General features: G+C 73.3%; 48 protein-coding genes and 1 pseudogene. 24 read left to right on the top strand and 25 right to left on the bottom strand.

Translation table 11 applies throughout. From position 1 onward, the window contains the following. The 5 genes and pseudogenes from KSNIM_RS05180 to KSNIM_RS05160 form a co-directional block, all read right to left on the bottom strand. Window positions 1-1,201: pseudogene (locus KSNIM_RS05180) on the bottom strand (hypothetical protein); the annotation flags it as partial. A 146-nt stretch (window positions 1,202-1,347) separates the two neighbouring features. Further along, on the bottom strand, window positions 1,348-2,058 hold the full coding sequence (locus KSNIM_RS05175) for a hypothetical protein (protein WP_263102037.1): 711 nt from the start codon (window positions 2,056-2,058) through the stop codon (window positions 1,348-1,350). Window positions 2,059-2,194: 136 nt separating this feature from the next. Then, window positions 2,195-4,171: a WD40 repeat domain-containing protein gene (locus tag KSNIM_RS05170; protein ID WP_263102036.1), complete on the bottom strand. Its 1,977-nt coding sequence runs from the start codon at window positions 4,169-4,171 to the stop codon at window positions 2,195-2,197. 383 nt (window positions 4,172-4,554) lie between these two features. Beyond that, window positions 4,555-5,130, bottom strand: a complete 576-nt coding sequence (locus KSNIM_RS05165; protein WP_263102035.1) for a GNAT family N-acetyltransferase — start codon at window positions 5,128-5,130, stop codon at window positions 4,555-4,557. Between the two features lie 242 nt (window positions 5,131-5,372). Continuing rightward, entirely contained in the window at window positions 5,373-6,206 is an 834-nt protein-coding gene (locus tag KSNIM_RS05160) for a PIG-L family deacetylase (RefSeq protein ID WP_263102034.1), read from the bottom strand. A 366-nt stretch (window positions 6,207-6,572) separates the two neighbouring features. Here KSNIM_RS05160 and KSNIM_RS05155 point away from each other — a divergent pair, with 366 nt between their 5' ends. The 3 genes from KSNIM_RS05155 (at window position 6,573) to KSNIM_RS05145 (ending at window position 10,405) form a co-directional block, all read left to right on the top strand. Next, window positions 6,573-7,790, top strand: coding sequence for a cytochrome P450 (locus KSNIM_RS05155; protein ID WP_263102033.1), 1,218 nt, complete (start codon window positions 6,573-6,575; stop codon window positions 7,788-7,790). 67 nt (window positions 7,791-7,857) lie between these two features. Then, complete coding sequence (locus KSNIM_RS05150; RefSeq protein ID WP_263102032.1) at window positions 7,858-8,250, top strand: nuclear transport factor 2 family protein; 393 nt, start codon at window positions 7,858-7,860, stop codon at window positions 8,248-8,250. Window positions 8,251-8,389: 139 nt separating this feature from the next. Next, entirely contained in the window at window positions 8,390-10,405 is a 2,016-nt protein-coding gene (locus tag KSNIM_RS05145; protein ID WP_263102031.1) for an ATP-binding protein, read from the top strand. Between the two features lie 115 nt (window positions 10,406-10,520). Here the strand turns inward: KSNIM_RS05145 and KSNIM_RS05140 are convergent, their stop codons facing one another. After that, window positions 10,521-11,063: a GNAT family N-acetyltransferase gene (locus KSNIM_RS05140; protein ID WP_263102030.1), complete on the bottom strand. Its 543-nt coding sequence runs from the start codon at window positions 11,061-11,063 to the stop codon at window positions 10,521-10,523. A 173-nt stretch (window positions 11,064-11,236) separates the two neighbouring features. Here KSNIM_RS05140 and KSNIM_RS05135 point away from each other — a divergent pair, with 173 nt between their 5' ends. Then, a complete protein-coding gene (locus tag KSNIM_RS05135; RefSeq protein WP_263102029.1) occupies window positions 11,237-12,016 on the top strand; it encodes a VOC family protein in 780 nt (259 codons plus the stop codon). 76 nt (window positions 12,017-12,092) lie between these two features. Here KSNIM_RS05135 and KSNIM_RS05130 read toward each other — a convergent pair whose 3' ends face one another. The 8 genes from KSNIM_RS05130 to KSNIM_RS05095 form a co-directional block, all read right to left on the bottom strand. Beyond that, on the bottom strand, window positions 12,093-12,713 hold the full coding sequence (locus KSNIM_RS05130) for a hypothetical protein (RefSeq protein WP_263102028.1): 621 nt from the start codon (window positions 12,711-12,713) through the stop codon (window positions 12,093-12,095). A gap of 174 nt (window positions 12,714-12,887) precedes the next feature. Beyond that, window positions 12,888-13,559: a response regulator gene (locus KSNIM_RS05125; RefSeq protein ID WP_263102027.1), complete on the bottom strand. Its 672-nt coding sequence runs from the start codon at window positions 13,557-13,559 to the stop codon at window positions 12,888-12,890. After that, window positions 13,556-14,881 (bottom strand): sensor histidine kinase, encoded by a 1,326-nt coding sequence (locus KSNIM_RS05120; protein WP_411543844.1) that lies wholly within the window; start codon window positions 14,879-14,881, stop codon window positions 13,556-13,558. The genes KSNIM_RS05125 and KSNIM_RS05120 overlap by 4 nt, the downstream gene beginning before the upstream one ends. 78 nt (window positions 14,882-14,959) lie before the next feature. After that, the gene (locus tag KSNIM_RS05115; protein ID WP_263102026.1) at window positions 14,960-15,811 is read right to left on the bottom strand and encodes an ABC transporter permease; all 852 of its coding nucleotides are present in this window, start codon (window positions 15,809-15,811) and stop codon (window positions 14,960-14,962) included. Continuing rightward, window positions 15,808-16,746: an ATP-binding cassette domain-containing protein gene (locus tag KSNIM_RS05110; protein WP_263102025.1), complete on the bottom strand. Its 939-nt coding sequence runs from the start codon at window positions 16,744-16,746 to the stop codon at window positions 15,808-15,810. The genes KSNIM_RS05115 and KSNIM_RS05110 overlap by 4 nt, the downstream gene beginning before the upstream one ends. 156 nt (window positions 16,747-16,902) lie before the next feature. Next, the gene (locus KSNIM_RS05105; protein WP_263102024.1) at window positions 16,903-17,466 is read right to left on the bottom strand and encodes a potassium channel family protein; all 564 of its coding nucleotides are present in this window, start codon (window positions 17,464-17,466) and stop codon (window positions 16,903-16,905) included. 380 nt (window positions 17,467-17,846) lie between these two features. Next, window positions 17,847-18,752: an NADP-dependent oxidoreductase gene (locus KSNIM_RS05100; protein WP_263102023.1), complete on the bottom strand. Its 906-nt coding sequence runs from the start codon at window positions 18,750-18,752 to the stop codon at window positions 17,847-17,849. Window positions 18,753-18,835: 83 nt separating this feature from the next. Then, entirely contained in the window at window positions 18,836-19,906 is a 1,071-nt protein-coding gene (locus KSNIM_RS05095; RefSeq protein WP_263102022.1) for an alkene reductase, read from the bottom strand. Between the two features lie 221 nt (window positions 19,907-20,127). On the opposite strand from KSNIM_RS05095, the gene KSNIM_RS05090 reads away from it, so the two are divergent. The 7 genes from KSNIM_RS05090 (at window position 20,128) to KSNIM_RS05060 (ending at window position 28,143) form a co-directional block, all read left to right on the top strand. Beyond that, window positions 20,128-20,661, top strand: coding sequence for a MarR family winged helix-turn-helix transcriptional regulator (locus KSNIM_RS05090; RefSeq protein WP_263102021.1), 534 nt, complete (start codon window positions 20,128-20,130; stop codon window positions 20,659-20,661). 136 nt (window positions 20,662-20,797) lie between these two features. Continuing rightward, a complete protein-coding gene (locus KSNIM_RS05085; protein ID WP_263102020.1) occupies window positions 20,798-21,952 on the top strand; it encodes an inorganic phosphate transporter in 1,155 nt (384 codons plus the stop codon). Beyond that, window positions 21,949-22,194: a hypothetical protein gene (locus tag KSNIM_RS05080; RefSeq protein ID WP_263102019.1), complete on the top strand. Its 246-nt coding sequence runs from the start codon at window positions 21,949-21,951 to the stop codon at window positions 22,192-22,194. The genes KSNIM_RS05085 and KSNIM_RS05080 overlap by 4 nt, the downstream gene beginning before the upstream one ends. Before the next feature lie 207 nt (window positions 22,195-22,401). Next, window positions 22,402-22,956 carry a YceI family protein gene (locus tag KSNIM_RS05075; protein ID WP_263102018.1) on the top strand — a complete coding sequence of 185 codons (555 nt, stop codon included), beginning with the start codon at window positions 22,402-22,404 and terminating at the stop codon, window positions 22,954-22,956. 273 nt (window positions 22,957-23,229) lie between these two features. After that, entirely contained in the window at window positions 23,230-25,203 is a 1,974-nt protein-coding gene (locus KSNIM_RS05070) for a hypothetical protein (RefSeq protein WP_263102017.1), read from the top strand. 154 nt (window positions 25,204-25,357) lie between these two features. Then, a complete protein-coding gene (locus tag KSNIM_RS05065; protein WP_263102016.1) occupies window positions 25,358-27,178 on the top strand; it encodes a glycoside hydrolase family 15 protein in 1,821 nt (606 codons plus the stop codon). Window positions 27,179-27,195: 17 nt separating this feature from the next. Next, the gene (locus tag KSNIM_RS05060) at window positions 27,196-28,143 is read left to right on the top strand and encodes a cyclase family protein (protein WP_263102015.1); all 948 of its coding nucleotides are present in this window, start codon (window positions 27,196-27,198) and stop codon (window positions 28,141-28,143) included. A gap of 9 nt (window positions 28,144-28,152) precedes the next feature. On the opposite strand, the gene KSNIM_RS05055 is transcribed toward KSNIM_RS05060, so the two are convergent. Beyond that, a complete protein-coding gene (locus tag KSNIM_RS05055) occupies window positions 28,153-29,115 on the bottom strand; it encodes a 2-hydroxyacid dehydrogenase (protein ID WP_263102014.1) in 963 nt (320 codons plus the stop codon). A gap of 87 nt (window positions 29,116-29,202) precedes the next feature. On the opposite strand from KSNIM_RS05055, the gene KSNIM_RS05050 reads away from it, so the two are divergent. The 7 genes from KSNIM_RS05050 (at window position 29,203) to KSNIM_RS05020 (ending at window position 36,406) form a co-directional block, all read left to right on the top strand. Beyond that, entirely contained in the window at window positions 29,203-29,820 is a 618-nt protein-coding gene (locus tag KSNIM_RS05050) for a gluconokinase (protein ID WP_263102013.1), read from the top strand. A 75-nt stretch (window positions 29,821-29,895) separates the two neighbouring features. Further along, a complete protein-coding gene (locus KSNIM_RS05045; RefSeq protein WP_263102012.1) occupies window positions 29,896-31,476 on the top strand; it encodes a GMC oxidoreductase in 1,581 nt (526 codons plus the stop codon). A 17-nt stretch (window positions 31,477-31,493) separates the two neighbouring features. Beyond that, entirely contained in the window at window positions 31,494-32,867 is a 1,374-nt protein-coding gene (gene zwf, locus KSNIM_RS05040; protein WP_263102011.1) for a glucose-6-phosphate dehydrogenase, read from the top strand. A 123-nt stretch (window positions 32,868-32,990) separates the two neighbouring features. Next, the gene (locus KSNIM_RS05035; RefSeq protein WP_263102010.1) at window positions 32,991-34,373 is read left to right on the top strand and encodes a cytochrome ubiquinol oxidase subunit I; all 1,383 of its coding nucleotides are present in this window, start codon (window positions 32,991-32,993) and stop codon (window positions 34,371-34,373) included. A gap of 9 nt (window positions 34,374-34,382) precedes the next feature. Beyond that, window positions 34,383-35,399 carry a cytochrome d ubiquinol oxidase subunit II gene (gene cydB / locus KSNIM_RS05030; RefSeq protein ID WP_263102009.1) on the top strand — a complete coding sequence of 339 codons (1,017 nt, stop codon included), beginning with the start codon at window positions 34,383-34,385 and terminating at the stop codon, window positions 35,397-35,399. A gap of 63 nt (window positions 35,400-35,462) precedes the next feature. Further along, the gene (locus KSNIM_RS05025) at window positions 35,463-35,888 is read left to right on the top strand and encodes a luciferase family protein (RefSeq protein WP_263102008.1); all 426 of its coding nucleotides are present in this window, start codon (window positions 35,463-35,465) and stop codon (window positions 35,886-35,888) included. A gap of 185 nt (window positions 35,889-36,073) precedes the next feature. Next, the gene (locus tag KSNIM_RS05020; protein WP_263102007.1) at window positions 36,074-36,406 is read left to right on the top strand and encodes a hypothetical protein; all 333 of its coding nucleotides are present in this window, start codon (window positions 36,074-36,076) and stop codon (window positions 36,404-36,406) included. Window positions 36,407-36,510: 104 nt separating this feature from the next. Here KSNIM_RS05020 and KSNIM_RS05015 read toward each other — a convergent pair whose 3' ends face one another. The 4 genes from KSNIM_RS05015 to KSNIM_RS05000 all read right to left on the bottom strand — a co-directional run bounded on the left by KSNIM_RS05015 (window position 36,511) and on the right by KSNIM_RS05000 (window position 40,436). Then, window positions 36,511-37,302 carry a DUF3050 domain-containing protein gene (locus tag KSNIM_RS05015; protein ID WP_263102006.1) on the bottom strand — a complete coding sequence of 264 codons (792 nt, stop codon included), beginning with the start codon at window positions 37,300-37,302 and terminating at the stop codon, window positions 36,511-36,513. Between the two features lie 506 nt (window positions 37,303-37,808). Then, a complete protein-coding gene (locus KSNIM_RS05010) occupies window positions 37,809-38,426 on the bottom strand; it encodes a hypothetical protein (RefSeq protein ID WP_263102005.1) in 618 nt (205 codons plus the stop codon). Between the two features lie 184 nt (window positions 38,427-38,610). Then, window positions 38,611-39,876: an MFS transporter gene (locus KSNIM_RS05005; RefSeq protein WP_263102004.1), complete on the bottom strand. Its 1,266-nt coding sequence runs from the start codon at window positions 39,874-39,876 to the stop codon at window positions 38,611-38,613. Between the two features lie 137 nt (window positions 39,877-40,013). Then, the gene (locus KSNIM_RS05000; protein WP_263102003.1) at window positions 40,014-40,436 is read right to left on the bottom strand and encodes an arsenate reductase ArsC; all 423 of its coding nucleotides are present in this window, start codon (window positions 40,434-40,436) and stop codon (window positions 40,014-40,016) included. 102 nt (window positions 40,437-40,538) lie between these two features. Between KSNIM_RS05000 and KSNIM_RS04995 the strand changes: the two genes are divergently transcribed. From KSNIM_RS04995 to KSNIM_RS04975, 4 genes are all read left to right on the top strand, one after another. Continuing rightward, window positions 40,539-40,844, top strand: coding sequence for an ArsR/SmtB family transcription factor (locus tag KSNIM_RS04995; RefSeq protein WP_263102002.1), 306 nt, complete (start codon window positions 40,539-40,541; stop codon window positions 40,842-40,844). Between the two features lie 61 nt (window positions 40,845-40,905). Then, window positions 40,906-41,688 (top strand): aquaporin, encoded by a 783-nt coding sequence (locus KSNIM_RS04990; protein ID WP_263102001.1) that lies wholly within the window; start codon window positions 40,906-40,908, stop codon window positions 41,686-41,688. Between the two features lie 199 nt (window positions 41,689-41,887). Further along, window positions 41,888-42,076 carry a hypothetical protein gene (locus KSNIM_RS04980; RefSeq protein ID WP_263108264.1) on the top strand — a complete coding sequence of 63 codons (189 nt, stop codon included), beginning with the start codon at window positions 41,888-41,890 and terminating at the stop codon, window positions 42,074-42,076. A gap of 173 nt (window positions 42,077-42,249) precedes the next feature. After that, complete coding sequence (locus KSNIM_RS04975; RefSeq protein ID WP_263102000.1) at window positions 42,250-42,750, top strand: DinB family protein; 501 nt, start codon at window positions 42,250-42,252, stop codon at window positions 42,748-42,750. 25 nt (window positions 42,751-42,775) lie between these two features. Here KSNIM_RS04975 and KSNIM_RS04970 read toward each other — a convergent pair whose 3' ends face one another. The 4 genes from KSNIM_RS04970 to KSNIM_RS04955 all read right to left on the bottom strand — a co-directional run bounded on the left by KSNIM_RS04970 (window position 42,776) and on the right by KSNIM_RS04955 (window position 45,420). Further along, window positions 42,776-44,002 carry an MFS transporter gene (locus tag KSNIM_RS04970; RefSeq protein ID WP_263101999.1) on the bottom strand — a complete coding sequence of 409 codons (1,227 nt, stop codon included), beginning with the start codon at window positions 44,000-44,002 and terminating at the stop codon, window positions 42,776-42,778. A gap of 153 nt (window positions 44,003-44,155) precedes the next feature. Further along, window positions 44,156-44,629 (bottom strand): N-acetyltransferase family protein, encoded by a 474-nt coding sequence (locus KSNIM_RS04965; RefSeq protein ID WP_411543843.1) that lies wholly within the window; start codon window positions 44,627-44,629, stop codon window positions 44,156-44,158. Between the two features lie 16 nt (window positions 44,630-44,645). Then, on the bottom strand, window positions 44,646-45,002 hold the full coding sequence (locus KSNIM_RS04960) for an ArsR/SmtB family transcription factor (RefSeq protein ID WP_263101998.1): 357 nt from the start codon (window positions 45,000-45,002) through the stop codon (window positions 44,646-44,648). Window positions 45,003-45,051: 49 nt separating this feature from the next. Then, a complete protein-coding gene (locus tag KSNIM_RS04955; RefSeq protein ID WP_263101997.1) occupies window positions 45,052-45,420 on the bottom strand; it encodes an ArsR/SmtB family transcription factor in 369 nt (122 codons plus the stop codon). A 159-nt stretch (window positions 45,421-45,579) separates the two neighbouring features. Between KSNIM_RS04955 and KSNIM_RS04950 the strand changes: the two genes are divergently transcribed. Together KSNIM_RS04950 and KSNIM_RS04945 are read left to right on the top strand one after the other, a co-directional pair. Then, complete coding sequence (locus tag KSNIM_RS04950; protein WP_263101996.1) at window positions 45,580-45,786, top strand: hypothetical protein; 207 nt, start codon at window positions 45,580-45,582, stop codon at window positions 45,784-45,786. A 52-nt stretch (window positions 45,787-45,838) separates the two neighbouring features. Next, window positions 45,839-47,227: an FAD-dependent oxidoreductase gene (locus KSNIM_RS04945; protein WP_263101995.1), complete on the top strand. Its 1,389-nt coding sequence runs from the start codon at window positions 45,839-45,841 to the stop codon at window positions 47,225-47,227. Window positions 47,228-47,422: 195 nt separating this feature from the next. Here KSNIM_RS04945 and KSNIM_RS04940 read toward each other — a convergent pair whose 3' ends face one another. Next, complete coding sequence (locus tag KSNIM_RS04940) at window positions 47,423-48,136, bottom strand: hypothetical protein (RefSeq protein WP_263101994.1); 714 nt, start codon at window positions 48,134-48,136, stop codon at window positions 47,423-47,425. Beyond that, window positions 48,133-52,359 carry an NEW3 domain-containing protein gene (locus KSNIM_RS04935; protein ID WP_263101993.1) on the bottom strand — a complete coding sequence of 1,409 codons (4,227 nt, stop codon included), beginning with the start codon at window positions 52,357-52,359 and terminating at the stop codon, window positions 48,133-48,135. The genes KSNIM_RS04940 and KSNIM_RS04935 overlap by 4 nt, the downstream gene beginning before the upstream one ends. Window positions 52,360-52,415: the final 56 nt, after the last annotated feature.

Here is a 52,415-nt window from a genome sequence, read left to right as displayed (position 1 = left end):
AACCCGCGGTCGGGCGCACTCCACCGGTGTCGCCGCCGCCACGGCCGCCGCCGAGGCCGCCGAGGCCGCCGAACGGCATGCCGGGGATCGCTCCGCCCGGGCCGCCGATCCCGGTGCCGCCCGGTGTGGGCGGGTTCCACGGGGCGAGCGGGCCGGAGCCGCCGCTGCCGCCCGTGCCGCCGAGACCGCCGGTGGAACCGGGCAGGTCGGAGAGGCCGGCCAGGCCGAGGCGGGGGGTGAGCGGTGAGAAGACCGGGGCGCCGCCACCGGCGCCGCCGGCCGAGCCGCCGCCACCGCCGAGGCCGCCCGTGAACGACGCGGGCGTCGGCGGCTGGAAGGGCTTCAGGGCGCTGAGTTGGGGCTTGTAGGCGGCCGCGCCGCCCGCGCCGAACCCGCCGTCCGGGGAGCCGCCGCCGAAGCCACCGGGCATGCCGGCGGAGGGCATGCCCGCAGCCGCGGGGTCGTACGGTGCCGAGAGCGGTCCGGCCGGCATGCCGGGGACGCCGCCGGGCAGGGTGGCGCCGCCGGGCAGCGAGTCGATCCCGGTGGTGGCGGTGGGATGCAGCAGGCTGGTCGGGTCGAGTGCGGCGTTGGGGCCGGTGGTGCGGGTGGGGGAGGTGCCGTCGCTCCCGCCGGAGCCTCCGAGCCGCGCCACCTGCCCGGCGCTGGTCATCCGCTCGACGTGTCCGGCGCTCTGTCGCAGCATCGTGTCGATGCCATTGCCGACCTGGCCGACATAGGTGTTGTAGGTGTCCGCGGCCGTCTTGATGCCCTCGGACTGGGCGATGTCGTCGTGCTTCCCGGCCGGGTTCTGCTCCATGTACTCCTTGGCGTACTGGAGTTCGCGCACCATCTCGGACTTGGTCTGGCTGACGGCCTGGTGGGCGCCGCGCAGCGACTGGGCCATCGCGGCACCGGCGTCGAGGGTGGTCGCCGCGTGCGACTGGTCGCTGCCGGCGTACTTGTGCAGGTAGCCCTGGAAGCTCTCGGCCGCGGCGCCGGACATGTTGGCCATGGCGCGGTTGGCGCTGGCGACGATGGTGCGGATGGCGGGTTCGGCGGCGGCGTTCCACGCCTCCCACGCGTCGGCGAGTTCCGCCAGCAGGTCTTCGTTCGCGTCGGGGAAGACGACACCGGATCCGTGTTCGTTGCTCTGGACGACCTTCAGCACTTCGGCGAGGTCGGGCGGCAGCACGATCATGACGAGTCGCTCTCTTGGGCTGGCCGGCTGGCCTGGGACTGGGGACCCGAGTCGGCGGGGAACGCCCACTCGGACTCGATGCTCTTGGACATGTGACGTTGCGTCAGGCGGATCGGCGCCGGGGCGGCGCGTCCGGAACGGCAGGCTCAGATGAGCATGTTGCGTCCCCCGCCGTGCAGCGGCGGCGGGTCCACGTCGTCGTCCGCGTGCGAGTTGTACGAGAGGTCGGGGGCATCAGGGGTGTGGAAGGCGGGGTCGGGGGCGTGGTGCGTCGGCAGCGTGACCGGCTCGGGGGGCCTGATGCCGTCGACGACGCGTAGCGGTTCGGTGGCGGGCATGCCGTCCACGGCGCGCAGCGGCTCGGAGACCGGCATCCCGTCGACGGCTCGGAGCGGCTCGGTGGCCGGCATCCCGTCGACGGCGGTGAGCGGTGACACCCGGGTGCCGGACGGTGCCGTGAGTGGGGCGGTGGTCGAGACCGGTGTCGCGAGCGGCCCGGCCTCGCCGCCACGGCCGCCGTTCAGCTGGGAGAGTTCGGCGACCTGCGTCGCCTCGGTCTCCCGGTAGCGCTGCACCATGAGCTCCAGGTTGGCGGCCATCTGCGCGGAGTTCTGCAGGTAGGCCTTGACCCCGTCGAAGACCTGCTTCTGGTGCTCGGGGAGCCCGCCCACCGAAGAGGTCCCGCCCGTCAGCGACTTGCCGACGGCCTCGCTGCCGTAGGCGGTCGGCTTGATCTGGTTGATCACCGCCTCCAGCCGCGCCGTCGGCGCCTCGAGGTCGTCGAGCATGGCCCGGATCGCCTTGGTGGCCGCCTCCACCTCTTCCAGGTCGATCTTGAAGGACGACGAACCGCTCATGATGTGCCCCCACCCCAGTTCCACCAGGCTCTCGCCTGCCTGTGCCGGCCGCGCTGCCGCGCCGCCGGTGGGCCGGCCCGCCGCACTGCGGGCCGGCTCCTTTCGGTCGATCGGTCGTGGCCGTCGGACGCGCCGCTCAGAGAGCGGTCGCGCCGTCCGGACCGACCGTGTACAGGCCGGTGTCGCCGAACGCGATCGCGAGCGGCACCCGGTCCACCTCCGCCTCGTTCAGCAGCGCACCGCTGGAGACGTGCCACAGCCGCAGCACCGCCTGCTGGTCGCCGCAGGCCAGCAGGGCCTCGCCGTCGAGGTCCTGCAGGGTGACGCTGCGCACGGCGGCGCCGCCGCCGGTGAACTCGCCGACCGCCGTGCCGTCGCCGGCGTCCCAGATCCGCAGGACGCCGTCCGCGCCGCCGGCGGCCAGCACCTCGCGGCCGCCGACGCGCCCGAAGGCCAGCACCTCCACCGGCCCGGCCGTGCCCGCGAGTTCGAGCAGCGGGAGCCCGAGGGCGGCGTCCCACAGTCCGACCTGCCCGGACGGGCCGCCGGTGGCGATGACCTGGTGCCCGGCCACCTCGCCGGCCGCGAGGGCCGTGACGCCGTCTCGGTCGGCGGTGAACCGGCGCAGCTGTGCGCCGCCGAGCGCGTCGCGCACCCGTACCGTCCCGTCCGCGCCGGCCGAGACCAGCAGCGCCGGCGAGTTCTCGACGGGCGGGCAGAAGGCGAGGCCGGAGACCGCCCCGGTGTGCGGGGCGGGCAGCGGGAGGTCGGTGCCGGTCCGGGTGTCGAGGCAGCGGACGGCGCCCGACGCGGTGCCGCAGACGATCACCGGCCCGTCCTCGGCGGGGCACACGGCGAGCGAGGTCACCGGGCCGCCGTCGGCGGCCGCCGTCCACGGCTGGGGGCCGCCGGCCGGGTCCAGCAGCCGTACGGTGCCGTCGCCGTGGCCGACGGCCAGCCGCGGCCGGCCGTCGAGTTCGAGGACGGCCAGCGCGTTGACCGGGTGGCCGCCACCCGCCGCGAGGTCGGCGAGCTTGGTGAAGCCGGCCGGGTCCCACAGCGCCACGGCGCCGTTCTCGTCGCCGACCGCGAGCACCTCGCGGCCGTCGAGGTGCAGCGCCGCGAGGGCGGTGAGCCAACCCTGTCGGGAGGGGCGGCCGTCGACGGCCGTCCCGGTGTAGACGTCCCAGAGGCGGAGGGTGCCGTCGAGGGCGCAGGAGGCGAGCCGCGGGTCGCCGTCGGGCTGCAGGAAGGCGAGGCCGGTGACGGAGGCGGAGTGGCCGGTGAGGACGGCGACGGGCTGCCCGGTGGCGAGGTCCCACAGGCGGACGGTGGCGTCGGCGCCGGCCGAGGCCAGCACCGCCTGGTTGCCGAGCGCGAGGACGGCGAGTGCGGTGATCCGGTCGGTGTGGCCGACGAGCAGGTGGAGCTGTTCGCCGGTGGCGGTGTCCCAGACCCGGACGAGGCCGTCGGCGCCGCCGGCGGCGAGCAGGTCGAGGTCGGCGCAGCGGGCGTGGCAGAGCGCAGTGGCGCCGGCCCCGGCGACCGGCAGCAGGCCGAGTCCGCGGCCGTCGGCGGTGCGCCAGGCGCGGATCTCGCCGGCGAGTCCGGCGGAGAAGGCGAGCGGGACGCCGTGCACCGCGGCGGCGGCGACGGCCTGGGCGCCCTCGCCCCCGGCCGTGCCGTGCAGCAGTTCGCCGCTGACGGCGTTCCAGACCTGGACGGCGCCGTCCTCGCCGCCGACCGCGAACAGCTCGCGGCCCTGCGCCGAGCCGAGGGCCACGGCCGTCGGCAGGACGCCGGCGTCGGTGCCGGATCCGCCGAGTGCGGCGCCGTCCTCGAGCGCGGTCAGGCCGAAGCCCTCGCCGGGCCTGACGAGCGCGTAGGCCGGGCGGCCTCCGACGGATCCGACGGCGGCGGCCGGTCGGCCGGCGCCCGTGCTCCCGCCGTCACGGTGGGGTTCGGGCTGGTCGAAGTGGACCAGTGCGGAGGGCAGCAGGCCCGCCGCGGTGGGGTCGAGGGCCTGGGCGGTCAGGACCTCCAGGGCCCGGGCGATGCCGGGGACGGGGACGCCCGCGGCGTCGTCCCAGAGGGCGTCGCCGCCGGACGGCAATCCGGTGGCGAACAGGCGACGGGAAGGTGTCGAAGCGGCGTCAGCACCGGCTGTGACCTGGGCATTTCCCGGCTCTGCGGATGAGAGCGCTTTCAGGACCCGCGTCAGAAAGACCCGGTCGACGCGACCGCTTCTGAACGCGCGACCACCGGCTGCGACGCGCTCGACCTGGAACACCCCGGTCGCCTCGACCGCGAGGTCGATCCGGCCGCCGTCCGGGCCCTCGGCGGGTGCGGTGAACCGCAGCAACTCCGAACCGCCCCCGGGTGCCGTCTCCGTGGACGGCGAAACAGCTCCCCCCGACATCAGGGTCCCCTCCCTCTCGACGGGTCAGCCCGTCCTCGTGCGTGTCGTGCGGAACACCATGCATGCCTGACTGTCCGTCAGCACAGGTCCCCGGGTGTCAGTGTCGCGTGTACGGCATCGTGCAGGGCCTGAGTCCGCGAACTGCGGAACAGGCCGGGCCGGAATCCGGCGCGGCGGAATCCTATGTAGGCACCAACCACCTGAACAGGCATGTTATCTGCCGCAGCGTACGCGTCAATCCGGCCCAGTCCGAGCTGCTCGAAGCCGAAGCGGCAGAGCAGACGCAGCGCGGACGTGGCCGTCCGGAGGCTACGTGCCTCGGGCAACAGCCACACGGCGGCCTCCGCGGCACCCTCCTCGGGGCGCAGGTCGACGAGTTCGGCCCACCCCACGGCGCGACCGTCCGTGACCGACGCCACAGTGAAGTACGCCGCCCGGTCGAGCGCCCAGAGGCGCGCCGGGATGTCGGCGAGCCAGCGCTCGGCCGTATCGAGGTCCTGATGGGGGATCACCCCCTGCATGAACTCGCGGACCAGCGGGTCGCGGGTGCCGGCGAGCACGGTCGCGGCGTCCGCGACCTCGGGCCGGCGGAGCACCACCGTGCCGTCGGCCAGTTCGGGTACGGGCAAGGAGCTCAGGCGACGCACCGTCACACCTCCTTGCCGCTCTGCCCGATCATACGATCACCCCGCCTGGACCTCGGACATCCACCGATCGACCGAAACGCCACCCGCCGACCGGCGGGCTTCCGCTCCCCCCGACCGGCGGGCCGACCCCCGCCGAACGGCCAGGTCAGTGCACGACCGGTTCGCGCCGCCCGGCTGGCCCCGGAACGGCCGCGGCCGGACCCGATCCTCCGGGTCCGGCCGCGGCAACGCCTGCGTCGCGCCGGGGATCAGCGCAGCCCGGCGAAGAGGTCGTTCTCGGGCACGGCCGCACCGGTGGTGTCCTGGACCCGCACGAAGGTCTCCACGCCCATCAGCTCCGTGAACCTCTCCTTGCCCATCTTCAGGAAGAAGATGTTCTCGCCCTGACTGGCGTGCGCGGCCAGCGCGTCGAACTTCCGGTCGCCGAACTCGGCGGTGTCCACCCAGGTGGTGATCTCCTCGTCGGGCAGGCCGATCTCAGCCAGCGCGGCGGCCTCCGCCGGATCCGGCTCCTGCCAGTCCGCGCCGAACTCCCGCATCGCCTCCCCGAACAGCTGCATCTGCGAGCGCGGCGCCGTCGTCCAGTACACCTTCGGGGTCATCCCGGTGAGCTCCAGCGCCGCCATCGTGATGCGGTTCGCCTGAATGTGGTCCGGGTGCCCGTAGAACCCGTTCTCGTCGTAGGTCACGACCACGTCGGGCCGGTAGTGCCGCAGCAGTTCGGCGAGGCGGGCGGCGCCCTCCGCCACGGGAGTCCGCCAGAACGAGCCGGGCGCGTCGTTGGCCGCCCAGCCCATCATCCCGGAGTCGGCGTACTCCAACAGCTCCAGGTGGCGGATCCCCAGGACCTCGCAGCTCGCCTCGAGTTCCCGGCGGCGCATCGCGGCCACGGCCGCCGGGTCGTGCCCGGGGTCGCCCGGCTTGGCGCCGCCCGGCCCGTCACCGCAACCACCGTCGGTACATGTGACGAGGACCGTGCGGATGCCCTCCGCCGCGTACCGCGCGAGCACCCCGCCCGTCCCGGTGGCCTCGTCGTCGGGGTGGGCGTGCACCGCCATCAGCGTCAAGGGTCGTTCAACCATGATCATCCTCCACGTTCCGGATCAGCTCCGGGCTCAGTCTGCGCCAGGCGGGCGGGCGGCCGCGCGCGAATTCGGGTGACCGCGCGGGGGAGACCCACGTGCCTGCTCCCGGGCGGCACGGGCACCGGCCGGCCGGTGGCCTGCGGCCGGGCGACGGGAACCCGCGGGCGCGAACACGACAGATCCTCAGGCTATAGTCCCCCCACCATTCTCAGTCGGCGTCGAGCCGCCGGGCAGTGCACCGGCAGGCCGTCCCACCGCCACCCGGAGCCTCGTGCACCACGCACAGTGCCGCAGGCCGGGTGAGCCATGCCGCACCGGCTCCGGCCGTGTCCGTCTTCGTCTTCGTGAGAGGCCCGCCGTCCCGTGCCCGATCCCCGTTTCAGCATCCTGTCCGAGGACTTCGCCGCCGCTCCGCACCGGTACTTCGCCCGGCTGAGGGAGCAGGCGCCGGTGCACCACGAGCCGGCGCTGGACAGCTACTTCCTCTCCCGTCACCAGGACGTCAGGAGAGTGCTGACCGACCACGAGGCGTTCAGCACCGAGGCGCTCCAGGTACGGGCCGAGCCCGTGAGGCGCGGACCGGTGCTCGCGCAGATGACCGGGGCGGAGCACACCGCCAAGCGCGGGATCGTCGTCAGGGCCTTCACCGGGCGTGCCCTGCAGGACCAGATCCGGGTGATCCGCACCCATGCGGCCGGAGTCGTCGCGCCCTTCCTCCCCCGCGGGCGGATGGATCTCGTCAACGACTTCGGCAGGCCGTTCGCCGTCCGCGTGACACTGGACGTGCTGGGCCTGGACACGGAGGCGTGGCAGCAGGTCGCCCACTGGCTGGACGGGGTGACCGAGTTCGTCACCGGCCTGGTCCTCACGCCCGAGCGCCGGCGACACTGCCTGGACTGCGCCCTGCAGTTGGAGGCCCACCTCGTCCCCGTCGTCGAACAGCGCCGACGCCACCCCGGCGAGGACCTGATATCGACGCTGTGCACGGCCGAGTTCGACGGCACCGCCCTGAGCACCCGCGACGTCACCGCGCTGATCGTCAACGTGCTGCTCGCCGCCGTGGAACCCGCCGACAAGACGATCGGCCTGCTCTTCAAGCACCTGATCGACCACCCCGAGCAGTTGGCACAGGTCCGCGAGGACCCGGCCCTGCTGCCCGCCGCCATCGCCGAGACCCTGCGGCTCACCCCACCGGTCCAGCTCGTTCCCCGCCGGGCCGAGAAGGACGCCGAGTTCGCCGGCGGGGTCGTCCCGGCCGGCGCCACCGTCTTCTGCGTGATCGGCGCGGCCAACCGCGACCCCGCGGCCTTCACCGCCCCGGACACCTTCGACATCCACCGCCAGGACCTGGGCACCGCCCGCTCCTTCACCGCCGCCGCACAGCACCTGGCCTTCGGCACCGGACTCCACCAGTGCGTCGGTGCGGCCTTCGCCCGCGCCGAGATCGAGACCGTGGCGGCCCTGCTGCTCCCACTGCTCGACCGGGTCCGCTACAGCCCCGGCTTCCGGTACCGCGAGGTCGGCCTCTACACCCGGGGCCCCGCCTCCCTCGAGCTGGACTTCACCCCCGTCCACACCTGAGCACCGTCCGCTCCACCACCGACCCGCCGTCGGCACACCGTCGGCACACCCCAGGAGAAACCCAGCGATGACCGCGACCGACATCACCCGGGCGATCAACGACCTGCTGTTCACGCCCGGCCTCGACCTCGCCGAGGCCGTCGAACGGCACTTCACCCCGGACTACCGTCAGCGCACCGACGGCGTGTGGAGCGACCGGGCCGGCTTCGTCGAGCACATGACCCGCCTCCGTTCCCTGGTCAGCAGCGGGTCGATCGAGGTGCACGACGAGCTCCGCGACGGACTGCGCTACGCCGACCGCCACACCGTCACCGTCACCCGGCACGACGGCCGCACCACCGGCATCGAGGTGTACCTGTTCGCCCGCCTCGCCCCCGACGGACGCTTCCAGCGTGTGGAGGAGACCACCCTGCTGGTCACCGGCCACGACGAGGACAGGAACCTGGGCCACATCCGGTGACGGCGGGCGGCCGGGCCCGGGCGGCGCGGAAGGCAGCCGGCGCCCGCCACCGAGCACCTTGTCGGGCGCCCGCCACCGTGGGCGCGGAGAGGACTCCCGGACGACGTCGTCCGGCACGGGGAAACGAGGAGGGACCGTCATGGTGTCGGTCGGGGAGAGACTGAGCATCGCGCGGACACAGGCCTTCATCGGCAGGGACGAGGAACTCGGCCGCTTCGCCGAGGCGCTGGCCGGGGACCCCGCCGCGCCGTTCGCGTTCTACGTCTTCGGACCGGGCGGCATCGGGAAGTCGGCCCTGCTGCGATGCCTGACGGACCGGGCCCGCGCGGCGGGGCGGCCCGTCCTGGAGCTGGACGGCCGGTTCGTCAGCCGCGACCCGGCCGACTTCGAGCGGACGGCAGGCACCTTCCTGCAGGTGCCCGGCACGGTCCTGCTCGTGGACTCCTTCGAACACTGCCAGTGGCTGGAGAACTGGCTCTGGCAGCACTTCCTGCCGCGCGCCGCCGACGACACCCTGGTGGTCCTCGCCGGCCGGCTCGCGCCGCAGCCGCAGTGGACCGCCGATCCCGCCTGGGCCGGGGTGCTGTGCGTACGGGAACTGGGACCGTTCTCCGAGGAACAGGCCCGCAGCCTGCTGGCCACCGCGCAGGTCCGGCCCGAACTGCGGGACCGGGTGCTCCTCTTCGCGGGAGGCAACCCGCTGGCGCTGTCCCTCGCCGCGGCGGCGGGCTCCACCGGCTGGAGCAGTGCGGAGAACTGGACACCCGCGGCCGACGTCCTGCGCACCCTGCTCGCCGGGCTGATCGGCGAGGTGCCGACCGCCGCCCACCGCCGCGCCCTGGAAGTGGCGGCCCAGGCCTACTCGACCTCCGAGGAACTGCTCGCCGCCGTCCTGCCCGACGAGGACGCCCACCTGCTCTTCGGGTGGCTGAGGGACCTGCCCTTCATGGAATCCACCCACCGGGGCCTCCACCCGCACGACGCAGCCCGCGAGACGCTCGCCGCCGACCTGCGCTGGCGCGCCCCCAACGCCTTCGTGGCGATGCGCCGGCGGCTGGCGGAGGAGTACCTGCGCCTGCTGCGCGAAGCACCCGACGAGCAGGTCTGGACGGTCACCGACGAGCTCTTCCACCTCTTCAGGGAGGGCGAGCTCGTCGCACGCCTGCGCACCTGGTCCCGCGAGGAGGAGGTCCACGACCGGCCGCTGCACCCGGACGACCTCGACATCGTGCTCCGCATGGCGGCGGAGACCGAGGGCACGGCCTCCGCCGAGCTGGTCCGCTACTGGGCGCAGCGCCAGCCGCAGGCGTTCAGCGTGTACCGCCTGGTGAGCACCGGCCGGATCGTGGCGTTCACGGCCCGCCTCGCCCTGCCCGCCCCGCCCGACGCCGCGGACCTGGCCGCCGACCCCGTCGTCGCGGCCGCCTGGGAGCACACCGACGCCACCGCGCCGGTGCGCCCCGGCGAGCACATCGGGATCAGCCGCTTCTCGGTCTACCCCGAGAAGTACCAAGTCCCGTCCCGCGTCATCGACCTGAGCAGTTCCCGCGCCCAGGCCGAGTCCGCCCGCGCCCGGGGACGCGCCTACGGCTTCGCCGTCTGGCGGGACGCCGAGGCGTGGGCCGCGCGCGTCAAGGGCAGCCTCGCCGACACCGGCGCACGGCCACGGGTCGGAGAGCACACATACGGCCTGTTCTGCGTCGACTGGCGGCAGGTGCCCGTCGAGACCTGGCTCCGCCACTTCATCGCGTCCACCGCCGTCCCCGCCCCGGCCGGGCCCTCCGGTGTGCCGCGCACCGAGTTCGACCAGGCCGTGCGCGAGGCGCTGTCGCACTGGCGCGACGCGGCCGCCTTCGCCGCCTGTGCCCTGATGCGGTCCCGCCTGGCGGCCGACCTCGCCGAGCCCGTCGAGGAGCTGCGGGCCCTGCTGCGCACCGCCGTCGACGACCTCGCCCGCGACCCGCGCGGCCTGCGCGCCCGTGAGGCGCTGACGGCCGGCTACCTCTCCGGCGCCCCCACCCAGGAGGCCGCCGCCCGCCGCCTCGGACTGCCGTACGGCACCTACCGGCGCCACCTGCGCCAGGGCCTGGACCTGCTGTGCGAGGCCCTGTGGCAGCAGGAACTGCACGGCCCGGCGCCGGTGGAGCCCTCGTGAGCGAGGCGCGGACGCGGCGGTACCGCCCAGGGCGTGTCTTCGAAGGCGATCGGGCAGCCCCAGGTGCCCCCGGCGGCGCTGAATCAACCACCCGACCGCCTTGTGAAGGCGCCTCCTAGGACGTCCGGTCCGGCTTCCAGTCCTCGACGAGGAGGCCGAGCAGGACCTCGTCCAGGAACTCGCCCATCACCCAGGCCGAGGAGCGCAGCACGCCCTCGCGGACGAAGCCGTTGCGCTCGGCGGAGCGCAGCATCGCGTGGTTGTCCTCCAGCGTCTCTATCTGCATCCGCCGCAGGCCGCGCACGACGAACCCGTAGTGGCACAGCACCGCGACCACGTCGGTGCCGTAGCCCTTGCCGCGGGCGGACGGCAGCAGCCCCAGCCCGATGTGCGCGGACCGGTTGTGGTTGTCGATGCCCCACAGCGTCGCGGTGCCGACCAGGGTGTCGCCCTCCAGCTCCACCACGGAGAACTGGACGAGCCCGTCGTTCTTGTCCTCCACCACGAGCCGCGGGTCCTTCGAGCCGGGTGTGATCGGCCGCCACGGCCCGCCCTCGGCGCGCGAGGCGTTGACCACGTCGTTGTAGAGCTCGGTCCGCAGGACCGGGATGTCGTCGTCGTGCCGGGCCCTGAGCCCGACCTTGGTGCCCGTCAGCATGCAGGCTTCCTATCCGACCGGGGTGGCCCGCGGCAAACGGATTGTCAGATCCGACCGCCGGGCCCGGTACACGGTCGCGGTGCCGTTTCCTTCCTCCGCCGTGGCGTGTCGGACGGTCGGCTGCGGGCGGTGACGACATGGTGACGGGAGAGTCCCCGTTCGAAGGAGCGAGAATGCCCGAAGTCACGACGCCGTACGCGACCGGCACCCCGTGCTGGGTCGACCTGATGGCCAAGGACCAGCAGGCCGCGCTGGACTTCTACCGCGACCTGTTCGGCTGGCAGGGCCGACCCGGGCCGGCCGAGTTCGGCGGATACGCGGTCTGCGAGCTCGACGGCAGGGCCGTGGCCGGCGTCGGCCCGGCGATGGCCCCCGAGGGCGCGCCCGAACCGCCGACCGTGTGGACGGGTTACCTGGCCAGCACCGACGCCCAGGCCACCCAGGACGCGATCGTCGCCGCGGGCGGCACCCTGCTCGCCCCGGTGATGGACGTCGGCAACCTCGGCCGGATGCTGATCGCCGCCGACCCGCAGGGTGCCGTGTTCGGCGTCTGGCAGCCCGGCGAGTTCTCCGGCGCCCAGGTCACGGGCGAGGCGGGCGCGCTCACCTGGAACGAGCTGCACACCAGCGACGTCCCGGCGGCCACGGCCTTCTACGGCGAGGCGTTCGGCATCGAGATCGAGCCGCTGGACGGCGCCGACTCCTACTGGCAGCTGCGGGTCGGCGGCCGCGCGGTCGGCGGCGTCACCCTGCTCGCGAACGACCCGCCCGGCACCCCCGCGCACTGGCTGACCTACTTCGCGGTCGACGACGTCGACTCGACCGTGGACGCCCTGGTCAAGCGCAACGGCACCGTGCTGGTCCCGCCGTTCGACATGATGGCCGGCCGCATGTCCGTGGTCGCCGACCCGCAGGGCGCCCCGTTCGCCCTCATCAAGCCGATCCCGCTGTAGGCCGTCGGGCGGCACGCTCCGGCGCCGCTGCCGGCCCGTCCGGCCTCCGGGCGGGCCGGCAGGAACGATCCGGTGGTCAGCGCAGCAGCGCGAAGGCGGCGGCGGCCGTGCCGCCGAGCGCAGTGCCGGCGAGGACCTGGGCGAGGGTGTGCGCCTTGAGCACGAGCCGGGACCAGCCGACGGCCGCGGCACCAGCGAAGGAGAGGACCATCACCGGACCGAACGCCAGCACGAGGATCAGTGCGCTGCCGGCGGCCACCGAGTTGTGGATGGAGATCTGCCAGCGGACGGTCACCGCCAGGGACGAGACCAGGCCCACGAGCATCGCGACCACCAGGGCGGAGACCTCGCGCGGCGCACCGATCACGCGGAGCAGGACGAGGCCGGCGACGACGGAGAGCAGGCTCGCGCTCATCGGGACGAGGCGCTGGCGGCGCAGCCGGATGTGCTTGTCCGTCAGGGAGCCCCGCCGTACGCCCAGGAGTATCAGGCCGATCGGGACGATGCCGCAGAACAGGGCGCCGAGCAGCCCCCAGCCGAGCCCGGTCCAGCTGCGGGTGCTGTGCCAGCCGACGAGCAGCAGCAGGGCGATGACCAGGTTGGCCGGTGCGAGGACGTCCGTGACGATGCGGGCCGCCTTCTCGGTGCCGGACGACGTGCGGAACGCCGGTGGAGCGGGTGGGGTGAACGTGCTCATGCAGCGGGCTCCCGGACGAGGTGCGGTCACAGCAGTGGCGGCGGACCGGCTGCCGATCGGAAACGGATCACGGACATCGTACGGAGGCCCGCACCCCCGGCCGTGGGCGAGGCCCGGCCGGCCGGGCGGCCGCGGAGTTGACGGCCCGTCCGCTCCGGTGCGGCCGGCGGCGGGTCAGGCGGGCGGGTTCGGCCGCGTCAGGCCCATGTCGTAGGCGAAGATGACGGCCTGGACGCGGTCCCGGGCACCGATCTTCGCCAGGACCCGGCCGACGTGCGTCTTCACCGTCGATTCCGACAGCACCAGGCGCTGCGCGATCTCCCCGTTCGTCCAGCCCCGCCCGACCGCCAGCAGGATCTCCCGCTCCCGGTCCGTCAGTGCCGCGAGCCGCGGATCCCGGTCGGCCGCACCGGGCGGCCCCGGCAGCCGGTGGGCGTAGGCGTCGAGCAGACGCCGCGTCACCGCCGGCGCCACCACGGCATCCCCCTCCGCCACCGCCCGGATCCCCGCCAGCAGCTCCTCCGGGCGGGCGTCCTTCAGCAGGAAGCCGCTCGCGCCCGCGCGCAGCGCCGCGTGCGCGTACTCGTCGAGGTCGAAGGTCGTCAGCACGAGCACCCGCGACCGCCCGCCGGCCGCGACGATCAGCCGCGTCGCCTCGATGCCGTCCATCCCCGGCATCCGGATGTCCATCAGCACCACGTCCGGCCGCAACGCCGCGGTGAGCCGCACCGCCTCCGCCCCGTGCCCGGCCTCGCCGACCACGGCCGTGTCGGGCTGGCTCTCCAACAGCATCCGGAAGCCGTAGCGCTGCAGCGGCTGGTCGTCCACGATCAGGACGGTCGTCACGCCGGACCGCCCGTGGCGTCCGGGACGGGCGACAGATCGAGATCGGCCACCACCGACCAACCACCTCCTGCCGGACCGGCCACGACCGTGCCACCGTACAGCGCGGCCCGCTCCCGCATCCCGGCGATCCCGTGGCCCTCCCCGCCGGGCCGCGGCACGGCCGCACCGACCGGGGGGCCGCTGTCGTCGACCCGCACCTGCAGCCGGTCCCCGTCGACCGCTACCGCCACCCGCGCCCGCGTCCCGGGCCCCGCGTGCTTGAGCGAATTCGTCAGCGCCTCCTGGACGATGCGGTACGCCATCAACTGCACCCCGCGGTCGAGCCCGTCCAGATCACCCTCGGAACGGTAGGCGATCCGCGGCCCGGCCGCCCGGATCCGCGCGCACAGCCCGTCGATGTCGGCGATGCCCGGCTGCGGCGCGAGCTCCGGGCCGCCGTCACCCCGCTCGCGCAGCACACCGAGCATCCGCCGCAGCTCACCGAGCGCCTGCCGGCCGGCATCCCCGATCAGCACCAGTGCCTCCCGGCCCCGCTCCGGCGCACTCTCGGCCGCGTACGCGCCGCCGTCCGCCAGCGTGATGATCACCGAAAGGTTGTGGCCGATGATGTCGTGCATCTCCCGCGCCACCCGCGTGCGCTCGGTGACGGCCGCCAATCGGCTGCGCTGGTCCCGCTCGACCTCCAACCGTGCCGCACGCTCCCGCAGACCGGCCAGCTGCGCCCGCCGGACCCGCACCGCGATACCCAGCGCGACGGCCGCGGTCACCGCGGCGAACAGGAAGAACAGGCCGTCCCACACCGACACCGCGGACGACACCCGCACCGCGACCACCGCCATGCCGAGCGCCACCGCCGCGCACGCCCACGCCAGGTCCCGCAGCCGACCGTGCAGCGCCAGCGAGTACAGCGCCACCAACAGGGCCACGTCGGCGCGCAGCGCAGCGCCGATCGACCACTGCAGCACGAACACCGCCATCACCGCGGCGAACGCGGCCGTCGGCCGTCGCCGTCGCCACAGCAGCGGCACTACCAGGCCCGCCTGGAGGGCGAGCATCGCCGGCACCGGCAGCTCGGTGAAGACGATCCGGTGCTCGCGCGGACCCCGGTCGCCGTCGCCGTGCACCAGGTCCGGGACGCAGAACACCAGGAACACGACGGCCACCACCGCGGTGTCCAGGATCCACGGGTGGCGCCGGTCCACCTCCCGCAGGCGCTGGCCGACCCGGGCGAGGCGGACGAAGAACGGGTGCCCGGACAGCGGGTCGCCGCCCGCGGCGTCCGGCAGGGCCGGGCCGAGGACGGCGCTCTCCTCGTGGTTCACGGATCTCACCTGTCCATGGTGGGCGGGAAGGCCGCCGCGGTGCCCGGGCGGTGCCGGGCCCGCGGCGCGCGCAGTGTCTCAGGCGTCGGTGCGTACCAGGCGGACGGCCGCGCCGGCCAGCGCCGCGACCGTCCACAGGCCGAAGACCACCAGGCCGGCCGTCGGCGACAGCGTCGTCGCATCGTGGTGCAGGGTGAACATCGCCTCGCCGGCGTGGCTGGGCAGGTACGGGCTGATGTTGTCCTGCCACGAGCTGGGCAGCAGCGACACCAGGCCGGGGACGAGCATCAGCGACGCGACCAGCACCGAGATGCCGCCCGCCACCGACCGCAGCAGCGCACCCAGGGCGACGCCGACCACCCCGACGAGCCCGAGGTAGAGACCCGCACCGAACAGGCTGCGCACGACACCGGCGTCCGACAGGGTCATCGCCGCTCGGGTGCCGGAGACGATGCCGCTGTCGGCGAGGAAGGTGGCGAACACGCCCGCGGTGCCGAGGAGCAGGGCGACCACGCCGAACACCGCGGCCTTGGACCACAGGACCGGCAGGCGGCGCGGCACCGCGGCCAGGGTGGAGCGGATCATGCCGGTCGAGTACTCGCCGGCGGCGACCAGGACGCCGAGGACGCCGAGGGCGAGCTGCGCGAAGTTCGTACCGAACAGCGAGAGGCTGAGCGCCGTCGCACTGGCGAAGTCGCCGCGCTCCATGGGCCGGCCCGAGGTGATCCGCGACTTGAACTGGTAGCCGGCGATCAGGCCGAACGCCACCAGGAACAACAGGCCCAGGCCGAGGGTGATCCAGGTGGACCGCAGTGACCACATCTTGGCCCACTCCGAGCGCAGGACGCGTGCTCCGGTGACCTTGTGGACGGGGCGGGCGGGCCGCTCGGCGGCGGGCGCCGGGGCCTGGCTCGGTGCGACGGTGCTCATGCGGCACGCTCCTGGGACTCGATGCCGGTGGTGGAACCGTGGTACTCCACGGCGTCCCGGGTGAGGTCCATGAAGGCCTCCTCCAGGGAGACGGTCCGGGTGGCCAGTTCGAACAGGGCGATGCCGTGCTCGGCGGCCCTGAGGCCGATGGCGCGGGCCGTCAGTCCGGTGACGAGGAGCTCCTCGGAGCCGGCCTCGCCGGTGATCTCGACGCCGGGGCCGACGAGGACCTCCCGCAGGCGCGCCGGGTCGGCGGTGGCGACCTTCACCACGTCGCCGCCGGCCTGTCGGACCAGGTCCTGCACGGTGGTGTCGGCCAGCAGACGGCCGCGCCCGACGACGATCAGGTGGTCGGCGACCAGCGCGACCTCGCTCATCAGGTGCGAGGACACGAAGACGGTGCGGCCCTCCGCGGCGAGGCCGGACAGCAGGTTGCGGATCCACAGCACGCCCTCCGGGTCGAGGCCGTTCACCGGCTCGTCCAGCATCACGGTGGCCGGATCCCCGAGCAGGGCCGCCGCGATGCCGAGCCGCTGGCCCATGCCGAGCGAGAACGCGCCCGCCCGCCGCTTGGCGACCGACTGCAGACCGGTGAGGCCGATGACCTCGTCGACGCGGCTGCGCGGAATCCCGTGGGTGTGCGCCAGCGCCATGAGGTGGTTGAACGCCGACCGGCCGGGGTGGATCGACTTCGCCTCCAGCAGCGCGCCGACCTCCTGCAGCGGGGCACTGTGCTCGGCGTAGCGACGGCCGTTGACCCGGACCGATCCGCTGGTGGGGGCGTCCAGGCCGACGATCATCCGCATCGTGGTGGACTTGCCCGCGCCGTTCGGCCCGAGGAAGCCGGTGACCGTGCCCGGCCGGACGGTGAAGTCCAGTCCGTCGACCGCTGTCTTCTCCCCGTACCGCTTCGTCAGCCTGTGCGCCTCGATCATCGGTGACCCCTAGGTCGTCGGGGGCCGGACCATCCCGACCGCCTCACCCGCAACGCTAGGTTCGACCGCGGCCCGGACCGTGGTACCCCGGGGTGATCATCGGGCGCGGCGTGGTACCGCGGTACCACGCCGACAGGCGGCACGTCACCGTGACGGTCATCGCTCCTCGTCCCCGGCCGCGGGGCTCCGCGGGCCCGCCCTGCGCTGCCGGCCGCGCTGGACGGCGCCCACGATGACCTTCACGGCCAGGCCGAGGACCACCAGATCGGCGAGCATCTGGACGGTGACCACCAGCCGCGCCGTGTCGGTCTTGGCGGTGATGTCGCCGAATCCGACGGTGGAGAACACGGTGACGGTGAAGTAGAGCCCGTTGGAGTGGGACAGCGGCTGGCCGAAGCTGTCGGGGGAGAGCGCGGCCAGCGCGACGTAGGTGGAGGCGAACAGCAACAGGAAGAACGGGACGCAGATGGCCAGTGCCTCGGCGGCACGCAACCCCGGGTGCGGGGAGCGGACGATCCAGCGGACCTGGACGGCGACCAGCGCGACGAATCCCGCCAGTCCGACGAGGAGCATGGTGATGGTGGCAGCCGTGGAGGAGTGGTCCAGGGGCAGCAGGTAGTACAGGGTCACCAGCACGACGACCGAGGCGACCACGCGGAGCACGGTCCAGGCGATCCTGCGGACCGACGGCCGGCCGTGGGGTGCCGCGCCGGCGGTCATGCCGACAACCGCTGGAGCGTGACCGCGGTGCCGCAGGGCGTGCCCCGCTCGGCAGCCTTCTCCGGCCGGGCACGTCCGACGCCGATCCGGTCGGCACTCCTCCTGCCGCGCCGCCCGCATGCCGAGGGGCGCCGCCGCTCCCGTGCCGTCCGCCCGGCCTTCGACCTGTCCGGTGGTCCGCTCGTCGCCCGCATGGCACATCCTCCCGGCGCCGATCACCCAGATCAGCCCGGACCCCTTGCGCGGCATGGCCACGCGCGTTCGGGATCGCGGTCCTGCCTTCACCGTCGCACGGCAACCGGGCCGTGTCAGGGCAGGGGTTCCCTGTGGACGGCCCGCTGCACGGTCACCGTCGGCGGTGCCCCCGGTGCCCCCGGTGCTCAGGGCAGCAGGACGGCCTTGCCGTGGTTGCGGTGGGCCTCCAGGTCGGCGTGCGCCCGGGCGGCCTCCGCCAGCGGGTAGGTGCGCCAGATCGGGACGGTGAGCCGTCCGTCCGCGGCCAGCCGCACCAGCTCCGGCAGCACGTCCGCGCCCTGCTCCGTGGTGCCGGCGCTGAAGCGCACGCTGTGCTGCTGGGCGGACATGTCGGCGATGGTGACGACCTTGCCCGGGTCGCCGGTCAGAGCGACGGAATCGGCGAGCAGGCCGGCTCCGGAGGCGTCGAAGACGCGCTCCACACCGCCGGGCGCGGCGGCCCTCACCCGCTCCACCCAGCCGTCGCCGTAGCGGACCGCGGCGGCACCGAGGGCGGTGACGCGCTCGATATCGCGCGCGGCGACCGTGCCGACGACGGTGACGCCGCTGGCGACGGCCAGCTGGACGGCGAGGAACCCGACGCTGCCGGCGGCGCCGTGGACGAGCAGGGTCTGCCCCGGCTGCACCCCGAGCTCCTCCAGCACCCGGTGCGCCGTCCGGCCGACCGTCACCAGTGAGGCGGCGGTCTCCCATGACAGGGCCTCGGGCCTGGCCACCGGCCGCTCCAACAGGGCGTACTCGGCGTAGCTGCCGCCGACGGTCGACCCCAGGACCTCGTCCCCGACCGCGGCCCCGGCGCCCTCGCCGACCGCGTCGACGACACCGGCCGCGTCCAGGCCGGGGACCACGGGGAAGGCGGCGGGGGCGACCGCGGCCATCAGACCGGACCTGATCTTCATGTCCAGCGGGTTCACCGAGGCGGCGCGCACCCGGATCCGGACCTGGCCGGGCCCCGGCTGCGGCGGGGTGACCTCCGACAGTCGCAGCACCTCGGGCGCGCCGTACTCGGAGAACGTGATGGCAGTGGACATCGGGAACTCCCGGGGAGAGAGGGGGCGGGGAGGGGAACAGCGTGCGCGGTGGCTCACCGCGAGGCCGCGCAGGGCCGCACCGCTCAGGCGGTGAGGGCGGGGTAGTCGGTGTAGCCGCGGTGGTCGCCGCCGTAGAAGGTGGCCGGGTCGGGGGTGTTGAACGGGCCGCCGGCGGCGAGCCGGGCCGGCAGGTCGGGGTTGGCGAGGAACAGCGCGCCGAAGGCGACCATGTCCGCTGTGCCGTTCCCGACCAGGGCCAGTGCCTGGGGTCCGGTGGCGGCGGGGTGGGTGAACGGGTTGAGGACGAACACGCCCGGCCACACCTTGCGCAGCCGGCCGGTCAGTTCACCGTCCGGGCCCTCCAGCAGGTGCAGGTACGCCAGTCCCAGGCCCGCCAGCCGGCCCAGCAGCGCCTCGTACGCCTCGGCGGGGTCGTCCTCGGCGATGCCGTTGTACGGATTGCCGGGCGAGATCCGCAGACCCACGCGGTCGCCGCCGATCGACTCGGCGACGGCGGTGGTGACCTCGACCGCGAAGCGGATCCGGCCCTCGACCGTCCCGCCCCAGGCGTCGGTGCGACGGTTGGTGTTGGGGGCGAGGAACTGGTGGATCAGGTACCCGTTGGCGCCGTGGATCTCCACCCCGTCGAAGCCGGCCTCGACCGCGTTCCGGGCCGCGGCGGCGAAATCGGCGATCGTCTCGTGGATCTGCGCCTCGGTCAGCTCCCTCGGGACCACGAAGTCCTGCGGTCCCTGGTGCGTGAACACCTGCCCCTCGGCCGCCACCGCCGACGGCGCGACCGGCACCAGGCCGTCCGGCAGCAGGCTCGGGTGGCCGATCCGGCCGGTGTGCATGAGCTGGGCGAAGATCGTGCCGCCCTCCCGGTGCACCGCATCGGTCACCCGCCGCCACGCCGCCACCTGGCCCGGGGTGTGCAGGCCCGGGGTGTCGGGGTAGCCCTGGCCGACCGGCGAGGGCTGGACGCCCTCGGTGACGATCAGGCCGGCGCCGGCGCGCTGCGCGTAGTAGGTCGCCATCAGCTCGGTCGGCTGCGCGCCGGGCCCGTACGCGCGGCTGCGGGTCATCGGCGCCATCACGAGGCGGCTGGCCAGGGGCTTGCCGCCGAGGACGATCGGATCGAAGGCAGTGGTCATGATCTTCTCCTTGTTCGAGTGCCGGGCGGTGGCCCGGACAGTCCCAACGTCACATTTACCTGCTCGAACAGGTAAATGTCGACGGAGCCTTCCCCGATCGATGTGTGATGTGCGTCACATGCGGTGAGCAGGGGATGTTCGGGCTTGTGAGCTGATTGCCCTCTGCGGTCCGGGTGGATCCGCGGTAGAGTCATTGCCCGACCAGGGAAGGTGAGGAAGTGATGACGCAGTCCACCCCGGAGGCCGCGAAGGATCCCGCGGCGGCGGGGCCGGCGGGGAGCGTCCCGGTACCGGCCGCGGCAGCCGGCGGGCCGATCAGCCACGCGATCTTCCGCCTCGCCCGGCTGCACCGCATGCTCGCCGGCCAGCTGCTGCGCCGCATCGGTCTGCACCCGGGTCAGGAGCTGGTGATGATGCACCTGTGGGAGCTCGGCCCCCAGCGCCAGGCCGACCTGGTGCGGCTGCTCGACTCCGACGCCGCCACCATGACCCGCACCGTCCAGCGACTGGAGCAGGCCGGATTCGTCCGCCGCCGGCCCTCGCCCACCGACCGGCGCGCATCGCTCGTCGAACCGACCGCGGCCAGCCACGCCCTGCGCCGCGAGGTCGAGCAGAGTTGGAGTCAGCTCGAGGGCCTGGTGACCGCGGGGCTGACCGCCGACGAGTGCACCGCGGCCCTGCACACCCTGGAACGTCTCGAGCGGAACCTCGCGGAGGCCCCGGCCGACGCCGCCGGCCCGGCAGCCGGGCGGTAGCACTGCCGGAAGAGAACGTGCCGCCGGGTCATCCGGCGGCTGTGGCGTGCCGGTTCGATCGGACGGCGCCGACCGGGCCCGGACCGGGGAGTGTCGCAGACCGGTGTCCGCGACACGGGCGGTTAGGTTCGTACACGTGACCGGCAATGACGTAGTCCTGGCGCTGGTGGTCGTCACCGCGCTGGGCTTCGATTTCACCAACGGGTTCCACGACACCGGCAACGCCATGGCGACCTCGATCGTCACCGGGGCGCTGCCGCCGCGGGTGGCGGTCGCCGTCTCGGCGGTGCTGAACCTGGTCGGCGCCTTCCTGTCGACCGCCGTCGCGGCGACCATCGCGAGCGGCCTGGTCAACAGCGGCGATGTGACGCTGACCGTGGTCATGGCGGGCCTGGTGGGCAGCATCCTGTGGAATCTGACCACCTGGTACCTGGGGATCCCGTCCAGTTCCTCGCACGCGCTGATCGGCGGCGTGGTCGGGGCGACCATCGCGGCGGCCGGCGCCGACGCCGTCAAGTGGCAGGGCCTGGTCGCCAAGGTGATCGTGCCCGCCGCCCTGTCACCGTTCATCGCCGGGTCGGTCGCCGCGCTCGGCACCGTCCTCGTCTACCGTCTCACCCGCGGCGTGGCCGATCGCCCGCGACAGCACGGCTTCCGGATCGGCCAGGTGGGTTCGGCCTGCATGGTCTCACTCGCCCACGGCACCAACGACGCGCAGAAGACCATGGGCGTCATCACACTGGCGCTGATCGCCAACGGCACGCTGCAGTCCGGCGCGAGCGCCCCGACCTGGGTGATCACCGCCTGCGCGCTGGCGATCGCCCTCGGGACCTACATCGGCGGCTGGCGGGTGATCAGGGCGCTCGGCAAGGGCCTGGTCGAGATCGAGGCACCGCAGGGGATGGCCGCCGAATCGGCCTCGGCCGCGGTCATCCTCTCCTCCACCGACTTCGGCTACTCGCTCTCCACCACCCACGTGGCCACCGGCTCGATCCTCGGCACGGGCGTGGGCAAGAAGGGCGCGGTGGTGCGCTGGCACATCGCCCACCGCATGGTGGCCGCCTGGCTGATCACCCTGCCGGCCTCGGCAGTGGTCGGCGCGCTCGCCTACTGGGTCGCGAACGGGATCGGCGGCACCATCGGAGTGGCGGTGATCTTCGTTGTGCTGGTGGCGGCCTCGGTCGCCTTCTTCGTCGCGTCCCGCCGTCCGGCCGTGACACCGGAGAACGTCAACGCCGCGTGGACGGGCTCGGTCGTTCCGACGACCCCGAGGGACGAGGTGGCGTCGTGAACTCCTGGATCAACCTCGACGCCCTGTGGAAGATCATGGTGGTGGGGCTGCTCGCCGGCGCGGGCCTGCCCGCACTCTTCGCCGTCGGCGTGCGCGCCCTCAACCCCCCGGCCCGGACGGGCGACGACCTCGCCGGCCGTCCCGCGGCCGGGCCGCTCGGGTACGTCGTCGCCGGCGTGTGCTTCGCCGTGGTCCTCGCCGCGATCGGCTGGGGCATCGCCGTCATCGTCAACCACAGCTGATCGGCCCGGCTGCCCGGCTGCCCACCGGCGGCCCGCGAGGAGCTGCGCGCCCGTCAGCCGCCGTGGTGGCGCGCAGTCACCCGTCCGCCTGAACGTGCGCGACGGCGCGGGACGGTCGGCGGGGCCGCGGTACGGCGGAGGCCTAGCGTGGTTCGTGAACGACCCCGGCGGACCGCCGCCGGCGTCCAGGCCCCACGGAGACACATCGTGACCGTTTCGCTCCCCGAACTCACCGGGGACTACGTCCTCGACCTCGCCCACAGCCGGATCGGCTTCGTGGCGCGCCATGCCATGGTGACCAAGGTCCGCGGCTCGTTCCAGAAGTTCGACGGCACCGCCCGGCTGGACGGCAGCGACCCGTCCCGCTCCACTGCCCAGGTGGTGATCAGGACCGAGAGCATCGACACCGGGGTCGAACAGCGCGACCAGCACCTGCGCACCAACGACTTCCTCGACGCCCCCAACCACCCCGAGATCACCTTCCGCACCAGCTCGGTCGAGCCGCGCTCCGCGACCGAGTACCGCGTCACCGGCGACCTCACCGTCAAGGACACCACCCGCCCCGTCGCCATCGACTTCGAGTACACGGGCAACGCCGTCGACCCGTACGGCAACCTCCGGGTCGGCCTGGAGGGCTCGGTGACGATCAGCCGCAAGGAGTTCGGCGTGACCTGGAACGCCGCACTGGAGGGCGGTGGGGTCCTCGTCGGCGACAAGATCGTCCTGGAGTTCGACCTCTCCGCGATCAAGCAGAGCCGGTAGCGCCGCCCGCCGCCCGGCCGTCCGCCGTGACGGCCGGGCGGATCACGCCTCCTGCGGCGTTCCGCCGTCACCTGCACGCGTCCTCCGAGTTGCCGCGCGACGGCGCCCGTGTGGTGATGGCTCACGGAAGGAACCGGGCCGGCGGCGGACGGATCAGGGGCCGGTGCGACGGAAGCCAACGGGAGAACAGCGATGGCGGGACGACCGGTGCAGGCTGCTCCCGGAGCCGACGGGCGAGGCGCCGGAGCGAAGATCGCCTTTTCGCTGGCTCTGGTGCTCTTCGCCCAGGCCCTCCTCGCCCTGTGCCTCGTCAGCGCCCAGCAGCTCCTCGTGCCGCGGAACATGCCCTTCGGCGTGGCGGGGCCGCCGTCGCCCGTGGTCGCCGAAGTGGCGGCGCGCGTGGGGCTGGACCTCACCTCCTACCAGGACCAGTCCGCCGTGACGGCCGCCGCCGACCGCGGTGAGCTGTACGGCGCCTACGTCAGCGACGGATCGGCCGACACGCTGATCGTCGTCCCGGCGAAGAGCTTCTTCGCTCAGACCGAGCTGGAGCCGGCCTTCGTGGCGGCGGCGCACGAGCTGGGCCGGCCGCTGACCGTGCAGACGGTCAAGCCGCTCGCATCGACCGACCCGGTCGGCGCAGTGACGGCGCTGTTGCTGCTTCCGCTGCTGATCGGCGGATACCTGGCCGCCGTGCTGGTCTACAAGGCGGCCCACGGCACCGCCGCGGCACCGTGGCGCGCGGTCATTCTGGCCGGGTACGCCCTGGTGGGTGCGCTGCTGACCGACCTGATCGCCGGATTGGGAATCGGCGCGTACTCCAGCAGCCACTTCTGGCCGCTGCTGCCGTGCTTCTGGCTCGTCACCTCGGCGGTGGCGCTGGCCGCTGCCGCGTTGCAGGCCATGGTGGGCAGGATGGGCACTCTGCTCGTGGCGGTGCTCTTCATCGTCGTCGGCGGCCCGCCCGCGGGAGGACTCGGCACCTACCTGCTGCCGGTCTACTGGCGCAACATCGGCGTGATCTTCCCACCGCAGAGCGCGGTCACCCTGATCAACCACGTGCTGTACTTCGGCGGGAGCGACATCTCCACCCCACTGGTCGTCCTGTTCCTCTACGCCTTCGCCGGCATCGCCGTCATCGCCTGGTACGGCCGCATCCGCCCGGCCAGGGCGGCCGCCCGAAGCGCCGGCCGGGAAGCCGACGCGACGCCGCCGACGTCCCCGCGCCGACCCCCGCCCAACAGTCGGCGCGCCCTGATCGGGATCCTCGTGGCGCTCGGCATCTGCGCCGTGATGCAGTGCCTGTTCGCCACCACCTACATGAGCGCCTCGCACGCTCCCAAAGCCACCAACCTGCCGTTCGGCGCGGTCGGCACCTCTCCCGTCCTGCCCGCGGCCGAGAAGAACATCTCCCTGAAGGTCACCCAGTACCCGAACGAAGCGGCCGCCAAGACCGCGATGGACGAAGCCCGGGTCTTCGGCGCGCTGATCTCCTCGGGCACCTCCAACACCCTGATCGTGGTGCCGTCCATGAGCGACCTGGCACCGCTCGACCTCGCGGTGAAGTTCGAGGACGCGGCCAAGGCCACCGGCCAGACCCTGAAGGTGCAGCAGTACGCCCCGACGCCGCTGGTGGCCAAGGACCCGTTCGGCCTGGTCCAAGCCCTCATGCTGGTCCCGCTGCTGATCGGCGGGTACATGAGCTCGACCCTGCTCATGGCCGCGACCGGCAGGGCGGCCGGCCGCTGGCGTGCCGCCCAGCTCGCCGGATTCGCCGTCGTGAGCGGCCTCGTCATCGATCTGATCGTCTGCTACTGGCTGCAGGGATTCCCCAGCAGCAAGTTCTGGATCACCTGGCCGATCTGTTCGCTGATCGTCGCCGTGGTCGCCTTCGTCGCCGCGATCCTGCAGAAGCTGCTCGGCCCCGTGGGCACCCTGGTCACGGTCGTCGTGATGATCCTCTTCGGCAACCCGTCGTCCGGCGGCGCGACCGGCGTGCCCTACCTGCCCGCCTTCTGGCGCGACATCGGGCCCTATCTGCCGCCCCGCAACGGGTACGTCCTGCTGCACCACACGATCTACTTCGACGGTCACGGAACGGGCCAGGCGCTGACCACCCTGCTCGTCTACCTGGGCGTCGCCGCCGCCGTCCTCATCGTGCTCGACCTGCGCCGCCCCGAAGCCGCGGTGCCCGTCGACGCCACGGAAGCCGCGGCCATGGCCGTCCCCATCGGTGCCTCGCCGTGAGTGCCGACCCAGTGGGCGCGCGGCTGGCGGCCGGGGGTGTCCTTCCCGGTGCGCAGCCCGTCGCGCGTGTGCGGATCCGGGTCCCGTGCCACGCACGGACATATACGGCATAACGGATACGCTGCGCCGAGGAAGCCGAAACCACGGAGAGCCCATGGACCGCTACCCGCCCATCGCCGACCACGGACTGGTGGGAGACCTGCAGACCGCCGCGCTGATCTCCTCGCAGGGCGTGGTGGACTGGTTCGCCGCCCCGCGGTTCGACTCGCCCAGCATCTTCGCGGCCCTCCTCGACCACGACCGCGGCGGCCACTTCCGGCTGGCCCCGGTGGAGCACGACCCGACCTGCCGTCAGCTCTACTACCCGGACAGCGCCGTCCTGGTCACCAGGTTCATGTCCGAGGACGGTGTCGGCGAGGTCATCGACTGGATGCTGCCCGACAAGGGCGACCGCGCCTCCGACCGCCACACCATGATCCGGGCGGTCCGCGCGGTCCGCGGCACCGTCCGCTTCGAACTCGACTGCCGGCCGCGCTTCGACTACGGCCGGGCCGACCACCGGGTGACCGTCGACGGCGGGGACGCCGTCTTCCGCGCGCCCGGCGCGGCCCTGCACCTACGGGCGCTGTTCCCGCTGCACCGGTCGGACCGGGACGTCCGCGGCACGGTCACGCTCAACGCCGGCGAGACCTCGGGCGTCGTCATGACCTCCTGCGGCGCCGACGGCGAGGCCCCGCCGCCACCCTCGGTCGACCGGATCACCGAGCAGCTGTGGGAGGCCGTCGACTACTGGCAGACCTGGGTGCGCCAGTCCAACTACCGGGGCCGCTGGCCGAACGCGGTCTACCGGTCCGCGATCACGCTCAAGCTGCTCACCTACGCCCCGACCGGCGGGCTGGTCGCAGCACCCACCATGGGTCTGCCGGAGCAGGTCGGCGGTGAGCGCAACTGGGACTACCGCTTCACCTGGATCCGCGACGCGTCCCTCTCGGTGCGCGCGCTGCTGGACCTGGGCTTCACCGACGAGGCCGAGGCCTTCACCCGCTGGCTGAACGAACGGCTGCGCGAACGCCTCGACCTGCCGGGCGAGCGCCTGCAGATCATGTACCGCATCGACGGGGACCCGCAGCTCTCCGAGGAGATCCTCGAACACTTCGAGGGGTACCGCGGATCCGCGCCGGTGCGCGCCGGCAACGCCGCGATGGACCAGCTCCAGCTCGACATCTACGGCGAGGCCCTCTACGCCCTCGCCGAGGGGCGGAGGTCCGGCGTGCAGCCGGGCTACGAGGGGTGGAAGGCGGCGGCGAAGACCCTCGACTGGCTCTCCGAGAACTGGGACCGCCCGGACGAAGGCATCTGGGAGACCCGCGGCGGCCGCCAGCACTTCACCTTCAGCCGGGTGATGACCTGGGTCGCCTTCGACCGCGGCATGCGCCTGGCCGAGGAGTTCAGCCGGCCCGCCGACCTCGTCCGCTGGCGGGAGACCCGGGACGCCGTGCTGAAGCAGATCATGGAGCGCGGCTGGAGCGAGAAGGAGCAGGCCCTCGTCCAGCACTACGACGGCGACGTCCTGGACGCCTCCCTGCTGCTCATCCCACGGGTGGGTCTGCTGGGGCCGAAGGACCCCGCCTGGCTCTCCACGCTCGACGCGATGGACCGCAAGCTGGTGTCGGACAGCCTCGTCTACCGCTACGACCCGGCCGCCTCACCCGACGGACTGCGCGGCTCGGAGGGCACCTTCAGCCTCTGCACCTTCCTCTACGTCGACGCGCTCGCCCGCGCCGGCCGGCTGCGGCAGGCCCGCTACGCCTTCGAGAAGATGCTCACCTACGCCAACCACGTGGACCTGTTCGCCGAGGAGATCGGACCCTCCGGTGAGCAACTGGGCAACTTCCCGCAGGCGTTCACCCACCTCTCGCTCATCATGGCGGCGTCATCCCTCGACGACGCCCTTGACCGGGCCAGCCGGCGCTGAGCGGAGGGGAGCGGAGCGTGGAGGGGAACCCTGCGCAGCACAACGCGGCGCGCCTCGACCGGGCCGGGTTCGACGACCTGTACCGACGCGTCGTCGCCGCCGCCCCCGCCGGGGCGCACCCGCGCGGAGCCCTGGAGACGATCACCCCGGCGCGTGTCCTGGCGGCCGTGGGCGAGGTGCGGACGGGTCGCCATGTGAGCCTGGCGGCACCCGTCACGACCCGCGTCCGGCCGGACAACCCGGAGCCGGCCCGCCGCCCGATGACCGGGGTGGTCGCCGGGCGGCTGCGCGGCCGGGGGCTGGAGTTCGCCCGGGACCGGATCGAGATGAACGTGCACGGGGACGCCGACAGCCACCTCGACGCGCTCTGCCACGTCGTCTACAACGGGACGCTCCACGGCGGCGTCCCCGCCACCACCCTGACCGAGGACGGCGCCGAGGCCCTCTCCGTCGAGCTGGCCGAGGCCGGGATCGTGGGCCGCGGGGTGCTGCTGGACATCCCCGGGCTGCGCGGCGTGCCCTGGCTGGAGCCGGGCGAGTACGTGACGGCGGAGGAACTGCTGGCCGCCGAGGCCGCCCAGGGGGTGGCCTTCGGCGCGGGCGACCTGCTCTTCGTCCGCCTCGGCCACCGGCGGCGGCGCCGCGAGCTCGGGCCGTGGGACGCCGCCGCCGGCCGCGCCGGCCTGCATCCCGGCGCGGTGGAACTGCTGGCCGAGCGGCGGATCGCGGTGCTCGGCAGTGACAGCAACAACGACTGCGCGCCCAGCACGGTCGACGGCGTCGGCTTCCCCGTCCACGTGCTCGCCGTCCACGCCCTCGGTGTCCACCTGCTCGACTACCTGCAGTTCGAGGACCTGTTGCCGCTCTGCGCCGACGCGGGCCGCTGGTCGTTCCTCTGTGTGATCGCCCCTCTGCGGCTGGCCGGCGGAACGGGCTCCCCGGTCAGCCCGATCGCCGTCCTCTGAGTCCGCCGGTCACCGCCCGGGCCCACCTGCGGGGCCCAGCACCACGTTCGCGGGCGGCAGCCCCGCGGTGAAGCGCTCCAGCTGGGAGCGCACCAGCGCGAGGGCCCGCGGCCGGAAGGCCGAGCTGTTCCCGCCGACGTGCGGGCTGATGAGGACGTTCGGCGCGGACCAGAGCGGATGGCCGGCCGGCAGCGGCTCCGGGTCGGTGACGTCCAGGGCCGCACCCAGACGCCCGCGGTGCAGCTCGCGCAGCAGCGCGTCGGTGTCCACCACCGGGCCGCGGGCCACGTTCACCAGGAGCGCGCCGTCCTTCATCCGGGCCAGGAAGCCGGCATCGACCAGACCGCGGGTCTCCGGCACGAGCGGAACCGTCAGCACCACGACGTCCGCCGCGCCGAGCAGGTCGGGCAGCTCCTCGAAGGCGTGCACCGGACCACTCGGGCCCCTCCGCGCGGAGCGCGCCACCCGGACGACCTCGCACTCGAAGGCGACGAGCCGCGCCTCGACCGCCGCGCCGATCGATCCGTGACCGACGATCAGCACCGTCCGGCCGGCCAGGGCGGGCCGGAACCCGGGGGACCACCGCTGGGCCCGCTGGGCCGCCACGAACCCGGGGATGCCGCGCAACGAGGCGAGTACCAGGGCGACGGCCAGTTCCGCCGTGCTCGCGTCGTGCACCCCCCGTGCGTTGCACAGCGTGACGCCCTCGGGCACGTGCGGGGCCAGGTCGTCGACACCGGCGCTGAGCGACTGCAGCACCCGCAACCGGGGCATCCGGGCGAGCAGCGGCCGCGCGGCCCGGGTGAAGGTGTACGGGACGACGAAGAACTCGACCGTTCCGAGCACCTCCGCGCCCGGCGGATCGACCGTGCCGTCCCAGAACGCGGCGCCCCAGCCCTCGGGCAGACCCCCCACCTCACGGGGCGGGTAGGGCATCAGCACGCGCGGCTCGCTCACGACGCTGCCGGGCATCTCATCTCCTGCGGGCCGCGGGCCTGCACACGACAGTGGACGTGCACCAGTGTCACACGATGCCCGCCGACCGGCAGGGAGACGTACATGGACGCAGCGCCCGCGCCCCTGGTGGTCGTCGTCATGGGAGTCTCCTCCTCGGGGAAGAGCACACTGGGAGCGGCTCTCGCCGCCCGTCTCGGGGTGCCGTTCCTGGAGGGCGACGCGCTCCACAGCCCGGAGAGCCGCCGCAAGATGGCCACCGGTCATCCGCTGACGGACCGTGACCGGGAACCCTGGCTGGAGGCGCTCACCGAGCGGATCCGGCGGTGGGCCGCCGACGGCCGCAGCGGCGTCGTCGCCTGTTCGGCGCTCAAGCGCGCGTACCGCGACCGGTTCCGCGAGACCGGCGCACGCATCCGGTTCCTCCAGCTGGACCTCGATCGCGAGGTGGCCGCCCGCCGCATCGCCGCACGGACCGACCACTTCATGCCGCCCAGCCTGCTCGACTCCCAGTACGCGACCCTCGAACCCCTCGGCGAGGACGAACCCGGGACGACGGTGAGCGCCGCCGGCAGCCCCGAGGAGACGCTGGCCGCGGCCACCGAGGCCCTGGCCCGCAGCCTCGCCCGACCGGACCCCGATGCCCGTCTGCGCTCGCCCTCCGGCGACCCCCGCTCTAGCGTCGAAGGCGACGGCCCCGACCCGGCCGCCGCCCCCGGGTGAGGCGGCAGGTGAGGGGCCGCAGGACGCCCGTGCCGCGCCCCGCGAGGTCGGCACCGGCCCGGAAACGGAGTACCCGTGGCTGACAACCGGCACTACGACGTGATCATCATCGGCACCGGAGCCGGCGGCGGCACGCTGGCGCACAGGCTCGCCCCGACCGGCAAGCGGATCCTGGTCCTCGAACGCGGTGGATACCTGCCCCGCGAACGGGACAACTGGGACTCGACCGCCGTCTTCGTCAAGGGCAAGTACCGGGCGCCGGAGTACTGGTACGACAAGGACGGCAACGCCTTCCCGCCGGAGGTCAACTACTACGTCGGCGGGAACACCAAGTTCTACGGCGCCGCGCTGTTCCGCCTGCGCCCCGAGGACTTCGGCGAACTGCGCCACCACGACGGCGTCTCACCGGCCTGGCCCATCCGCTACGAGGACCTCGAGCCCTACTACACCCAGGCGGAGCACCTCTACCTCGTCCACGGCCGGCACGGCGAAGACCCCACCGAGGGCCCGGCGAGCGCGCAGTACGCCCACCCCCCGGTCGAGCACGAGCCGCGGATCCAGCAGCTCAGCGACGACCTCGAGAAGCAGGGCCTGCACCCGTTCCACCTGCCGATCGGCGTGAACCTCACCCAGGACGCCACCGGGAGGGCCACGCACGACAGCGCCTGCATCCGCTGCGACCGGGTGGATGGCTTCCCCTGCCTTCTCGGCGCGAAGTCGGACGCCCAGGTCATCTGCGTGGACCCGGCGCTGCAGCACGACAACGTGCAGATGGTCACCCATGCCGACGTGCGACGGCTGGAGACCGACGCCACCGGCCGGACCGTCACCGGTGTGGTCGCCGAGCTCGCCGACGGCAGCACCGAGACCTTCGCCGGCGACATCGTCGTGGTGGCCTGCGGCGCGGTGAACTCGGCCCTGCTGCTGCTGCGCTCGGCCGGCGACAAGCACCCGCGGGGGCTGGCCAACAGCTCCGACGTGGTCGGACGCCACTACATGCGCCACAACAACCTCGCCCTGATGGCCGTCTCGAAGGAGCCCAACCCCACGGCGTTCCAGAAGACGCTGGCGCTCCACGACTGGTACCTGGCCGGGGACGACTGGGAGTTCCCGATGGGCGGCATCCAGATGCTGGGCAAGTCGGACGCCGCGCAGATCCACGGCGAGGCGCCGCGCTGGGCCGGCGCGGTCACCCCCGACATGCCGTTCGAGGTCCTCGCGCACCACGCCGTCGACTTCTGGCTCTGCGGCGAGGACCTCCCCGCACCCGACAACCGGGTCACCCTGGACGCGGAGGGCAACGTGCACCTCGCCCTCGACGAGAAGAACAACACCGCCGGACTGAAGCGGCTCCGCCACAAGCTCCAGAGCATGCTCGGCAGGCTGGGGATGCACGAGCACCACCTGCTCTCCCACAGCATCTACCTGCACAAGGGCATGCCCATCGGCGCGACCGCCCACCAGGCGGGCACCGTGCGGTTCGGCACCGACCCCGCGTCCTCCGCCCTGGACGTCAACTGCAAGGCGCACGACCTGGACAACCTCTACGTCGTGGACACGAGTTTCTTCCCCAGCATCGGCGCGGTGAACCCGTCCCTGACGGCCATCGCCAACGCGCTGCGGGTCGGCGACCACCTCGCCGACCGCATGCGATGAGCAGGAGAGTTACAGAGATGGCAGCACAGCAGATGGACGCCCTGGTCATCTTCGGCGCGACCGGCGACCTGGCCAAACTGGAGACCTTCCCCGCCCTGGTCGGCCTGGTGGACCGCGGGGTGCTCGACGTCCCCGTCGTCGGCGTGGCCAAGAGCGGCTGGGGCCTGGAACAGTTCCGGGACTACGCCGAGGCATCGCTGAGACTCAACGGGATGGACCCGACCACGCCCGCGGCCCGGAAGATGCTGGGGCTGCTCCGCTACGTCGACGGCGACCTCGACGACGACGCCACCTACCAGGCCATGGCGCGCGAGATGGGAAGCGGCGAGCGGGCCCTGTTCTACCTGGAGGTCCCGCCGCCCCTGTTCGGCCGGATCGCCAAGGGGATCGCCGATGCCGGCCGGGCGAAGGGCGCCCGGGTCATGGTCGAGAAGCCCTTCGGCACCGACCTGCGCAGCGCCCGCGAGCTCAACGCGACTATGCACGAGTACTTCGCCGAGGACGCGATCTACCGGGTGGACCACTGGCTCGGCCTCGATCCCGTGGAGAACGTGCTCTTCGCCCGGTTCGCCAACTCCGTCATCGAGCCGCTGCTGAACCGGACGCACGTCAGAAGCATCCAGATCACCATGGCCGAGGCCTTCGACGTCGCCGACCGCGGCCGCTTCTACGATCGCACCGGCGCGGTGCGGGACGTCGTCCAGAACCACATGCTGCAGGTCCTCGCGACGGTACTGGCCGAGCCGCCGTCGGGGGAGGGGCTCGAGTCGTGGCGCGACGCCAAGGCCAACGTGGTGTCCGCGCTGCGCCCGCTCACCCCCGATCACATCGTGCGCGGCCAGTACGACGGGTACCTCGACGTCGACGGCGTCGCCGAGGGATCGACCACCGAGACCTTCGCGGCCGTCCGGCTCGCCGCCGACTCCTGGCGCTGGGCGGACGTACCGATCCTCATCCGCGCCGGCAAGTGCATGCCGGTGACCGCGACCGAGGTGAGCATCCACTTCCGCAGCGCGCCCCACGACGTGTTCGGACTGCGGCCCAGCCCGGCGGCGAACAGCCTGCGGTTCCGGGTCTGGCCGGAGACGCAGGTCGCGTTCACCCTGGCGGGGAAGGCGCCCGGCGGGGGCTGGCAGGCCAAGCACGAGGAGCTGTCCTTCAGCGAGGTCCCCGGATCCGACATGCGGCCGTACGACCGCCTCATCGGGGCGGCCCTGGACGGCGACCGCTGGCTGTTCGCCAGGCAGGACACCGTCGAGGCCGCCTGGCGGGTCGTCGACCCGATCCTGGGCGGTGTGGTGCCCGTCCACCCGTACGCCAGGGGCAGCTGGGGTCCCAAGGAGGCCGACTCCCTGCTGCCGGAGGGCGACAACTGGCACGACCCCAGCTGACCGGCCGACCCCCGGTTACGCCGATCGGCCGACGGCCGACGGGACGACACCGTCTGTGCCGTCCCGGCGGGGCCGCCCGGGGCGTGCTTGACTGAGGCCGATCCACCTCGTGATGGGGACGACATGAGCCAAATCGACCTCGCCAGGCTGCAGTTCGCCATGACGTCGATCTACCACTTCCTGTTCGTGCCGGTCACCATCGGGCTGGGCTTCCTGACCGCCCTGCTGCAGACCGGCTGGCACCGCAGCGGCCGTGCCGACCTGCTGCAGCTCACCAGGTTCTTCGGCACCCTGCTGGTGATCAACATCGCCGTCGGTGTGGTGACCGGGCTGGTCCAGGAGTTCCAGTTCGGCATGGACTGGTCCGCGTACTCCCGTACGGTCGGCGACGTGTTCGGCGCGCCGCTCGCCATGGAGGGGCTCGCCGCGTTCTTCCTGGAGTCGACCTTCCTCGGGCTCTGGCTGTTCGGATGGGACCGGCTGCCCCCTCGCGTGCACCTGGCGACCATCTGGCTGGTGGCCGTGGGCGGCGCCCTGTCCGCGGCCTTCATCATGGCCGCCAACTCCTGGATGCAGCACCCGGTCGGATACACCGTCGACCAGGCCACCGGCCGACCCCAGCTCGACGACGTCTGGAAACTGTTCACCAATCCGGTGTTCCTGCGCGGGTACCTGCACGTGATCCTCGCCTCGCTGGTCACCGGATCCGTCGTGATGCTCGCGGTCTCGGCCTGGCAGCTGCGCAAGGGATCGTCCCCGCTCGCCTTCCACGCCGCCGCCCGGCTGGCACTGGTCGTGCTGGTGCCGGTGATCCTCGCGGCGATGCTGGTCGGCAGCGAACTCGGCGTCACCGAGGGCAAGTACCAGCCGATGAAGATCGCCGGCGCCGAGGCCCAGTGGGACACCTGCCAACCGTGCTCGTTCTCGCTGTTCCAGATCAGCGGCGGCAAGAACGACATGACTCCGACCCAGATCATCGCCATCCCGCACCTGCTCTCCCTGCTGGCCACCAACCACTGGAACGGCAAGGTGCTGGGACTCAACGCCGTCCAGGCCCAGTACGAGCAGCAGTACGGGCCCGGCAGCTACATCCCGAACATCTTCATCCAGTACTGGTCGATGCGGGTGATGGCCTACCTGGCGGTGGTCGTCCTGCTGGTCGGGCTGTGGGGCCTGTGGCTGCTGTGGCGCAAACGGCTGAGCGCCGCACACCGGTTCCACCGGGTCGCGGTCTGGACCGCCGTGCTGCCCTTCCTGATGAACACCGCCGGCTGGCTGCTCACCGAGAACGGCCGTCAGCCGTGGATCGTCCAGGGCATCCAGCTCACCCGCAACGGTGTCTCCCCGTCGGTGAGCACCGCGACCGTCGCCACCAGCCTGGTGGTCTTCTTCCTGCTCTACGCGGCGCTCGCGGTGGTGGCACTGGTGCTGATCACGAGGTACGCCCGCAAACAGCTCGCCCCGCCCCCCGCCGAGGACACCCCGGTCCCGGCCCTGACCTACTGAGGCCGCCCGATGGCGCTCGCCACGTTCTGGTTCATCGTCACCGCCACCCTGTGGACCGGCTTCTTCGTACTGGAGGGCTTCGACCTCGGGGTGGGGATGCTGCACACCTTCGTCGCCCGCGACGAGGCGGGCCGCCGGGCGGCGATCAACACGATCGGGCCGCTCTGGGACGGCAACGAGGTCTGGCTGATCGTCGCCGCGGCCGCGATGTTCGCGGCCTTCCCGTCCTGGTACGCGACGATGTTCTCCGGCTTCTACCCCGTGCTGATCCTGCTGCTGGTCGGGCTGATCGTGCGCGGCGTGTCGTTCGAGTTCCGCGGCAAGGTCGACAGCACGCGCTGGGTCCGGACCTGGGACGTCCTGCTGACCGTGGGCAGCCTGCTGGTACCGCTGCTCATCGGCATCGCTCTGGGCGGCCTGCTGCACGGGGTGCCGATCGATCAGAGCCAGGAGTTCACCGGCGACATCGCCGACCTGTTCTCCGGGTACGCGGTGTTCACCGGAATCACCCTGGTGCTGCTCTGCCTGCTGCACGGCGCCACCTTCATCACGCTCAGGACCACCGGCGCGGTGCAGGACCGCGCCCTGGCGCTGGCCCGCCGGATCGCACCGCCCACCATCCTCGCCGTGCTGGCCTTCCAGCCCTGGACGCACTCCGTGGCGGGCGGGGGCGTGCTGCCGGACGTCCTCGAACTCGTGGCCGTGCTCGCCGTGCTGGCCGCCGGCTGGCTGCTCGCCGGACGGCACGAGGGCTGGGCGTTCGTGGCCACCACGGTCGTCATCGCGACGACCGTCCTGTCGTTCTTCGCCGACCTCTACCCCCGGCTGATGGTGTCGAGCACCGACTCCGCCTTCGACCTGACCGTGCACAACAGCGCCTCCGGCGGATACGCGCTGAAGGTGATGAGCGTCGTCGCGATCGTCTTCTTCCCCCTGGTGCTGGCCTACCAGGGCTGGACCTACCACGTCTTCAGGCTCCGCGTCTCCGCCGAGCAGTTCGACGTGCCCGACCGCGGGAGCGGCTGACGACTCCTCGGCCGTGTCGGCGACGGCGGGTTGAGCTCGGCCATCGGCGTAAATGATGAGTCCATGTCATTTCTGTCGATTCTGGAGCGGTTCGACGCGTGGACGCACCTGGTGTGCGGGGCCGCGAGTTGCGGTGGCGGGGTGGCGCTGTCGGCCGGCCGCTGCGAGATCGTCCACGTGCACGAGGGTGCAGGGGTGGACGTGCACCTGACCCGGTGGGCGATCGACAGGTTCGCGCAGGAGCTGCGGCAGGTGGGGGCGGTCAGCGTGGGTGCCGCCTGCGCGTGGGTCACGGTGGAGGTCGAGCGTCCGGCGGACGCGGACGTGCTGATGACCCTGGTGAGTCTGGCACTTCATGCGCACACCGGGGGCGGTTCAGCCAGGCCGTCGGCGCCGTGCACGCTGAGGCGGGGGTGGCGTACGGCGGCCCGCGGCGCGGTGAGCGCCCGCCCGCACCCGGTGCATGAGTGTCGGGCCGCCGGGAAGTGAGTGCGCGTACTCATGGGCACGGAGATCGCCGACCTCCGGGATGGCGGCCACGCGGAAGATCCCCCTCCCCACCCCCCGCCCGGCACCCGAACGCCGACGGGGACATACCGGTCCCGCTGCCTTCGGAAGCCGCCCGGCTGCCGGAACCGTCCGCCGCCGCCACCGGTCCCGCGCCGCTGGAGGAGGTGCCGCTGACGGACGTCGACGAGTGTGCCGGCGACGAGCACGCCGAGCGCATCCGCGCGGCGTTCGCCCCCACCCGCACGAGCAGCTCCGAGTCGATGCGCGACCGGCTGGCCGGCCTCGACCACCCGGTCTCGCGGATCCACCGGACGGCCGACCTCGCGGGTGCGCCACGGGTGCGGATCGACCTGCGCTTCATGGGCGACAACCTGGTCCTGGAGGTCACCGGCACGGCCGACGGCGTGACCGTCGAGCCGTTCGCTGTCCCGGAACGAGAGGACGTGCGGGTGGCCGCGGTGCGGCGCGCACCGCGGCCTGGCACGCCCACGCCCTGACCGGATCCCGCTGGCCGCGCCTCGCCGCCGAAGGGACCGGCCCACCCGGGGCGGGCCGGTCGTCGTCGCGTCGGCCGCGGCCCCGGAAGGCGGCCGGCCCGGGGTCAGGCGCCGAAGGCCGCCAGGATGCCGTCCCAGAGCGCTACGCGGGCGCCGAGCGCCCGGCGCACCGTCGTGGCGCACTCGTCCCAGCGCTCCGCGTCGTCGCCGCACAGGTCGATCAGCATCTGCATCGCCATCGGCGTGTGCTGCTCGCCGTCCACCTCGATGTGGCGGGCCAGGTAGTCCTTGAAGACCGTCAACCGGCCGTCCGCGTCCTCGATCCGGATCACCTGCTCGAACATCTCCGGGATCAGGTCCTCGCGCCCGAAGGCGAAAGCGGCGGCCTGGCAGTGCACCGGCGCGTTCTCGATGATGTCCCAGGTCACCGCGACGAAGTCGGCCGCCGCGGCCGGCACATCGGCGTCCTTGGCCGCCTCGGCCACGCCGGTGCCGCGGCGGAGACGGCCGAGGAAGGCGTCCACGGAGGTGGTGTCGGCGCCGGCCCGGGCCATCCCGTCCACGTAGAGCTCGAAGTGGCTGGTGTAGCCCTCGCCGAGTTCGTCGCTCTCCTCGACCAGGACGATCTCGTTGATCAGTCTGCGGCTCGCGGTCGGGCCGGCCGGCACCCACGGCAGCTCCACGCAGGTCAGCTGCCGCTGCAGGCACTTGAGCAGCGACATGAAGTCCCAGACCGCGAAGACGTGGTGCTCCTGGAAGGCCCGGACCCGCTCGACGGAGTCGATCCGCCGGTAGATCGGGTGACCGACGACCTCCTGGCGCACCGGCTCGATGGCCTCGCGCAGGGCGGTGAGCCCGGGGTGCGAGCGGTCCCAGTGGTAACGGTCAGAACTCATGGGGTCTCCATGGCGTCGATTCACGCAGATTGCGTGATGAAGGTGCGGTGACTATGTGTGCGCCACTGCGCGCATCAGGCTACGCGCGCCGCGGCACGGATCCGATACCCCTGCCGCCACTTCTTTGTGCAACTATCCAGTGACGTATCGTCACATCCCGTGCTCCGCAACCGTGCGCGCACCTCGACGACCTCGCCCGGCGGGCGGGGGATTTCCCGGACGAGCCCCGCGGGCACTGCTGTTCGATCACCTGAGGATCGTTCGCCCGAGTGGTGTCCCACTCCGGTGGTGCGCCCGGTGGCGCTCCGGTCGGATCGTCGTCGGACGCCGAGCACGCCCGTCCGGGGCCACCGGCGGCACCCGGCAGGCCCGACCTCCTCAAGCGGGACCCGCCAGGTGCCACCCGGCCCCCGGGCGTGCACCGTCGGTGTGCACGGCACCGTCCGCGTCCCGTGGCGCCGCGGGCCGCTGAGAGCGCTGCGGACCGTCGAGCCCGACGCAGCGCCTCAGCGTCGGGCCGGGGTGAGGATCCGTTCGACGGCGGCCCGCAGCACCTGGGCCTCCGTGACGATGCCGGCGCGGAACGCCTCGAGGTGGGCGAGCACGTCCGCGTCCCCCCGGTCCGCCTTCCGCGACCAGGCTTCACGCCCTCCGTGCCGGCGGTCCAGCGTCGCACGGTGCTGCCGTCGGTGGTCCTGGAGGTGCCAGTGGCAGGCCCGCGTCAGCCGCTGTGCGAGATCACCGGGCAGCTCGACAGGCGCCGGGACGGTCGGATCGGCCGTCCCGGCTCCGTCGCCGGGCCGGCCGGGGGCGACCCGGCGCCAGCGGGCCTCGCCAGGGTCCGGCCAGTCCCTGTCCCAGCCGCGCTCGCGCAACTCGGTGTGCAGGCCGTGCGCGACCAGCAGGCTGCGGGTGCCGAGCAGACGCCCGGCCGCGCGTTCTGCCGCCACCTCCACCCGCAGGCGGCGGTGGGCGGAGGCCAGCTCCCCTGCCGGCAGGTGCCGGTGCCGCGCGCGCCACTGGTGCATCAGCTCGCGTTCGTCCGCAGCGTGCCGCTCGACCAGCGCGTCGAGGAGCGCCAGATCCGGGCGCGGGACCCGCACCGTGAACCGACCGTCCGTCATGAGGCCATCCTGCCGGAGCGGTCGGACGGTCGTTCGGGGCGGTGGTCTTTCCGTGCCGGGGGTGCTGCGCCGCGCCGTGAGCAGATCGGTGTGCAGGGGAATGCGGTCGCGGACGTGTTCGGCGCGGTCGGGCCTGCGGGCGCGGCCGTCCGCCGACAGCGCCGACAGCGCCGGCAGGGGTCGGTCAGGCCGGCTCGCCCGGGGCCAGGGGCTTCCCGGCCCTCGCCGACCCGCTCCGGCGGCGCAGTTCCGGGGTCGACGTGCCGACCGCGGCCACCGCCGCCAGACACAGCACCCCACCCGTGACCAGGGCGGTCGCGCCCGACGACCATCCGGCGACCGCGCCGGCCCGCAGGTTCCCCACCTGGGGTCCCGCCTGGCCGACGATCGTCTCCGCGGCCGTCACCCGGCCGAGCAGCGCATCGGGAGTACAGGTCTGCACGATCGTGGCGCGGGAGAGGACGGCCAGCGCGTCCGCCGCCCCGGCCACCACCAGGAGCCCCAGGCCCGCCCACGCACTGGTCGTCAGGCCGAACCCGGCGAGCGCCGCGCCCCACGTACCGGCCGCGCAGAGCATCACCGGACCGGGCCTCGCCAGCCGGGTGACGGGCCCGGAGAACGCGGTCGCGGCGACGCCACCCACGGCGAGAGCGGAGAGGAACAGCCCGAGCGTGCGCGGGTTGCCGCCGAAACGCTCGCTGTTGACCAGCGGGAAGAGGCTGGCCGGCATGGCCAGTACGGTGGCGGCCAGGTCCGTCAGCAGCGCGCCGCGCACCACGCGGTGGCCGGTCAGGAAGCGCAGCCCGTCCGCAACGCCGCCCAGGCCCGGACGGGACCCCTCGCCCACGGGCGGCATCGCGGGCAGACCGAAGGCCGAAGCGAAGGAGACCCCGAAGCTGACGGCGTCCAGCAGGTAGCAGGCGCCGATGCCCCACCCGCCGAGCACGACACCGGCGACGGCCGGACCGAGCAGCATCATCGCCTGCCCGGTGACCTGGTTCAGCGCCAAGCCCGCGGCGACCTGGTCCTTCGGCAGCAGCCGCGGTACGAACACCCCCGCCGCGGGCGCACCGACCGCCCCGAACGACGCCTGTACCGCCACCAGTGCCAGCACGACGGCCACCGGAACGTGCCCGACGAACCCCTGAACCGCCAGCAGCAGTGAACAGGCCGCCTGGCCGGCATTGCCGAGAAGGTAGACGCGGCGCCGGTCGGCCCGGTCGACCCAGGATCCCGCGAACAGACCGATGCCGATCGTCGGCAGGGCCTGCGCCAGCCCCACCGCCCCGCTCCACACCGCACTGCGGGTCGTGTCCCACACCTGGAACATGACGGTGACCATGGTCATGAAGCTGCCGAGCGTGGACACCGTGCGCCCGATCAGCAACCGCCGGAACAGCAGGGACGTCCGCAAGGGCCGGACATCGACCAATGCGCGGGCGAGGCTCATTCGGGGAGGGCCGGGTTCGGCGCGGGCCGATGCACGCCGAGACCCTAGCCCATCGCGTCGTGGGTGGTGGTGAGCGGGCTGCCGACGAAGGCGGACCCGACGACCCGGCGCACGTCGGTGGGCTCGCTGAGGGGGTCTCAGTTGTCCTGCTGCTCGGCGTCGATCTCGGCGATCAGGCCCTCGACGAGGCGCTCGATCGCGTCACGGATGGGTCGGACCGCCTCGACGCCCTGACCCGCCGGGTCGTCGAGCTTCCAGTCCAGGTACTTCTTGCCGGGGAAGTACGGGCAGGCGTCGCCGCAGCCCATGGTGATCACGTAGTCCGACGCCTGGACGGCGTCGGCGGTCAGGACCTTCGGCTGCTGGTCGGAGATGTCGATGCCGAGCTCGGCCATCGCGGCGACCGCCGACGGGTTGATCCTGTCCCCGGGCATGGAGCCGGCCGAGCGGACCTCGACGCGGTCGCCCGCGAGGTGGCGCAGGAAGCCGGCGGCCATCTGGGAGCGGCCCGCATTGTGGATGCAGACGAACAGCACGGACGCGGAAGCGGTGGTGGGCATGGCTCTTCCTCCATCGAGACCCGCGGCGGGGCACGGCGCATCTCAGGCCCGGCAGGGCCGTGTGCTTGGGATTTCCCCCGACCACCGCTAACGTATCAGCCCATGGTGATGTCAGTCGACAGTGATGTGTTGAGGGCCCTGGCCGACCCGCTGAGGATCCAGATCCTCGCGCTGCTCGCCCAGGAGGCCCTGTGCACGACCCACCTCGTCGAGGAGACCGGCGCCCGGCAGACCAACCTGTCGAACCACCTCAGGATCCTCCGGGACGCGGGGCTGGTCGACACCGAGCCGTGCGGCCGCTTCACCTACTACTCGCTGCGCCCCGACGCCCTCGAGGCCGTCGCGGCGGAGTTCGCCGGGCTGGCCGCCACCGCCCGCGAGGCAGCGGGCCGCAAACGCGCCTGCTGAAACCCCCACAGCCCCCACCGGCGGCCTGTCCCGCCCTGTACGAGGAGTGTCCTTGAGTGTCATGGACGAGACGAGATCCGGGACGGACCCTGTGAGCCGTGCGAACGCGGAGGGCGCCGAGGAGCCGCTGGCGGTCGAGCCGCCCGCGGTACCGCTGCTCAACCGGGTGGCGGCAGAGCTGGTCGGCACCGCCGCCCTGGTCGCGGTCGTGGTCGGCTCCGGCATCCAGGCCAGCGCACTCACCCAGGATGTCGGCCTGCGGCTGCTCGCCAACTCGCTGGCCACCGTGTTCGGCCTCGGCGTCCTGATCCTGCTGCTCGGCCCCGTCTCCGGCGCGCACTTCAACCCCGTCGTCACCCTCGCCGAGTGGTGGACCGGCCGCGAGGACCGGAAGGGCCTCGGAGCGCGCGAGGTCGCCGCCTACGTTCCCGCCCAGATCGCCGGTGCGATCGGCGGAGCGGTCCTCGCCGACGCCATGTTCGGCCGGGCCCTGGTGACGTGGTCCACCCACGACCGCTCCGCCGGGCACCTGCTGCTCGGCGAGGTCGTCGCCACCGCCGGCCTGATCCTGCTGATCTTCGGTCTGGCCAAGAGCGACCTGCTGCGGTTCGCCCCCGTCGCGGTCGCCTCCTACATCGGCGCCGCGTACTGGTTCACCTCCTCCACCTCGTTCGCCAACCCGGCCGTCACCATCGGCCGGGCGTTCACGGACACCTTCGCCGGCATCGCGCCGTCCTCGGTGCCCGGGTTCATCGGCATGCAGCTCATCGGCGGCGTCGTGGGGCTCGTCCTGGTGGCGCTGATCTTCACCCACCGCGCGGGCCGCAAGGCCGACGCCTCGTGAGCGCCGTCCGGCGCGTCCAGGTCCTGGTCGTCGGAGCGGCCCAGGCCGGCCTCGCCGCCGGGTACCACCTGCGGCGCGCCGGACTGGACTTCGCGATCCTCGCGCCGCCCCGTCGCCCGGCGGCGCATGGCAGCACTCCTGGGACAGCCTCCGCCCGTTCTCCCCGGCCGCCCAATCTCCGCCCGTCCTGGGCCGGGAGGTGCCCCCACTCTGCCCGACCGAGTACGAGGAGCGGTACGAGCTGCCCGTCCACCGCCTTGTCCACTGCCCCGTGCACGTCCGCGCCGTGGAGAACGCCGAGGACGGCGGTCTGATCCCCCCGCCACCCTCGTCGACGTCGGCCGCACCGCGCACGCTCGTGCGCGAGATCGAGGACCTGCCGGCCTGAGCGGCAAAAGCGGGCTGTCCGCAGGGCCGTCGCTCCCGCGCCGGGCTCGTGGACGCGTGGAGGCGGAGCGGGGAGGGCATCATGCCAACCCGGGTGTCCGGGACGGGTGCGGAGAAGGCTGGTGGACCATGATCGGCAGCGCGCCGATGGACCGGCAGGAAGTCCATGGCGAAATGGAGCGTGCGCGCTCGGAGTTCCACCGGCTGCTGGAGACGGCGAGTGCCGACGACCTCGCCCGCCCCACCCGCGGCACGCGGTGGACGAACGAACAGCTGCTGTGGCACATGCTGTTCGGCTTCATCGTGGTGCGGGCCCTGCTGGTGCTCGTCCGCCTCTTCGGTCGCCTGCCGCGCGGCGCCGGCCGGGCGTTCGCCCGCGTACTGGATGCGGCGACCGTTCCGTTCGACCTCGTCAACCGTCTGGGGCCGTGCGGGGCGGTGAAGGTCATCGGTCCACGGCGGACGGGAGCACAGTTCGACCGTGCCGTCGCCGCCCTGCACCGCGGGCTGGACCGCGCGTCGGACGCCGACCTTGCGCGCGGCATGCACTACCCCGTGCGCTGGGACCCGTTCTTCAAGGACTACATGACCCTCGCGGACGTCTACCGCTACCCCACCCTGCACTTCGACTTCCACCGCCGCCAGCTCACCCTGGACGGTGAGGAACGGATCTGAGGCCGCGCACCGAGGCCGTCCTCCGTCAGCGGCGTGCCGAGGAGAGCAGGCCGGCCAGAGCGATCACCATCCACGCGGCGAGGTAGCCGAAGGCGGCGGTGGGCGACACCGCCGTCCAGAGCACTCCGGCGACGGCGGACGCGGCCAGGTTGCCCAGGGACTGCACAGTCGCGAGCAGGCCGAACGTGGAGCCGCGCAACTCCTTCGGGGCGAGGGCTGCAACAGCGGCGTGCTCTGCGGTCTCGACCGCGCCGATCCCGATCCCGGCCAGGAGGAACGGCACCGCCAGTACGGCGACACCTGTACCGGCGCCGGCGAACAGGCCGTAGGAGAGCGCGAACGCGGCCACGCCGCCGGCCAGCACCAGCACCGGTCCGCGGGTGCCGAGTCGGTCCGACAGGCGCCCGGCGGGCACCGAGGTGGCGGCCGCGGCCACGTTGTACGCGGTGTAGAGGGCCAGCGCGATCGTGGTGGCGCCGGTGTCGCCGTGAGCGGGTGTCAGCAGTTCGGTGGCGCGCAGGATCAGCAGCGTGGCGGCGACGTTGCCGGCCTCGAACGCGCTGACCGAGGCCAGCAGCCGGCCGAGACTGCCGCTGAGCAGCGGCCTGATGCGGATCTTCAGCGGCACCTTGTCGCGAGCGGTGGGGCGGGGAGTGCGGCGGATCGCGTAGAGGATCGCGGCGGCGGCCAGCAGACCGGGGATGACGGACAGCCCGATCGCCCACTGCACCCCGAGCCAGGCAACCAGACCGAGCGCGAGGAGCGGGCCGAAGATCGCGCCGAGGTTGTCCATCATCCGCTCGAACCCGTACGCCCGGCCGTACGCACTCGCGGGGACGAGGTCGGCCAGCAGCGCGTTGCGGGCCGGGACGCGCAGGCCGCGCGCCGTCCAGGAGGCGGCTCGCAGGAAAGCGACCTGCCACACGGTGGTGGCACCGGCCACGGCCGCTCCGAGGACGGCGGTGGTGGTGTAGCCGCCGACCGCGACCTTGCGCCGTCGGGCCGGGTCGTCCGCGAGCACACCGCCGCCGAAGCGGGCGGCGCCCGCGAGCGCGTCCGAGACGCCCTCGATCACGCCCAGCGCGGCCGCCGGGGCGCCGAGCGTCGTCGTCAGCAGGGACGGCAGCAGGGCACTGGGGATCTCGTGCCCGACGTCGGCGAGGAAGCTGGCCGCCCCGATGCCGCGGACACCCGGTGCCAGCCATCGACGGCCGCCGGTGTCGGGAGGGAGGGCCACCGCGGGGTTGGTCATGCCGGGCAGTTTCCCGCAGGTTGCGCTCGTGGCCGTACTGGCGGAAACCACAAACCGATCACACGGGCCCTCGCGGACGAGCTGGCCGCGGGCGGAACGCGCTGCGCATGTCGGCCCGCTGACGGCGCGGCCCGGGCACATGCCGGGTCGATGTCAGTCGACGACCGGGCTGCGACGCTCGATCAGCAGGACGTCCCGCCAGACTCCGTGGTGACGGCCGATGCGTTCGCGGGTGCCGATGGCTCGGAAGCCGGCCTTGGCGTGGACGGCCAGACTGGCGGTGTTCTCCGGGAAGACGCCGGACTGGATCGTCCAGATGCCGGCGGCTTCGGTGGAGGCGATCAGTTCTTCGAGCAGGCGGAGGGCCACACCACGGCCGCGGGCGTCGGGGTGGACGTACACCGAGTGCTCCACCACGCCCGCGTAGGCGCAGCGGTCGGAGACCCGGCTCGCGGCGATCCAGCCCAGGACGCGGTCGGTGAGGTCGACGGCCACGAAGCGGTGTTCGGGCAGCTTGGCCGCGTCGAACGCCTGCCAGGTGGGCGCAGCGGTCTCGAAGGTGGCGTTGCCCTCGTCGATACCGGCCCGGTAGACCGCCAGGACCTGGTCGGCATGCTCGTCGGTCATCGGCACGATCCGGATGTCAGCGGCCACGATCGTCCTCTCGGGGCAGCTCGGTACGGGCCTCGGCGAGGATGGCCGCGACGGCGGCCGGAAAGACCGTCAGGCAGGTGCGGTTCACCTGGTAGCGGGTCGAGGTGCCCTGCTTCTCCTGGAGTACGAAGCGGACCTCTGTGAGGACCTTCAGGTGATGGGAGACCGTCGACTGGCCGACCGGCGATCGCTCCACGATCTCGCCGACGCTCATCGGCCGGCCCTCGGCCGCGAGCAGGTGCAGCAGCCGGATGCGGGTCGGGTCGGCGAGCGCCTTGAACCACGCCGCGTACGACCCGGCGGCCTCGGCGTCGACGACGGTACTGGTGCGGTTCGACCGGTTCATCGACAATCGACGATAGTCGATCGAGTGCTCCGGGGGAATGTCCGGCGGCTCAGCCCGTGGCGGCGGTGAGCATGCCGGCCATGGCGGCGAGCACGTTCGGGGCGACGCGGTAGTACACCCAGGTGCCGCGCCGCTCCGAGGTGAGCAGGCCGGCCTCGCGGAGTTTCTTGAGGTGGTGGGAGACGGTGGGCTGGGAGACGCCGACGTCCTGGATGTCGCAGACGCACGCCTCGCCGCCCTCGTGCGAGGCGACGCGGGAGAACAGCCGCAGCCGCACCGGGTCGGACAGGGCCTTGAACATGGCCGCCATCCGCACCGAGTCCTCCTCCGACAGCGGTGCGGAGGTCAGCGGCGGGCAGCAGGGTGCAGCGGCCTCCGGCTCGAGCAGCGGAAGGCTGGCCACCTGAAGATTCGACATGTGTCTATGTTGACACCTGCCGAATCGCATCGGAAGGGCGGCCCGTTCGGCCCGCAAATAATTCGACGACTGTCTATGTTGACGGACGTCGAATCAGGTGCCATGCTGGCCGCACAGCAGGACATCGACAAGTGTCGAAACAGTAAACCGGGAGATGCCATGACCGAGCACGCCACCCCCGAGACCTCCGCACCCGGCGCCGGAGGCTGTTGCGCCCCGGCCACCAGCCCGGCGCCGCCGAGCGCGACGGGGTCCGCGCAGTCCGCCCCCTGCTGCGGCACCGCGAAGGACGCCGCCGGCGCCGGCGCCTGCTGCGCCCCGGCCGCCAAGCAGGAGGCCGCCGCCTCCGGCGCCGGCTGCTGCTGACCCCGCCCGCGAACCTGCCACCTGCCGCACCCCAGCGATCCGGAGACCCGAGATGAGCGAGAACACCCCCGCCGCCGAGCTGCCCGTCGTCGTCATCGGCGCCGGCCCGATCGGCCTGGCCGCCGCGGCCCACCTGATCGAGCGCGGCCTCGAACCCCTCGTGCTGGAGGCCGGGCCGGCAGCCGGCACGGCGGTCCGCGAGTGGAGCCACGTCAGGCTGTTCTCCCCATGGGCGGAGGTCGTCGACCCGGTCGCGGAGAAGCTCCTCGCCCCGACCGGGTGGACCCGGCCCGACGGCAAGGCCTACCCCTCCGGCGGCGACTGGGCCGAGAAGTACCTCCGGCCCCTCGCCGACGTGCTCGGCGACCGCGTCCGCTACCGCACCCGCGTGACCGGTGTGGCCCGCGCCGGACGCGACCGCATCGTCGACTCGGGCCGCACCGAGCAGCCCTTCACCGTCCACGTCGAGCACACCGACGGCCGTGAGGAGCAGATCCGGGCCCGCGCAGTCGTGGACGCCTCCGGCACCTGGTCCACCCCCAACCCGCTCGGCGCGAACGGCCTTCCCGCGCTCGGCGAGCGCGCCGCGAACGGCCGGATCTCCTACCGTATCCCCGACCTCACGGACCCCACCGTGAGGGAGCGGTTCGTCGGCAAGCGCACCGCCGTGGTCGGCACCGGCGCCTCCGCCTTCACCGCGCTGGCCCACCTCGCCGACCTGGCCGAGGACGAGTCCGGCACCCACGCGGTCTGGGTGCTGCGGCGGGGCATCAACGGCTCGACCTACGGCGGAGGCGAGGCCGACCAGCTGCCCGCCCGCGGCGCCCTCGGCCTGCGCGCCAAGAAGGCCGTCGACGACGGCCACGCCGCCGCGCTCACCGGCTTTCGCACCGCCGTCGTCGAGCCGGTGGGCGACCGCCTGGTGCTCGTCGCCGAGGACGGCCGCCGCAGCGAGCCGGTGGACCAGGTCGTGGTCCTCACCGGCCTGCGCCCGGACCTGTCCTTCCTCTCCGAGGTGCGGCTCGGCCTCGACGAGCGCCTCCAGGCCCCGACCGCGCTCGCGCCGCTCATCGACCCCAACCAGCACTCCTGCGGCACCGTCTACCCACACGGCGCCGGCGAGCTCACCCACCCCGAGGGCGACGTCTACCTGGTCGGCATGAAGTCCTACGGCCGCGCGCCGACGTTCCTCGCCATGACCGGCTACGAGCAGGTCCGCTCCGTCGCCGCTGCCCTCGCCGGCGACCACGAGGCGGCCGCACGGGTCGAGCTGACCCTTCCCGAAACCGGGGTCTGCGGGGGCGCCGGCCTCTTCGACGAGCCGAACGCCGCCCAGAACAGCGGCGGAGGCTGCTGCGCGGCCCCGGACGCGCCGCAGCTCATCACCCCCGGCACCGCTCCCGGGCCGGGCGGTACCGCCGAGACCGGCGGCTGCCGCTGAGCGGTACGTGACCACGACTCGGCCCCGTGGGGTCGCGACCGGACCGCGGGCCCGGCCGCGGGTTGCCCCGCCGCCCTGGGCATCACCGCATCACTCGGATCACCCGGATCACTCGGATCACCGGTTGGGGCATCCTCCACCAGGCCTTCGCCGTGCGCCGTATCGCGCTCGCGTCCGGTACGGATCCGCGCGTGGTCAGTGCCGGTGGTGGTTGTCGGGCTGCGACGGGTCGCCGGGATGTTCGAGACCGGGGACGAGGGTGAGGCGGTGGGCGCGCGCGTGGTCGAGCCAGCGGACGAAGGCGAGGCGGCGGGCCGGGGCGAGCGGGTCGACAGCCGCGCCCGGGCCGGGGACGGCACGGGTGCGGGTCGACACGAGCGCCGCCGTCCAGCCGGCGGCGGTCACCCGGCGGCCGGGCGGGGCTGCGCGCAGTGCGGCGGCGAGCGCGACGGGAAGGGTCTTCGGGTCGGCCTCGAAGTCGCCGTCGGGGGTGGTGAGTTCCCAGACGGTGGCGGGCGGGGACGCGGGCTCGGGCGCCGGCCGGTGCGGACCGTCCGGCGGTACGGCGAGGTCGGCGGTCACGGCGGCGAAGACCGCGCGGACGGCCGCGCAGCCCTCGAACGCCGCGGCGGTGATCGAGCCCAACTCCACCGCGGCCCGCTGGTCGAGGCGGACCGGCGGGGCCGCCGCGCAGTCGAGGCCGCGGGTGCGGGCCTCGGCGGTGCAGAGCGCCTCGGTGAGCAGGACCTGGGCGACCCAGCGGGTGAGCTGGCGGTCCTCCGCGCTGCCGGGGGCGGGCAGCGCGGAGGACCGCGGGCCGGTGCGGAGAGCGGCCAGCCGGCGGTCCAGCTCGGTGCGGGGGAGCGGGCGGCCGTCGAGCAGGCCGAGCAGGGCAGGTCCGGCGGTCACGGTTCGATCACCAGCTCCACCGTCGGCGCGTACTGGCAGCGGCCGAACCACATCACCTTCGCCAGCGCCCAGTACACGCCGGGCTCGGCGTCGGCCGGGACGGCGATGTCGAAGCTGACGGTCTGCCCGGTGCCCGCCGCCACGGTGAAGCCGCGGACGGGGTCGGGAAGCGCGTCCCAGCAGCCGAAGGGGGCGACCAGTTGCAGCTCGCCGCGGATCTCGCCCCGGGTGCGGTTGTCGAGGACGACACCGAGCGTGTCGCGCCGGCCCGGCGACAGGCGGACCGAGGGGGTGGTGACGGAGACGGAGAGACCGGTGTCGCGTCCGTCGGTGGCCCGGGTGCCCTGGGCGGCCGTCCAGTCCTCGGGTACCTCGCCGACGGCAGGCAGCGGGGCGGGCGGATCGCCGACGGTGACGGTGGCGACGTCCTCGACGAGCTGGCCGCCGTACCCGGTGCGGACGGCGACGAAGTACAGGCCGGGCTCGGTGCCGGCCGGCGGGTCGAGCGTCAGCGGGAAGCGCACGTGCCCGGAGGGGCCGAGCCGGTAGGGGCGGCGGCGGACGGAGACGTGCCAGCCCTCGGGGGCGAGGACCTCGGCGGTGCCCTCCACCTCGGCGTCCACCAGGTGCGAGGCGAGGACGGCGGACAGCTCGACGGGACCCCCGGCCGTGCGGACCAGGCCGGGGGAGAGACCGACCGACACCGGCAGGTACCCCATCGGCGCGGGGCCCCGGTTGTGCAGCCAGTACCGCGCGTGGACGGGCTGCGCAGCCTCGGCCGCCGGCCCCAGCGTGGCGGTCACCGGCCCGAGCGCGGCGGCCTCCGGTACGGCCGTCACGGTGACCACCTCCGAGCCGGCCAGCACCAGATCGGCCGGTCCTGGTTCGGCCGGTCCTGGTTCGGCCGGTGTCCCGTCCGGCTGTTCCAGCAGGTCGGAGGTGCGCAGCGCGGAGAGCCGCAGTGAGCCGTCCAGTCGGGCCGTCCGCCCGAGACCGGTGGACTCGACCAGCCGCAGGGTCACCGAAGACCCGGGAGAGGTGGCCGCTGCGGAGCCGTGCGCGATCGGGTTGCCGGTCGGCTTCAGGGCCGACAGCAGTACCTCCCGCTCCGGTTCGACCCGCAGCCAGGAGCAGGTCCGGGGCAGTGCGCCGGCCCGGCCGGGCGGGAGCAGCCGGGCATGCAGCGGGTGGTTGAACTCCTGGCCCTGCGCGGGTAGGTGCCGAGCCCGCCAGTCGCCGTCGCCGCCGGTCAGGGCGTACCGGAACTCGTGGGTCCAGTGCTGGAGTTGGAAGGACGCGCCGTCCGGCAGCGTGCGCTTCGGCGGGTCGATCCAGACGCCGGACGGCCAGCCGGTGCAGGAGCGCATCAGCGACAGGTGCAGGGCGCCGGACGGGTCGACGGCGAACCCGGGCAGTCCGCGGGTGAGCAGGGCCACGGTGCGGTCGGCGAGCCGTTCTCCGTCGGGGAGGCGGCCCGGGCAGACGGCGCGGATCACGGCGTCGGCGAGGTCGGCGGCGAGTGCGGCCGGGTCGGTGGCGATCAGTGCGGGCAGTGCCCGCAGGTCGCGCAGATCGGCGTTGGGCTGCCAGACCTCGTGCAGCGGCTTGTCGGCGGGCACCCAGACCGCGCCGTGCTCGGCCAGGACGGCGGCGTGCTCGGCGCCGGCCCGTTCCAGCAGCGCGGCTGCGGCCGGATTGGTGTCGGGGCCGCCGAGGACGATCCGGACATCGGGCAGGTTGGAGTCCACGTCGAGCCAGCCGTACCGGGCCCGGTCGGCACCGGTGGTGGTCGCGGTCACCCCGACCCGGGCCAGGGCGACCACCAACTCCCGTGCGCCGTAGGCATCGTCGACCTCGGGAACGATCACTTCGGCCACCCCGACGGCCCGTTCGCCGAGCGGGGCGCCGTCCGGGTCGGTGAGCGAGACGCGGGCGGTCGATCCCAGGCCGAACCACGTGTTGGCCGGATTGTCGAGCGTCCAGGGAGCCTCGGCGGCGTCCACGTCCGGCAGGGCGAAGCCGCGTCCGACCACCGCTCCCGCGACCTCGCTCACCGGCAGGCCGCCCGGCAGATCGACCGGGAAGCGCACCCGCAGCAGCCGGTCGGCGCCGGCGTAGTCGGCCAGTACCGTCCGGCAGTCGACGAGGTCCAGGCCGTCCCAGAGGGTCACCGTCTGCCGGTACGCGATGCCGTCGACGGTGCCGTCGATCACCAGACGTTCGCCCAGCGGTCCGGTCTCGCGCCGCACGGTCGCGTCCGCGGCGGACGAACCGACGACCGGGCCCCTCGGGACCAGGTGCCACGGCCCCTCGCCGAAGTCCGGGTGCTGCGGGTACTCCTCGTACACCCGCAACTCGTTGCCGACCTGGCCCTCGCGCAGCAACTCCCGCCCGTGCAGCAGGTCGTGGACGGAGCCGAGCGCGCCGCCGCGCGCCGGGTCCGCGGTCACCCGGTAGCGGGCGTTGGCGGCGGTGCGCCCCTCCGCGGCCCGCCACAGGGCGTCGGCCGGACCGTCCACCAGGGTGTAGGTGCGCCAGCCGAGTGCCGGAACCGCGTCGGCACGGAAGTGCAGCGTGCCCCGGTCCACGGCGCACGGCACCGGCAGGCCGTCCTCATCCAGCACCCGCACGCCGTCGAGGCCGTCCGGCAGCCGGAGCGACACCACACCGGAGCGACCGAAGGACAGGGAGTTGACGACCACCACCGAACGGTCGTCTCCGGTGCCGATCCGGCCGGTCAGCGCATCGAGCGAGGCGTCGCGGACGGCGGCGGCCAGGTCGTGGGCCTCGCGCCAGCCGCCCAGCAGGTCCAGGTAGACCTGGTCGGACTCGGAGCCGGTGATCGCGTCGTGGTGCGCGCCGTAGGCGAGGTGGCGCCAAGCCTTGTCGAGCGCCGCCTCCGGGTAGCGGCCGAGGCCCTGCACGGCGGCCAGGGTGGCGAACCGCTCAGCGTCCAACACCGCCGTCTCGGCCGCCCGCTGGGCCTGCTTGGTGTCGATGTAGGAGACGTCCTTGCCGGTGTAGACCGGGTTCATGTCCCGGGTCTGCGGGCTCAACTTCCGCCCCGAAGTCTCGAGTTCGGCTCGGACGGCGGTCAGGAAGTCCCGCGGGATGGCGCAGACGAACCGCGGCCAGAGGTACTTGGCCGCCCACGAGCGGTGGATCTCGGTGACCCACTTGTTCGGCGGGGTGTAGTCGGTGCCGACCGGCAGCAGCAGGTTCCTCGTCGCGCCGACCGGCTTGAGCTTGCAGTACAGCTCGTACACCGCCTGCTCGGCGGCGGCCAGGTCGGGGGAGGAGTCCATCCACCAGCCCGCCGAGTAGTGGTGCGGCATGTAGTGGGTCAGCACCCCGCGCCCGGACGGCGAGATCCATTCGAACTCGCTCGGGAACTGCATCACCGTCGCGTCGTCCTTGGCCTCGCGGAAGTTCCGCTGGATCGGCCCCCACTGGTGGAACGGACCGCGCGCCCAGGCACTGCCGGTCAGACCGGCGGCGGCCAGGTGGCCGGGGAACTGGGGATCGTGACCGAAGACGTCCAACTGCCAGGCGGTCCGCGGATCCCCGCCGAGGATGTCGCGCTGGTAGCCGATGCCGTACAGCAGGTTGCGGATGGTGGTCTCGGCACCGGTCAGGTTGGTGTTCGGCTCGTTGTAGGTGCCGCCCACCAGTTCGACCTGCCCGCTCGCCAGCAGTTCCCGCAGCTGCGCCCGGCGCTCGGGGTGCTGGTCGAAGTACGGCTTGAGGTAGTCGACCTCGGCGAGGACGAACCTGTACACCGGATCGCGCTGCGCCAGGTCCAGGTGCGCGTCGACCAGTGCGAAGCCGTTGCGCTCCCACAGCGGGCGGGTGGTGGCGTCGCCGGACAGCAGCTCCCAGGGAGAGGTGTACGCGGCCTGGGTGTTCCACCAGACCGGGTCGTAGTGGAAGTGCGAGACCATGAACACCGTCCAGCCCGGCTCGGCGACCTCCAGCAGGCCGGGGGCCTCGGCGTCCCCGGCGGTCACGGTGACCGGGCGGCGCTCGCCGGGCACCGGGGCGTCGACCTCCAGCGGGACCTCGACGGCGCCCGTGCCCGTCGCACCGCCGCGGACGCCCGGGCCGGTCACCTCGATGCGGGACGGCGGGCCGTCCACCGTCAGCCGCAGTACCTGGCGCGGCGCGGCCTCGGTGCCCGTGAACAGATCGGTGGAGGTGACGTTGGTGATACGGACGACCGACACGGGGTGTCCTTCCTCGGGGCGGGCCCTGGTACGAGGTTAGGCCCGAGCGGGCGGGC

The sequence above is a fragment of the Kitasatospora sp. DSM 101779 genome, from assembly GCF_025655475.1.
In the GTDB taxonomy this organism is placed as follows: Bacteria; Actinomycetota; Actinomycetes; order Streptomycetales; family Streptomycetaceae; genus Kitasatospora.
Note: the sequence above shows the minus strand (reverse complement) of the source record. Positions and strands in the feature narration are given on the sequence as shown.

Coding starts and splice junctions, on each gene's coding strand:
- KSNIM_RS05175 (WP_263102037.1), bottom strand. CDS start 2,058: ATGAGCGGTTCGTCGTCCTTCAAGATCGACCTGGAAGAGGTGGAGGCG.
- KSNIM_RS05160 (WP_263102034.1), bottom strand. CDS start 6,206: ATGGTTGAACGACCCTTGACGCTGATGGCGGTGCACGCCCACCCCGAC.
- KSNIM_RS05150 (WP_263102032.1), top strand. CDS start 7,858: ATGACCGCGACCGACATCACCCGGGCGATCAACGACCTGCTGTTCACG.
- KSNIM_RS05145 (WP_263102031.1), top strand. CDS start 8,390: ATGGTGTCGGTCGGGGAGAGACTGAGCATCGCGCGGACACAGGCCTTC.
- KSNIM_RS05140 (WP_263102030.1), bottom strand. CDS start 11,063: ATGCTGACGGGCACCAAGGTCGGGCTCAGGGCCCGGCACGACGACGAC.
- KSNIM_RS05135 (WP_263102029.1), top strand. CDS start 11,237: ATGCCCGAAGTCACGACGCCGTACGCGACCGGCACCCCGTGCTGGGTC.
- KSNIM_RS05130 (WP_263102028.1), bottom strand. CDS start 12,713: ATGAGCACGTTCACCCCACCCGCTCCACCGGCGTTCCGCACGTCGTCC.
- KSNIM_RS05115 (WP_263102026.1), bottom strand. CDS start 15,811: ATGAGCACCGTCGCACCGAGCCAGGCCCCGGCGCCCGCCGCCGAGCGG.
- KSNIM_RS05110 (WP_263102025.1), bottom strand. CDS start 16,746: ATGATCGAGGCGCACAGGCTGACGAAGCGGTACGGGGAGAAGACAGCG.
- KSNIM_RS05105 (WP_263102024.1), bottom strand. CDS start 17,466: ATGACCGCCGGCGCGGCACCCCACGGCCGGCCGTCGGTCCGCAGGATC.
- KSNIM_RS05100 (WP_263102023.1), bottom strand. CDS start 18,752: ATGTCCACTGCCATCACGTTCTCCGAGTACGGCGCGCCCGAGGTGCTG.
- KSNIM_RS05095 (WP_263102022.1), bottom strand. CDS start 19,906: ATGACCACTGCCTTCGATCCGATCGTCCTCGGCGGCAAGCCCCTGGCC.
- KSNIM_RS05090 (WP_263102021.1), top strand. CDS start 20,128: ATGACGCAGTCCACCCCGGAGGCCGCGAAGGATCCCGCGGCGGCGGGG.
- KSNIM_RS05065 (WP_263102016.1), top strand. CDS start 25,358: ATGGACCGCTACCCGCCCATCGCCGACCACGGACTGGTGGGAGACCTG.
- KSNIM_RS05055 (WP_263102014.1), bottom strand. CDS start 29,115: ATGCCCGGCAGCGTCGTGAGCGAGCCGCGCGTGCTGATGCCCTACCCG.
- KSNIM_RS05050 (WP_263102013.1), top strand. CDS start 29,203: ATGGACGCAGCGCCCGCGCCCCTGGTGGTCGTCGTCATGGGAGTCTCC.
- zwf (WP_263102011.1), top strand. CDS start 31,494: ATGGCAGCACAGCAGATGGACGCCCTGGTCATCTTCGGCGCGACCGGC.
- KSNIM_RS05035 (WP_263102010.1), top strand. CDS start 32,991: ATGAGCCAAATCGACCTCGCCAGGCTGCAGTTCGCCATGACGTCGATC.
- cydB (WP_263102009.1), top strand. CDS start 34,383: ATGGCGCTCGCCACGTTCTGGTTCATCGTCACCGCCACCCTGTGGACC.
- KSNIM_RS05025 (WP_263102008.1), top strand. CDS start 35,463: ATGTCATTTCTGTCGATTCTGGAGCGGTTCGACGCGTGGACGCACCTG.
- KSNIM_RS05015 (WP_263102006.1), bottom strand. CDS start 37,302: ATGAGTTCTGACCGTTACCACTGGGACCGCTCGCACCCCGGGCTCACC.
- KSNIM_RS05010 (WP_263102005.1), bottom strand. CDS start 38,426: ATGACGGACGGTCGGTTCACGGTGCGGGTCCCGCGCCCGGATCTGGCG.
- KSNIM_RS05005 (WP_263102004.1), bottom strand. CDS start 39,876: ATGAGCCTCGCCCGCGCATTGGTCGATGTCCGGCCCTTGCGGACGTCC.
- KSNIM_RS05000 (WP_263102003.1), bottom strand. CDS start 40,436: ATGCCCACCACCGCTTCCGCGTCCGTGCTGTTCGTCTGCATCCACAAT.
- KSNIM_RS04995 (WP_263102002.1), top strand. CDS start 40,539: ATGGTGATGTCAGTCGACAGTGATGTGTTGAGGGCCCTGGCCGACCCG.
- KSNIM_RS04990 (WP_263102001.1), top strand. CDS start 40,906: ATGGACGAGACGAGATCCGGGACGGACCCTGTGAGCCGTGCGAACGCG.
- KSNIM_RS04975 (WP_263102000.1), top strand. CDS start 42,250: ATGGAGCGTGCGCGCTCGGAGTTCCACCGGCTGCTGGAGACGGCGAGT.
- KSNIM_RS04970 (WP_263101999.1), bottom strand. CDS start 44,002: ATGACCAACCCCGCGGTGGCCCTCCCTCCCGACACCGGCGGCCGTCGA.
- KSNIM_RS04965 (WP_411543843.1), bottom strand. CDS start 44,629: ATGACCGACGAGCATGCCGACCAGGTCCTGGCGGTCTACCGGGCCGGT.
- KSNIM_RS04960 (WP_263101998.1), bottom strand. CDS start 45,002: ATGAACCGGTCGAACCGCACCAGTACCGTCGTCGACGCCGAGGCCGCC.
- KSNIM_RS04955 (WP_263101997.1), bottom strand. CDS start 45,420: ATGTCGAATCTTCAGGTGGCCAGCCTTCCGCTGCTCGAGCCGGAGGCC.
- KSNIM_RS04950 (WP_263101996.1), top strand. CDS start 45,580: ATGACCGAGCACGCCACCCCCGAGACCTCCGCACCCGGCGCCGGAGGC.
- KSNIM_RS04945 (WP_263101995.1), top strand. CDS start 45,839: ATGAGCGAGAACACCCCCGCCGCCGAGCTGCCCGTCGTCGTCATCGGC.